Origin of the sequence: Aureimonas altamirensis, from assembly GCF_023702225.1 — a bacterium.
GTDB classification, from domain to species: Bacteria; Pseudomonadota; Alphaproteobacteria; order Rhizobiales; family Rhizobiaceae; genus Aureimonas; species Aureimonas altamirensis_B.
In genome coordinates, this window is sequence record NZ_JAMQCO010000013.1 from 1 (window position 1) to 54,511 (window position 54,511).

At 62.1% G+C, this 54,511-nt stretch carries 64 protein-coding genes (1 of these 64 cut by a window edge); 31 read left to right on the forward strand and 33 right to left on the reverse strand.

The genetic code is table 11. The features are described 5' to 3' along the window. Window positions 1-102: 102 nt before the first annotated feature. The gene (locus NDN16_RS18265) at window positions 103-630 is read right to left on the reverse strand and encodes a hypothetical protein (protein WP_251114895.1); all 528 of its coding nucleotides are present in this window, start codon (window positions 628-630) and stop codon (window positions 103-105) included. Between the two features lie 215 nt (window positions 631-845). On the opposite strand from NDN16_RS18265, the gene NDN16_RS18270 reads away from it, so the two are divergent. Next, window positions 846-1,193 carry a DUF3088 domain-containing protein gene (locus tag NDN16_RS18270; RefSeq protein WP_251114896.1) on the forward strand — a complete coding sequence of 116 codons (348 nt, stop codon included), beginning with the start codon at window positions 846-848 and terminating at the stop codon, window positions 1,191-1,193. Window positions 1,194-1,253: 60 nt separating this feature from the next. Here the strand turns inward: NDN16_RS18270 and NDN16_RS18275 are convergent, their stop codons facing one another. The 3 genes from NDN16_RS18275 to NDN16_RS18285 all read right to left on the reverse strand — a co-directional run bounded on the left by NDN16_RS18275 (window position 1,254) and on the right by NDN16_RS18285 (window position 4,624). Beyond that, the gene (locus tag NDN16_RS18275) at window positions 1,254-2,090 is read right to left on the reverse strand and encodes an EamA family transporter (RefSeq protein WP_251114897.1); all 837 of its coding nucleotides are present in this window, start codon (window positions 2,088-2,090) and stop codon (window positions 1,254-1,256) included. 328 nt (window positions 2,091-2,418) lie between these two features. Beyond that, window positions 2,419-3,297 carry an AAA family ATPase gene (locus NDN16_RS18280; protein WP_251114898.1) on the reverse strand — a complete coding sequence of 293 codons (879 nt, stop codon included), beginning with the start codon at window positions 3,295-3,297 and terminating at the stop codon, window positions 2,419-2,421. Next, window positions 3,224-4,624, reverse strand: coding sequence for a Mu transposase C-terminal domain-containing protein (locus NDN16_RS18285; RefSeq protein WP_251114899.1), 1,401 nt, complete (start codon window positions 4,622-4,624; stop codon window positions 3,224-3,226). Before NDN16_RS18285 ends, NDN16_RS18280 begins: the two co-directional genes overlap by 74 nt. Window positions 4,625-4,813: 189 nt before the next feature. Between NDN16_RS18285 and NDN16_RS18290 the strand changes: the two genes are divergently transcribed. The 8 genes from NDN16_RS18290 to NDN16_RS18325 all read left to right on the forward strand — a co-directional run bounded on the left by NDN16_RS18290 (window position 4,814) and on the right by NDN16_RS18325 (window position 10,998). Beyond that, window positions 4,814-5,389, forward strand: a complete 576-nt coding sequence (locus tag NDN16_RS18290) for a recombinase family protein (RefSeq protein ID WP_435301128.1) — start codon at window positions 4,814-4,816, stop codon at window positions 5,387-5,389. Window positions 5,390-5,564: 175 nt separating this feature from the next. Then, window positions 5,565-5,912, forward strand: coding sequence for an ArsR/SmtB family transcription factor (locus NDN16_RS18295; RefSeq protein WP_251114900.1), 348 nt, complete (start codon window positions 5,565-5,567; stop codon window positions 5,910-5,912). Next, a complete protein-coding gene (locus NDN16_RS18300) occupies window positions 5,909-6,436 on the forward strand; it encodes an arsenate reductase ArsC (protein WP_251114901.1) in 528 nt (175 codons plus the stop codon). The genes NDN16_RS18295 and NDN16_RS18300 overlap by 4 nt, the downstream gene beginning before the upstream one ends. 9 nt (window positions 6,437-6,445) lie before the next feature. Further along, window positions 6,446-6,859, forward strand: coding sequence for an arsenate reductase (glutaredoxin) (arsC, locus tag NDN16_RS18305; protein WP_251114902.1), 414 nt, complete (start codon window positions 6,446-6,448; stop codon window positions 6,857-6,859). Between the two features lie 17 nt (window positions 6,860-6,876). Further along, window positions 6,877-7,578 (forward strand): arsenical resistance protein ArsH, encoded by a 702-nt coding sequence (gene arsH / locus NDN16_RS18310; protein ID WP_285292833.1) that lies wholly within the window; start codon window positions 6,877-6,879, stop codon window positions 7,576-7,578. A gap of 22 nt (window positions 7,579-7,600) precedes the next feature. Beyond that, complete coding sequence (locus NDN16_RS18315; RefSeq protein ID WP_251114903.1) at window positions 7,601-8,905, forward strand: arsenic transporter; 1,305 nt, start codon at window positions 7,601-7,603, stop codon at window positions 8,903-8,905. Continuing rightward, the gene (locus NDN16_RS18320) at window positions 8,902-10,071 is read left to right on the forward strand and encodes an MFS transporter (RefSeq protein ID WP_251114904.1); all 1,170 of its coding nucleotides are present in this window, start codon (window positions 8,902-8,904) and stop codon (window positions 10,069-10,071) included. The genes NDN16_RS18315 and NDN16_RS18320 overlap by 4 nt, the downstream gene beginning before the upstream one ends. A 291-nt stretch (window positions 10,072-10,362) precedes the next feature. After that, window positions 10,363-10,998, forward strand: coding sequence for a recombinase family protein (locus tag NDN16_RS18325; protein ID WP_251114905.1), 636 nt, complete (start codon window positions 10,363-10,365; stop codon window positions 10,996-10,998). A gap of 6 nt (window positions 10,999-11,004) precedes the next feature. Here NDN16_RS18325 and NDN16_RS18330 read toward each other — a convergent pair whose 3' ends face one another. Genes NDN16_RS18330 through NDN16_RS18340 form a run of 3 tightly spaced genes read right to left on the reverse strand, consistent with a single transcriptional unit; the run spans window position 11,005 to window position 15,193 of the window. After that, entirely contained in the window at window positions 11,005-11,739 is a 735-nt protein-coding gene (locus NDN16_RS18330) for a hypothetical protein (RefSeq protein ID WP_251114906.1), read from the reverse strand. Next, window positions 11,726-14,014 (reverse strand): Mov34/MPN/PAD-1 family protein, encoded by a 2,289-nt coding sequence (locus NDN16_RS18335; protein ID WP_251114907.1) that lies wholly within the window; start codon window positions 14,012-14,014, stop codon window positions 11,726-11,728. Before NDN16_RS18335 ends, NDN16_RS18330 begins: the two co-directional genes overlap by 14 nt. A 3-nt stretch (window positions 14,015-14,017) precedes the next feature. Continuing rightward, the gene (locus tag NDN16_RS18340) at window positions 14,018-15,193 is read right to left on the reverse strand and encodes a metallohydrolase (RefSeq protein ID WP_251114908.1); all 1,176 of its coding nucleotides are present in this window, start codon (window positions 15,191-15,193) and stop codon (window positions 14,018-14,020) included. A gap of 192 nt (window positions 15,194-15,385) precedes the next feature. On the opposite strand from NDN16_RS18340, the gene NDN16_RS18345 reads away from it, so the two are divergent. The 7 genes from NDN16_RS18345 (at window position 15,386) to NDN16_RS18375 (ending at window position 17,992) form a co-directional block, all read left to right on the forward strand. After that, complete coding sequence (locus NDN16_RS18345; protein ID WP_251114909.1) at window positions 15,386-15,598, forward strand: hypothetical protein; 213 nt, start codon at window positions 15,386-15,388, stop codon at window positions 15,596-15,598. A 35-nt stretch (window positions 15,599-15,633) separates the two neighbouring features. Next, window positions 15,634-15,882: an Imm74 family immunity protein gene (locus tag NDN16_RS18350; protein WP_251114910.1), complete on the forward strand. Its 249-nt coding sequence runs from the start codon at window positions 15,634-15,636 to the stop codon at window positions 15,880-15,882. Next, window positions 15,879-16,139 carry a hypothetical protein gene (locus tag NDN16_RS18355; protein ID WP_251114911.1) on the forward strand — a complete coding sequence of 87 codons (261 nt, stop codon included), beginning with the start codon at window positions 15,879-15,881 and terminating at the stop codon, window positions 16,137-16,139. Before NDN16_RS18350 ends, NDN16_RS18355 begins: the two co-directional genes overlap by 4 nt. 547 nt (window positions 16,140-16,686) lie before the next feature. Continuing rightward, window positions 16,687-16,959 (forward strand): hypothetical protein, encoded by a 273-nt coding sequence (locus NDN16_RS18360; protein WP_251114912.1) that lies wholly within the window; start codon window positions 16,687-16,689, stop codon window positions 16,957-16,959. An 82-nt stretch (window positions 16,960-17,041) separates the two neighbouring features. Beyond that, entirely contained in the window at window positions 17,042-17,344 is a 303-nt protein-coding gene (locus tag NDN16_RS18365) for a type II toxin-antitoxin system RelE/ParE family toxin (RefSeq protein ID WP_251114913.1), read from the forward strand. Next, on the forward strand, window positions 17,338-17,652 hold the full coding sequence (locus tag NDN16_RS18370; protein WP_251114914.1) for an addiction module antidote protein: 315 nt from the start codon (window positions 17,338-17,340) through the stop codon (window positions 17,650-17,652). Before NDN16_RS18365 ends, NDN16_RS18370 begins: the two co-directional genes overlap by 7 nt. Window positions 17,653-17,689: 37 nt before the next feature. Beyond that, a complete protein-coding gene (locus tag NDN16_RS18375; protein WP_251114915.1) occupies window positions 17,690-17,992 on the forward strand; it encodes a DUF7673 family protein in 303 nt (100 codons plus the stop codon). 156 nt (window positions 17,993-18,148) lie between these two features. On the opposite strand, the gene NDN16_RS18380 is transcribed toward NDN16_RS18375, so the two are convergent. Continuing rightward, window positions 18,149-18,787 carry a DUF6891 domain-containing protein gene (locus tag NDN16_RS18380; protein ID WP_251114916.1) on the reverse strand — a complete coding sequence of 213 codons (639 nt, stop codon included), beginning with the start codon at window positions 18,785-18,787 and terminating at the stop codon, window positions 18,149-18,151. Between the two features lie 192 nt (window positions 18,788-18,979). Here NDN16_RS18380 and NDN16_RS18385 point away from each other — a divergent pair, with 192 nt between their 5' ends. Next, window positions 18,980-19,459, forward strand: coding sequence for a hypothetical protein (locus tag NDN16_RS18385; RefSeq protein WP_251114917.1), 480 nt, complete (start codon window positions 18,980-18,982; stop codon window positions 19,457-19,459). A 667-nt stretch (window positions 19,460-20,126) separates the two neighbouring features. Here NDN16_RS18385 and NDN16_RS18390 read toward each other — a convergent pair. Further along, on the reverse strand, window positions 20,127-20,390 hold the full coding sequence (locus tag NDN16_RS18390) for a hypothetical protein (protein WP_251114918.1): 264 nt from the start codon (window positions 20,388-20,390) through the stop codon (window positions 20,127-20,129). Window positions 20,391-20,868: 478 nt separating this feature from the next. On the opposite strand from NDN16_RS18390, the gene NDN16_RS18395 reads away from it, so the two are divergent. Next, complete coding sequence (locus tag NDN16_RS18395; protein WP_251114919.1) at window positions 20,869-21,045, forward strand: trans-acting factor B; 177 nt, start codon at window positions 20,869-20,871, stop codon at window positions 21,043-21,045. A 43-nt stretch (window positions 21,046-21,088) separates the two neighbouring features. Here the strand turns inward: NDN16_RS18395 and NDN16_RS18400 are convergent, their stop codons facing one another. Then, on the reverse strand, window positions 21,089-21,583 hold the full coding sequence (locus tag NDN16_RS18400) for a DUF2726 domain-containing protein (RefSeq protein WP_251114920.1): 495 nt from the start codon (window positions 21,581-21,583) through the stop codon (window positions 21,089-21,091). Between the two features lie 209 nt (window positions 21,584-21,792). Further along, on the reverse strand, window positions 21,793-22,239 hold the full coding sequence (locus NDN16_RS18405; RefSeq protein ID WP_251114921.1) for a thermonuclease family protein: 447 nt from the start codon (window positions 22,237-22,239) through the stop codon (window positions 21,793-21,795). 495 nt (window positions 22,240-22,734) lie between these two features. Here NDN16_RS18405 and NDN16_RS18410 point away from each other — a divergent pair, with 495 nt between their 5' ends. The 7 genes from NDN16_RS18410 (at window position 22,735) to NDN16_RS18440 (ending at window position 29,652) form a co-directional block, all read left to right on the forward strand. Beyond that, complete coding sequence (locus NDN16_RS18410; protein ID WP_251114922.1) at window positions 22,735-23,094, forward strand: DUF736 domain-containing protein; 360 nt, start codon at window positions 22,735-22,737, stop codon at window positions 23,092-23,094. Window positions 23,095-23,147: 53 nt separating this feature from the next. After that, window positions 23,148-25,163, forward strand: a complete 2,016-nt coding sequence (locus tag NDN16_RS18415; RefSeq protein ID WP_251114923.1) for a ParB/RepB/Spo0J family partition protein — start codon at window positions 23,148-23,150, stop codon at window positions 25,161-25,163. Between the two features lie 235 nt (window positions 25,164-25,398). Then, window positions 25,399-26,154, forward strand: coding sequence for a ParA family protein (locus tag NDN16_RS18420; protein WP_251114924.1), 756 nt, complete (start codon window positions 25,399-25,401; stop codon window positions 26,152-26,154). Further along, window positions 26,151-27,308 carry a ParB/RepB/Spo0J family partition protein gene (locus tag NDN16_RS18425; RefSeq protein ID WP_251114925.1) on the forward strand — a complete coding sequence of 386 codons (1,158 nt, stop codon included), beginning with the start codon at window positions 26,151-26,153 and terminating at the stop codon, window positions 27,306-27,308. Before NDN16_RS18420 ends, NDN16_RS18425 begins: the two co-directional genes overlap by 4 nt. A gap of 64 nt (window positions 27,309-27,372) precedes the next feature. Beyond that, window positions 27,373-27,648, forward strand: coding sequence for a hypothetical protein (locus tag NDN16_RS18430; protein ID WP_251114926.1), 276 nt, complete (start codon window positions 27,373-27,375; stop codon window positions 27,646-27,648). Between the two features lie 332 nt (window positions 27,649-27,980). Then, window positions 27,981-28,520 (forward strand): plasmid mobilization relaxosome protein MobC, encoded by a 540-nt coding sequence (mobC, locus tag NDN16_RS21150; RefSeq protein ID WP_251114927.1) that lies wholly within the window; start codon window positions 27,981-27,983, stop codon window positions 28,518-28,520. Continuing rightward, window positions 28,510-29,652, forward strand: coding sequence for a relaxase/mobilization nuclease domain-containing protein (locus NDN16_RS18440; RefSeq protein ID WP_251114928.1), 1,143 nt, complete (start codon window positions 28,510-28,512; stop codon window positions 29,650-29,652). Before mobC ends, NDN16_RS18440 begins: the two co-directional genes overlap by 11 nt. A 56-nt stretch (window positions 29,653-29,708) precedes the next feature. Here NDN16_RS18440 and NDN16_RS18445 read toward each other — a convergent pair whose 3' ends face one another. The 15 genes from NDN16_RS18445 to NDN16_RS18515 form a co-directional block, all read right to left on the reverse strand. Further along, window positions 29,709-31,256 (reverse strand): LPD7 domain-containing protein, encoded by a 1,548-nt coding sequence (locus NDN16_RS18445; protein ID WP_251114929.1) that lies wholly within the window; start codon window positions 31,254-31,256, stop codon window positions 29,709-29,711. Between the two features lie 21 nt (window positions 31,257-31,277). Further along, the gene (locus NDN16_RS18450; RefSeq protein ID WP_251114930.1) at window positions 31,278-33,461 is read right to left on the reverse strand and encodes a type IV secretory system conjugative DNA transfer family protein; all 2,184 of its coding nucleotides are present in this window, start codon (window positions 33,459-33,461) and stop codon (window positions 31,278-31,280) included. 17 nt (window positions 33,462-33,478) lie between these two features. Next, window positions 33,479-34,438, reverse strand: coding sequence for a P-type DNA transfer ATPase VirB11 (gene virB11 / locus NDN16_RS18455; protein WP_251114931.1), 960 nt, complete (start codon window positions 34,436-34,438; stop codon window positions 33,479-33,481). A gap of 67 nt (window positions 34,439-34,505) precedes the next feature. Then, window positions 34,506-35,786 carry a type IV secretion system protein VirB10 gene (virB10, locus tag NDN16_RS18460; protein ID WP_251114932.1) on the reverse strand — a complete coding sequence of 427 codons (1,281 nt, stop codon included), beginning with the start codon at window positions 35,784-35,786 and terminating at the stop codon, window positions 34,506-34,508. After that, the gene (gene virB9, locus NDN16_RS18465) at window positions 35,783-36,655 is read right to left on the reverse strand and encodes a P-type conjugative transfer protein VirB9 (RefSeq protein ID WP_251114933.1); all 873 of its coding nucleotides are present in this window, start codon (window positions 36,653-36,655) and stop codon (window positions 35,783-35,785) included. The genes virB10 and virB9 overlap by 4 nt, the downstream gene beginning before the upstream one ends. After that, window positions 36,652-37,323, reverse strand: coding sequence for a virB8 family protein (locus NDN16_RS18470; RefSeq protein ID WP_251114934.1), 672 nt, complete (start codon window positions 37,321-37,323; stop codon window positions 36,652-36,654). Before NDN16_RS18470 ends, virB9 begins: the two co-directional genes overlap by 4 nt. Before the next feature lie 11 nt (window positions 37,324-37,334). Beyond that, window positions 37,335-37,619 carry a hypothetical protein gene (locus NDN16_RS18475; protein ID WP_251114935.1) on the reverse strand — a complete coding sequence of 95 codons (285 nt, stop codon included), beginning with the start codon at window positions 37,617-37,619 and terminating at the stop codon, window positions 37,335-37,337. A gap of 4 nt (window positions 37,620-37,623) precedes the next feature. Next, window positions 37,624-38,553 (reverse strand): type IV secretion system protein, encoded by a 930-nt coding sequence (locus tag NDN16_RS18480; protein ID WP_251114936.1) that lies wholly within the window; start codon window positions 38,551-38,553, stop codon window positions 37,624-37,626. A gap of 5 nt (window positions 38,554-38,558) precedes the next feature. Beyond that, a complete protein-coding gene (locus NDN16_RS18485; protein WP_251114937.1) occupies window positions 38,559-38,873 on the reverse strand; it encodes an EexN family lipoprotein in 315 nt (104 codons plus the stop codon). After that, window positions 38,870-39,625, reverse strand: a complete 756-nt coding sequence (locus tag NDN16_RS18490; protein ID WP_251114938.1) for a type IV secretion system protein — start codon at window positions 39,623-39,625, stop codon at window positions 38,870-38,872. The genes NDN16_RS18485 and NDN16_RS18490 overlap by 4 nt, the downstream gene beginning before the upstream one ends. After that, on the reverse strand, window positions 39,622-42,006 hold the full coding sequence (locus NDN16_RS18495) for a VirB4 family type IV secretion/conjugal transfer ATPase (RefSeq protein ID WP_251114939.1): 2,385 nt from the start codon (window positions 42,004-42,006) through the stop codon (window positions 39,622-39,624). The genes NDN16_RS18490 and NDN16_RS18495 overlap by 4 nt, the downstream gene beginning before the upstream one ends. Continuing rightward, entirely contained in the window at window positions 42,003-42,356 is a 354-nt protein-coding gene (locus NDN16_RS18500) for a type IV secretion system protein VirB3 (RefSeq protein ID WP_251114940.1), read from the reverse strand. The genes NDN16_RS18495 and NDN16_RS18500 overlap by 4 nt, the downstream gene beginning before the upstream one ends. A 15-nt stretch (window positions 42,357-42,371) precedes the next feature. Then, window positions 42,372-42,677 carry a TrbC/VirB2 family protein gene (locus NDN16_RS18505; RefSeq protein ID WP_251114941.1) on the reverse strand — a complete coding sequence of 102 codons (306 nt, stop codon included), beginning with the start codon at window positions 42,675-42,677 and terminating at the stop codon, window positions 42,372-42,374. 8 nt (window positions 42,678-42,685) lie between these two features. Continuing rightward, window positions 42,686-43,219 carry a hypothetical protein gene (locus tag NDN16_RS18510; protein WP_285292829.1) on the reverse strand — a complete coding sequence of 178 codons (534 nt, stop codon included), beginning with the start codon at window positions 43,217-43,219 and terminating at the stop codon, window positions 42,686-42,688. An 80-nt stretch (window positions 43,220-43,299) separates the two neighbouring features. Next, complete coding sequence (locus NDN16_RS18515; protein WP_251114943.1) at window positions 43,300-43,812, reverse strand: hypothetical protein; 513 nt, start codon at window positions 43,810-43,812, stop codon at window positions 43,300-43,302. Window positions 43,813-44,119: 307 nt separating this feature from the next. Here NDN16_RS18515 and NDN16_RS21155 point away from each other — a divergent pair, with 307 nt between their 5' ends. From NDN16_RS21155 to NDN16_RS18525, 3 genes are all read left to right on the forward strand, one after another. Further along, window positions 44,120-44,560, forward strand: a complete 441-nt coding sequence (locus NDN16_RS21155; protein ID WP_353050233.1) for an RrF2 family transcriptional regulator — start codon at window positions 44,120-44,122, stop codon at window positions 44,558-44,560. Window positions 44,561-44,562: 2 nt separating this feature from the next. Next, the gene (locus NDN16_RS18520; RefSeq protein WP_251114944.1) at window positions 44,563-44,877 is read left to right on the forward strand and encodes a single-stranded DNA-binding protein; all 315 of its coding nucleotides are present in this window, start codon (window positions 44,563-44,565) and stop codon (window positions 44,875-44,877) included. 203 nt (window positions 44,878-45,080) lie between these two features. Next, window positions 45,081-45,239, forward strand: coding sequence for a hypothetical protein (locus NDN16_RS18525; protein ID WP_251114945.1), 159 nt, complete (start codon window positions 45,081-45,083; stop codon window positions 45,237-45,239). A gap of 4 nt (window positions 45,240-45,243) precedes the next feature. Here the strand turns inward: NDN16_RS18525 and NDN16_RS18530 are convergent, their stop codons facing one another. From NDN16_RS18530 to NDN16_RS18545, 4 genes are all read right to left on the reverse strand, one after another. After that, the gene (locus NDN16_RS18530; RefSeq protein WP_251114946.1) at window positions 45,244-45,861 is read right to left on the reverse strand and encodes a methyltransferase family protein; all 618 of its coding nucleotides are present in this window, start codon (window positions 45,859-45,861) and stop codon (window positions 45,244-45,246) included. A 920-nt stretch (window positions 45,862-46,781) separates the two neighbouring features. Beyond that, a complete protein-coding gene (gene dmeF / locus NDN16_RS18535) occupies window positions 46,782-47,723 on the reverse strand; it encodes a CDF family Co(II)/Ni(II) efflux transporter DmeF (protein WP_251114947.1) in 942 nt (313 codons plus the stop codon). A gap of 11 nt (window positions 47,724-47,734) precedes the next feature. Then, window positions 47,735-48,013, reverse strand: a complete 279-nt coding sequence (locus NDN16_RS18540) for a metal/formaldehyde-sensitive transcriptional repressor (protein ID WP_251114948.1) — start codon at window positions 48,011-48,013, stop codon at window positions 47,735-47,737. A gap of 970 nt (window positions 48,014-48,983) precedes the next feature. Further along, window positions 48,984-49,331 (reverse strand): VapC toxin family PIN domain ribonuclease, encoded by a 348-nt coding sequence (locus NDN16_RS18545; RefSeq protein WP_251114949.1) that lies wholly within the window; start codon window positions 49,329-49,331, stop codon window positions 48,984-48,986. 123 nt (window positions 49,332-49,454) lie between these two features. Here NDN16_RS18545 and NDN16_RS18550 point away from each other — a divergent pair, with 123 nt between their 5' ends. Together NDN16_RS18550 and NDN16_RS21000 are read left to right on the forward strand one after the other, a co-directional pair. Then, the gene (locus NDN16_RS18550; protein ID WP_251114950.1) at window positions 49,455-50,087 is read left to right on the forward strand and encodes a recombinase family protein; all 633 of its coding nucleotides are present in this window, start codon (window positions 49,455-49,457) and stop codon (window positions 50,085-50,087) included. A gap of 100 nt (window positions 50,088-50,187) precedes the next feature. After that, a complete protein-coding gene (locus NDN16_RS21000; RefSeq protein WP_285292830.1) occupies window positions 50,188-50,373 on the forward strand; it encodes a hypothetical protein in 186 nt (61 codons plus the stop codon). A 762-nt stretch (window positions 50,374-51,135) separates the two neighbouring features. Here the strand turns inward: NDN16_RS21000 and NDN16_RS18555 are convergent. Further along, window positions 51,136-52,107, reverse strand: coding sequence for a GlxA family transcriptional regulator (locus NDN16_RS18555; protein ID WP_251114990.1), 972 nt, complete (start codon window positions 52,105-52,107; stop codon window positions 51,136-51,138). Between the two features lie 98 nt (window positions 52,108-52,205). On the opposite strand from NDN16_RS18555, the gene NDN16_RS18560 reads away from it, so the two are divergent. Beyond that, window positions 52,206-53,096, forward strand: coding sequence for an MBL fold metallo-hydrolase (locus NDN16_RS18560; RefSeq protein WP_251114951.1), 891 nt, complete (start codon window positions 52,206-52,208; stop codon window positions 53,094-53,096). A gap of 277 nt (window positions 53,097-53,373) precedes the next feature. On the opposite strand, the gene NDN16_RS18570 is transcribed toward NDN16_RS18560, so the two are convergent. Continuing rightward, window positions 53,374-54,348, reverse strand: a complete 975-nt coding sequence (locus tag NDN16_RS18570; RefSeq protein WP_251114952.1) for a bile acid:sodium symporter family protein — start codon at window positions 54,346-54,348, stop codon at window positions 53,374-53,376. Between the two features lie 11 nt (window positions 54,349-54,359). Further along, window positions 54,360-54,511: the 3' portion of an ArsR/SmtB family transcription factor gene (locus NDN16_RS18575; RefSeq protein ID WP_251114953.1), read on the reverse strand. It continues 214 nt past the right edge of the window; the window shows 152 of its 366 coding nt (coding positions 215-366); its start codon lies beyond the right edge, outside the window; it ends in the stop codon at window positions 54,360-54,362.

Below are 54,511 nucleotides of genomic sequence, written 5' to 3' on the forward strand. Positions count from 1 at the left end.
ACGTTTCCAGCCAACGAGCTGGGCCGCTTCGTCCTGTAACGACCCATCTAAGTCCTTCGGAGGCCGACCCCTGCGATCCAGAAGCGGACACATCACGAGCCGTCAGCTTGGCGCGTCCGCGACGAAGGTCGGCAGCTCGAAGAAGCCGACGTTCAGCTTTTGCTCCTCGCACCACGTTTTGAAGCCTTCCGTGCAGATCGGCATGTAGGGGCGCTCGCGGTCCACCGCGACCATCGCCCCCTCGGGCAGCGGACGGGTGACCACGAAGTTTTCCGCCTTGAACCGCTTCAGGTGCGGCCAGAAGCGCACCGGGTCGATGTCGTCGATCACGTCCACGACGTGCCGGTAGGTCGCGCAGTAGAGGCCACCCACGTCGTCGCCGATCCAGTTCATCAGGTTTTCAGGGCCGTACATGACGATCGTCTCGTAGAAGAGGAAATCGTCCATGTTGGCGCCCAGCATGGCGTCGCGAAACCGCTTCGAGACCATGGGAATGGCCGCATCGACCTTGATGAAGTCGGTGAAGCAAAGCGAGTCAGGCGCAAACTCGTCGGCGCTAAAGGCTCGTGGATAAGGCTTGTTTTCCCGCATCGCATCCCGTGCGGCGTCGTAGTCCTTAGCATGTACCATTTCAGGGGGGTGAAGCGCCGGATGAGTGGTGAGATGGTAATACCGATGCATGATCTCACCTTCTGAACGGGCTTAAGCGGGATACGCGTTACATGCAGACCCATGCCATTGTCCGCTTCCGCGGGAAGATAGCCGGAAGCGGACGGTCCGCAACCACCCTTCCCGGTCCTTCTCGGCAGCGGCCTGTGCTACGCATTGAAGTGTCGGAGGCTCAAATGAAACGCGACACGCTTGTCATCCTCAAACCCGATTTCATCGATCCAGCCTTTCCAGGCATGTGGTTCTACTGCTGGCATTGCGCATTGATGGAAGGGGTAATCGCGAGCTTTCCCAAGCTCACGGAAAAGATCGACGTGCTGAGGGTCAAATGGCCGCGGCCAAGAAATGAGGTCGTTGAACTGATCGGGGCCGAAAATCAGTCGCTTCCCGTGCTTATCTTCGCTGAAGGCGCCAGTGACAGCCTAGCGACCGGAAGCTTCAAGGGACGCCTCTTCGCGGAGGGCAAAGATATGATCCTTGCTGCGCTCTCTGAGCGGCACGGTATCCCTTTCCCGCATCCGTAGCCTCCACGATCCGCCTTGCGTCCGATGACGATCGTCTAACGGACGCCTCGAAGCCCCTTGTCAGTTGAGCGCTATGGCGGCGATTCCGAACAGGACCAGAATCGTGCAAGCCGCCTTCTGAAGGCCGAGCCGTTCGCGGAGAACGAGGGAGCCGAAGATCATCGTCATCACGACGCTGACCTCTCGAAGGGCGGAGACGAGGGCCACTTCGCTGCGCGAGAGAGCCCAGATGATGAGGGCGTGCGCGAGCGACATGACGAAGCCGCTCGCGGTGCAGATCTTCCAGTTCTCGGCCGTGTAGGCGAGAAACGCCCGGGGACCGGCCACCAGCCCGGCGAGAAGCATCAACAGCCCTTCGAGGAGAAAGACCCACAGGATGTAGGTGATCGCCTGTCCGCCCAGCGCCGCGCCTTCGGCATCGAGCAGGGTGAAACACGCGACGAACGCTGCCGTCACGAGGGCGAAGCCGACGGCGTGGTAGTTCGTCGGGATCCCGCGGACGAACGTCAGGCCCATGATGCCCAGCGCGATCGTCAGAACCGCACCGATCTGAACCCCGGAGACGTCGGCGTTCACGAAGATCAGGGAGAGCGGGAGGACAAAGAGCGGGATCGCCCCGCGCGCGATCGGGTAGACTTGGCTCATGTCCCCATAGCGGTATCCTGCCGAGAGGAAGATCCGGTATCCGGCGTGCAAGGGTGCGGAGGCCGCCAGAAACCACCACGCGGCAGGATCAAGGGGCGGCGCGAACGGAAGGGCGAGCAGGCAGATCACGCCCGACGTCGCCGCCATCAGCGAGAGGGAGCGGAACTGGTCGCGCCCCTTCTTGACGAAGAGGTTCCAGCTCGAATGGAGGAATGCGGCCAGGATCACGACCAGAAACGTGGTGATGTCCAAGCCTACGTTCTCCTTCCAATATCGCCGTCGATTCTAAGCTAACACAACTCGCAGGCGATGCGGGGAAACCGCTTGTCCGCCTGACACAGCGTCGGTCCGATGACGTTCGCTCAACGGACGAATGCGCAATGCGTAGCCGAGCCGTCGTTCCACCGCGCCTGCACCACGGGCCGAGTGTCCGTTTGAGTGGTCCGGTCAAAATTCTCACTACCAGGCGTCTATCGGACGGGTTCGTTTTGGGTATGCCTTTTGAAGACCGGTCCAACCCTGGTCTTGTAAGTGCTGTGAAACGCCACGATAAACGGCGGCATCCTGATCGCGGTATTTGTCAGTTGCCAGGTCCGATCACGAGGCAGTCACGCGCAGCCTGAACGACGTCGGCGGATACCTCCTCAACGCAGTTGAGGGTCATGATCCGCCTCATCTTCGCGAACAGGCGCTCCATCAGCCGGAAGTTGCCGCGCGTAATCCGAATCACTGCCGCTTGCGCCTCGATCCCTTCGAGCTGGGTCGGATCAAAAGTGATCCCGAAGTCGCCGGCGTGCGTCGTCAGCAAGAGGCGCATCTCGGTTTCGGTGAGCGGCTTGAACTCGTGGACAAAGCCGATCCGCGAGTAGATCTGGGCGTAGCGGGAAAGCCGTTTCTCCAGGCCCGGCATTCCCATGAGGATGAGGCCGAAGCCCTGCCGGTCGGATAAATCGCGAAGATGCTCGAGCGACTTGATGGACAAGCGATCGGCTTCATCAACGATGACGAGCGGACAGGCGATGCAGGCCGTGTCGAAGGTCACGTCGTCCAATGAGCCGGCAGCTATGGTCACCCGCGCAAATCCCAATTTTGTTAGGCTCGTGCCGAGCTCTGTGTTGAGCGTCTTGGGCGTGTTGCTGACGCGGACCGTATAGAAAATCGCCTTGCAGCGTGCGATCTTCTCGCCGAAGGGTGCAGCAATCGCGTTGCACGCACCGTAATCCCGTAAGTCGGGAAAGCTGGAGAACTCGCGCGCCGATCGTGTCTTTCCCACCCCTGGCCGACCATGGCACACGCCGATGTAGCGGTAGTGTGAGCAAGCCTCGGCGAACTCGACAAATCGAGCATGTTCGCGCGTCTTCAGGAACGGCTGCTCGACGGGGAATTCAATCGTCAGCGGCGTAGAGCCGGAGTCCTCGGACGGTTGTGGGGCGGGAAGTCGTACTCTCTTGGTCGCCATCGGGAACCTCCGTCCTGGCAAGCGCCTGTTTGTCGCGCTCCTTCACGCCGCGCCGCGCCTGCTGGATCGCGCGCAGCGACGGACTACCCGCGTGCTCGGGGCTGAGCGCACGGCAGACAAACCGGCCTTGGTGGTAGACATGGATCTCGGTCAGGTCGCGGGGATCATAGACCGCCTCGACCTGCTCACCGACGAAGGCGGCGAGCGTCGGCTCGACGTAGCGTCTGCCCATCAGGCGGATGCCGTCGCGCAGCACCTTGCGTGGCTTCGGCACATGCACGAGCAACATGTCGAGTTGTTCGAGGCTGTCAGGCATGGCGGGCAGGAACCCGCCTTTCTGCCATCGCGCGATCGGGGGTTCCCTGGTGCTGCCATGTGGGCGGCGATGATAGACCTCGCACACGAACGTCTCGAACCGGACCCGCAGCTCGTCGAGCGTGAGTGCTGGCGCCGACAGGGCTTTGCCCGCGATCAGGTGCCCAGGCAGGTCTGGCAAGAACATGTCGTTGATGGTGCGGAACAGGCGCTCGATCTTGCCGCGCCCGCGAGGACGGCCCGGGAGCGAATGAATGAGGCGAATCTTCAGGACGATGCACGCCTGCTCGATATGCTCGGAAACGAAATCCGAGCCGTTGTCGACGTAGAGCTGTTCGGGGATTCCGCTGACGATCCACTCGGGGTTTAGCTTGCGCCAGATTGCTTGCCGCAACGCCAGCGCCGTGTTGAGGGCGCTCGGCGCATCGAGGCTGATGAAATAACCGGCGATGGCCCGGCTGTGATCGTCAAGTACGACAGTCAGCCAGGGGCGCACCGGGCTTACGGCGTCATCAAGGACAAGTATGTCGAGAATGGTATGGTCCGCCTGCCACATCTCGTTGGCGGCCGAGGCTTCGCGCCGATGCACCAGCTCGTGCTCGTCGCGGTAGGCGGCTGGATCGGAGGCCACCGTGATCTGGCTCACCGGGATCGTCCTGACAATACGCGCGACGGACGAATAGCTTGGTGCCCTGTGCCCTTCGGCAACGGCGAGTTCCTGCATTTTCCGGTGGATGGCAGCGACCGGTGGACGTGGACGCTTGATGGCACGATCGCGAGCAAGCCTGACCAGATGGTCCGGCAGATGCAGCCTACCCCGGTCGCCCCGTGGAAGGCTTGCGAGGCCGGCAAGCCCTTCAGCTCGGTAACGCCCGAGCCAACGCTGCAGAGTCCGATCGCTCACCGTGCCGGCGCGTGCGAGGTCCGCGAGGGGGACGCCATCGGCCAGATGTGGCTCGAGGATACGGTAGCGCTCGATCGCCAGCGGCGGAGCGAGCGCCGGATGTGTCATCGCGGAGCGCTCAGAGCGTGAGTAAGGAAAACGGAGATTTGTTTGCCTAACGCCATGTTCAGTCCGATCGCGTTGCAAAACCGACCTGTCGCAGGTAAATCTATTCGGTAAAGAAAACTAGGGCAACATACTCCTGCCGATGACGACTTCCCTGCCAAAATCAGCGTGCCGGAGCCACAACACCCGCTCATGATGAAAATTGGATACGCGCGCGTCTCGACGATCGAGCAGAATCTCGATTTTCAGAAGGACGCCTTGTTGGCTGCCGGGTGTGAGAAAGTTATAACCGACAAGGCGTCCGGCGCAACGGCCGCCAGGCCTGGTCTCGAGAAGGTTAAGGAGCAGCTCCGCGCCGGTGACACCCTGGTCTTATGGCGGCTTGATCGCCTCGGTCGATCTCTGCGCGATCTCATTGGCTGGATGACCTACCTCGAAGAACGGAAGATCGGGCTGCTCAGCCTCCACGAGGCGATCGATACGACGACCACCTCGGGCAAGCTCACCTTCCACCTGTTCGGTGCTCTGGCGGAGTTCGAGCGCAACTTGATCCGCGAGCGGACCCAGGCCGGTCTCGCGGCGGCGCGCGCTCGCGGCAAGAAAGGCGGGCGGCCCACGGCGCTCAACAAAGACAAGCGCGATCTGGCTATCAGGCTCTACCACGAGAACAAAATGCCGATCGCCAAGATCTGCTCGATGCTCGGCATCTCCAAACCGACGCTCTACGCCTACGTTCGTGCAGCCGGGGAGGCCGCGACGACCGCATAAAGGGAAAGGCTTCGATCTGCCCAGACAGGTCTAGAAGCACAAGTGATGCCCGAGAGGGTCCGCAGTGCCAGTCTAATCCCAGGCATGAGCCGACCCACCCTGGAGGCCTCTCCGGACACGGACGCTAGCCTCAAAGCCACTTGAACATTGCAATCATATTTGCAACGTTGCATTTATGAACGATGATGCAGCCGTTGCCGCCCTTTCCGCCCTTGCTCACGCCGACCGCCTAGCGGCCTTCCGGATGCTCGTCCGCGCGGGTCCGAACGGCATGGCGTCCGGCGAGATCGCCGACGCCCTGTCGATCCCGCCGACGCGCATGAGCTTTCATCTCGCGACGCTGGAGCGCTCGAAGCTCTTGCGCTCGTGGCGGGACGGGCGTCGCATCCTCTACGCCGCGAGCTACGACGACATGCGCCAGCTCCTTGCCTTCCTCACCGAGGATTGCTGCTCCGGGAACCCGGAAATCTGCGGCGACCTCGGAGACTTCATCGCCACCTGCGCCCCGGAGACCTTCCGATGACTGCCCAGCCCTTCAACGTCCTGTTCCTCTGCACGGGCAACTCGGCCCGCTCGATCCTCGCCGAGAGCGTTTTGCGCAAGGAAGGCGTCGGTCGCTTCGCCGCCTTCTCAGCCGGGAGCCACCCGAACGGGCAGGTGAACCCCTTGGCGATCGAGGTCCTCCGGGATGAGGGCTATCTGACGGACGGGCTTCGGTCGAAGTCGTGGGACGAGTTCGCGGTGCCCGGCGCGCCCAAGATGGATTTCGTCTTCACGGTCTGCGACCAGGCCGCCGGCGAGAGCTGCCCCGCCTGGCCCGGCCAGCCGATGACCGGACACTGGGGCATTGAGGACCCGGCCGCCGTGGCGGGGTCCGAGATGTGGCGCCGCGCCGCCTTCGAGCGTGCCCTGTCCTACCTGAGGAACCGCATTCTCGCCTTCACGGCCTTGCCCGTTGAGAGCATCGAGCGGACCAGCCTGACCGCCAAGCTTCGAGAGATCGGCCATCTTGAGGGTGCCTCGTCGCCTCGCTCGGACGTCGCGTAGGGAATGCCGATGACCGTCACGATCTACCACAATCCAGCCTGTGGAACCTCTCGCAACACTCTGGAGATGATCCGCCAGTCCGGCGAGGAGCCGGAAGTCATCGAGTACCTGAAGACGCCGCCGAGCCGCGACCGGTTGGTCGAACTTCTCGGTGCCATAGGCATGAAGCCGCGTGAGCTCCTGCGCGAGAAGGGCACCCCTTACGCCGAGCTCGGGCTCGACGATCCGACCCTTTCCGACGACATCCTAATGGACGCGATGGTGGCCCACCCGATCCTGATCAACCGCCCGATCGTCGTGACGCACAAGGGGGCCGCGCTCTGCCGTCCATCGGAGGCGGTCTTGGCCCTGTTGGACAACCCCGTCGCGACCTTCACCAAGGAGGACGGCGAGATGGTCAAGGCGGCGGGATCTGTATCGTGACCGTATCGTCCATCGACATGCCGAATGTTGATCTCGATCAACTCCAGCCAATCGACATGGCTGCGCTGACCGCGTCCGGCGAGGCGTCGCACCCGCCGCGCATCCTGGTCCTCTACGGCTCGATCCGGGACCGCTCCTTCTCCCGCCTCCTGTCGGAGGAGGCCGGGCGCCTTCTCCGCTGGTTCGGGTGCGAGGTTCGCACCTTCGACCCACGGGGCCTACCACTCCCCGACGGAGCGGAGCCCGACCACCCGAAGGTCAAGGAACTGCGCGACCTCGCCGACTGGTCCGAGGGCATGGTCTGGGTCAGCCCGGAACGTCATGGCGCGATGACCGGGATCATGAAGGCGCAGATCGACTGGATTCCGCTGGCGCTCGGTGCCACGCGCCCGACGCAGGGCAAGACGCTCGCCGTCATGGAGGTATCGGGCGGCTCGCAGAGCTTCAACGCCGTGAACCAGATGCGCATTCTCGGCCGCTGGATGCGGATGGTGACGATCCCGAACCAGTCCTCCGTCCCCAAGGCGTTCCTCGAGTTCGACGAGGCGGGACGCATGAAGCCGTCCGCCCTCTACAGCCGGGTCGTCGACGTCTGCGAGGAACTGGTGAAGTTCACCCACTTGGTGCGCGGCCGCTCCGCCTACCTGACGGACCGCTACTCCGAGCGCGTCGAGAGCTCCGAGAAGCTGTCTGAGCGCGTGAACCAGCGCTCCATCTGACCCTCTCTCCCCCGGACCTCCCATGCTCGCGCTCGCGATCTTCGTCGCCACCCTCGTCCTCGTCATCTGGCAGCCCCGGAGCCTCGGCATCGGCTGGTCCGCCCTCGCGGGCGCCGGCGTCGCCCTCGTCACAGGCGTCGTCGGCTGGGCGGACGTCGGTACGGTCTGGCACATCGTCTGGGACGCGACCTTCACCTTCGTCGCGCTCATCGTCATCTCGCTCATCCTCGATGAAGCCGGGTTCTTCGCCTGGGCCGCGCTCCATGTCGCCAGGTGGGGCAGCGGCGACGGACGCCGGCTCTTCCCGCTGATCGTCACGCTCGGGGCCGCGATCGCCGCCGTCTTCGCCAACGACGGCGCAGCGCTGCTCCTCACGCCGATCGTGCTTGCGATCCTCTTACGACTGAACTTCCCGCCCGCCGGGGCGCTCGCCTTCGTCGTCGCCTGCGGCTTCGTCGCCGACACGACAAGCTTGCCACTCGTGGTGTCGAACCTCGTGAACATCGTCACGGCGAACTTCTTCGGCATCTCCTTCGGCCGCTACGCCGCAATCATGGTTCCTGTGAACCTCGTCTCGCTCGCCGCGACGCTTCTCGTTCTCTGGCTCTGGTTCCGCAGGGACATTCCCACGAACTACCGCACCGAAGAACTGGAGGAGCCACGCCGTGCCATCCGCGACCACGCCGTCTTCCTGGCGGCATTCCCGCTTCTCGGGCTCCTGCTGGTCGCCTATTTCGTAACAGGTCCGCTGGGCGTCCCGATCGCGTTCGTCACCGGGGCGGCCGCCCTCATTCTTATGGCGATTGCCGGACGCTGGTTCTCTGCCGGTCGCGGCGCGGTCGTACCGCTCGCCAAGGTGCTGCGTGAGGCGCCCTGGCAGATCGTGCTGTTCTCGATCGGCATGTATCTCGTGGTCTACGGCCTCGGGAACGCGGGGCTCACCGACATTGCCGCCGCAGCGCTCGTCTGGCTCGCGCAACAGGGCACGTTCGTTGCAACGGTCGGGACGGGCTTCGTCGTGGCCGTGCTCGCCTCTGTCATGAACAACATGCCCGCGACCCTCGTCGGAGCGCTCGCCATCGACCGTGCCGCCCTCGATCCGCTGACGCAGGAGCTGATGGTCTACGCCAACGTCGTCGGCAACGATCTCGGGCCGAAGTTCACGCCGATCGGCTCGCTTGCGACCCTTCTCTGGCTCCATGTGCTGGCTGGCAAGGGGCAGACAATCACCTGGGGCCAATACATGAAGGTCGGCCTCGTCCTAACCCCTCCGGTCCTCCTGGCCGCGTTGGTCGCGCTCTGGATCTGGCTTCCGGTCGTGTCGTGAGATCGCGCTGGCAGGTCATCTCGGCGCTCGGCGTCTTCGAAATACTGGCCTGGGGATCCTCGGTCTATCTTCCTGCCGTGCTGGCGGTCCCGATCTCGCAGGAGACTGGATGGCCCCTCCCATGGGTCGTCGGCGGCATCAGCGTCGGGCTTCTCGTTTCGGCCGCCGCTTCTCCGATTGTCGGGGCGACCATCGCGGCGAAGGGCGGACGTCCGGTGCTGGCATTCGGAGCCGTTCTGCTAGCGCTCGGCCTTGTAATCCTCGGCCTGTCGCCAAACCTGCCAACGTTCCTTGCCGGCTGGGTCGTCATCGGGTTCGGGATGGGCATGGGCCTCTACGATCCTGCATTCGCCACCCTCGGCCGCCTCTACGGGGCCGATGCCCGGTCCGCCATCACGACGCTGACCCTCTGGGGCGGGTTCGCCAGCACGGTCTGCTGGCCACTCTCGGCCTTTATGGTCGAACATCTGGGATGGCGCGGAACCTGCCTCGCCTACACCGCGCTCCACGTCTGCGTCTCGCTTCCCTTGGTCCTTTTGTTCGTGCCATCGACCGTGTCGACCGGCATCCAGCAAGCGCGTTCCAAGGAACAGATCCCTCCTTCGCCGGAGGAGCGTCGCGCCTTCCTCCTCCTGATCGCGCTGTTCGTCCTGTGTAGCACGATCTTCGGGCTCGTGTCCGTGCACCTCCTGACGCTCCTTCAAGCCCGCGGCGAGACGCTCGCTGCTGCCGTCGCCTTCGGTGCGATGGTCGGGCCCTCGCAAGTTGGCGCCCGTATCCTGGAGATGGCCGGACGCGGTCGCCACCATCCGCTCTGGACTCTACGCGCCGCCGTGGCGCTGACGGCGATCGGCATCTGCTCGCTTGCCTTCAACCTCTTGCCGATCGCCGCCGCGATGGTCTTCTACGGTGCAGGTAACGGCATCCTGTCCATCGCCCGAGGTACGGTGCCGTTGGCCCTGTTCGGCCCCGAGACCTACGCCGCCGTCATGGGCCGGCTGGCGCGTCCGGCGCAGATCGCGCAAGCGCTCGCACCGACGATAGGCGCAGCGATCCTTGCTTTAGCCGGAGCCAATGCCACAATGCTGTTTCTCGCGGTTCTCTCGATCGGAGCGCTCGGCACCTTACAGCTGTTGCGACAGGACCACCGCCATCAAGCCGGCTGAGACGTCTGCTTATTAACGTCCTCGTCGAAAAGCGGCCTTTCCACTATCCACCCACCTCGCCATTAGCGGACGCTCTGCTTCAACGGCGTTTGCGATCCCTTGGCGTACATCTCTGTGTGCTGACCCCCCCGTGAGGGTCCGCAGGGTCGGTCCGAGACTAATCCGCCGAACCGGCGGCACGACACTTATCGTGACCAGATTCCCGCTATTCATCTCGACCGTTCACATAAGTGCGCTTTAACCGCGTAAAAAGGACTGAACGCAAAGAGACCATCCAAAACGGATCAAGCCATGTTCGTGCGCGCCTACCTTCGAGCGTCCACCTCGCAGCAGGACGCGTCACGAGCTCGTGGAGCGCTCGACGCCTTCGCGGCCGAGCGAGGTTTGCGCATCGCGGCCCGCTACGTCGAGAACGAGAGCGGCGCGAAGCTGCACCGGCCTGAGCTGTTTCGTCTCCTTGCCGACTGCGAGCCCGGCGACGTCCTTCTCGTGGAACAGGTCGATCGTCTATCCCGCCTCACCTCCCCCGATTGGATGAAGCTGCGGGCTGAGATCGACGCCAAGCAGGTCCGCATAGTCGCGCTTGATCTGCCGACGTCTTGGAACTTGGCTGCGCCGGAGGACGAGTTCACAAGCCGGATGTTTTCGGCAGTGAACAACATGATGCTCGATGTCCTCGCGGCCGTCGCGCGCAAGGACTATGAGGATCGTCGCCGGCGCCAGTTGGAGGGTACTGCCCGAGCGAAGGCCGCTGGGCTCTACAAGGGCCGCCCCGCGAACTTGTCGCGCAATGCGGCTATCGCGGCCATGCTCCAAGATGGGCGGACATGGAACCAGATCATGAGCGCAACCGGATGCAGTCGGACCCTTCTCGCGAAGCTTACACGGGAACAGCGCGCTCAAGGTGCTTCGCAAACCGCAAATTAGGGAGCGTCAGCCTGCCTTGTTTTCAGAGCTTATCAGCGTCTCGGTACTGAGGGCGAGCTGCCGTGCGTATGTCTTAGATGCATCCAGAACACTGGCCTGACTTACGCCGAAAATGAAGAACATGGCGTGGATGAGTGAGAAAATAGCCAGGAAGACGAGTTTTCCATCACTCAAGCTGGCAAACCCGGGCTCAAGCCAAACGATGGCGGCAGCCAACGCGAACACAAGTATGTTAAGGAGTATACCAACGGGTTTTAGCCCGAGTAGATTGCGTCTAAACCCATAGCTGACGTTCTCGTGGAACAGTAGCTTGAAACGCTCCGTATCGCGTGTGTTCTCCCGCAGCCAGAAGAAACACTCATCATAGAAATCGCGTGAAAGTTGTGGGTTCTGCCTTTCGTCGTCTTCCGATAGAGGCGTTTGATTTATTTTATTAGCGATGAAAGCGCGGTAGCGGTCGCGCATGCCTTTGACGAGCGTAGAATTGTCATGACAAAGCTCAGTGTTGTAGGGCTTTCCACCTGTCTCAGCGAAAAGCTGACGCTCTCGCCGTCTACCCATGCGGCGAGCTAGATCTGCCGCAGCAAAGAAAAGAACAGCGATCCCGGCCGTAGAGACGATTTCGGAAAGGCCCGGGTCAGTCCAGTTCGTGGCGAGCAGCGCAAGAGCCACCGCCGGGGCGATCGTCAGGATCGCAGGGAAGAGACGGGCTCGAATCGAGTATGCGTCAAGGAATTCCATTCGCTCCCTCTTCCGTTCCCATGATGCAATGGAAATCCGTTGGCGTGACGATCAGGAGGATGGCGGGAGGAGCCCTTTCATCCGCTAACTGTCGCGCTGTGTCGCGATCAAGGTTTGAAGGTCCAACGTCCACGAGATGGCTGTGCCATGTGCCTATATCGAGCAGGCCGCCGCCACTGCGTTGGTGTCTGTCTCGAATGGCGGCTTGGGCCCCCTCGGTTCCCAGAACGAACTTCGTCGCGCTTCTCGTGCTGTCAGGGGGCGCGGGTAAGGTATCGACCACGGTGATCGTTCTCATGCGAGCACTGCAGCTCCCGATGAGAAAGCCGCCAGTCTCCACATCCGTGTAGGCCGCAGCTTCGGCTCGAATGCGGTCGATTACTTCAACCGTCACCCGAACTCTCCAGTCTGCCCCCGTGACCGGTATCTCAATCAAGGGTGGAACGGCCAATCGCCGCCAGGTGAGGTTTGACGTCGTGCGATCCCGAACGCAAATCGCGACGTGACCCCCACCCTCACGCTCTTCCCATCGATCTAGAATTTCCTCTGTCGCGATCGCTGTCATCGATGACAAACGAGCATCCGACATAGGCATCGTCAAAGATCCACAACCTTGACCAATCTGAACCTGCGCAAGGCCATGCTCTTCGTCGAACAGCAAAGCACTCTCATGAGGTGCTGCCGCTCCTGTAAGCACGGCCATCAGATCGACGAGGTTCGGGTTTCGCCCCTGCCCTTCGTAAAGGACGAAGCACCCCTCGCCACGTCCAAAAAGCGCGACTTCAGAAACTCGCGGGGGAAAGTGTTCGAGGGATGTAAGGCTGAGTGCTTCACGTACGAGAAGAGATGCGGTGGAATTGATCACCGTCTCAGCATGACGGGGCGCAACTTCCTTCCAAATGCTGTCGTCCGCGAGACCGACAAGAATGTCGCCGCGATAGACTGAAGGCGACTGACCAAGGTTTCGAAGGTTCTCGGCTACCACGTCAGCCTTCGGCTGAGGGAGCGGTCCTGCAACGGGTCCATATCGAGCCATGTTGTGCGGTAGAAGGTTGCTCTTGTCGGTCACAGCCGAGACCGGAATTCCGGCTCTCGCAAGGTGCAGCGCAATCTTCGATCCCACACTGCCGCAACCGATCAAGGCGGTCGCAGCCCGCTCGGGCTCGTTGGCCACTTCTCTCAGAAGAGCGGGCGACGTCTTCTCCAAGCATCGTATCGGCGCTGAATGAAGGCCATCCTCGCCGTCGAACAAGGTCGAGCGCCCAACTGTGGGACGGACTTCGATGGCATACGGCAGAAGTTCGATGGGCGTCCGCCGATCCATCAAATCAAATGGCCGACGGGCGCAAAAGACGATGCCGATTGGAATGGGATAGTCGCAGCTCTGGTCCGCCAACATTCGCTCGAGACCATCAACGAACGATCGAAACTGGCTTCGAAACCCCAATTGGTCGGCTCGAGCTGTCAAATCGGCGATGGAAGTGATTGTTTCCGGGAGGAACTCGGAAGCCACGAGGGGCTGACCATCAGGCTGTCGGCCGCTCCAGAAAATGCCGACAACTGTTTTACCGTATGACCGTTCAGGAGAAGGCGACCACAACTGAACAGGTCGCTTCTTCGTCGCCGCAAAAAGCGCCGTCGGCTCATTCTCGACATCAAAAAAAACTTCCACGTCAGGGCCGAGAACGGCATCCTGCCGACCAAAGCGATAGAACCCAGTCTTCAAGGCGGTCCACCCGGCGTCCTTGCCAACACGTTGCCGGACATAATCCGTCTCCGCGATAAGGGCGCCGCTAGCCTGGTAGCGAATGGTGGGCTCCCACCCTTGAGCCTCATTCATCAACGTGCCTTCGGCGGCACGAGCGAGCCAAACGGCTAGCTGATCAAATAGATAGACGATCCCCAACTCGAGCATGCCGAACTGGTTGAAGTATTCTCCCGCAGCTCCGTCGACGAGACAGGGTGCAGGCTCATCGTCTGCAGATCCAGGATACAGGTGCGGAAGATTCCTAGGGAAGTCTCGCCGGAAGCGGAACGTCGGTTCTCGCCAAGGATAGGCGTTCGTCAGAACGACCCAGACCCGCTCGACTTTGAGCACCCCATTCGAACTGACGCCACGCGCCCGTTCGATAAGCGTCATCTCGACATCGACGTCGACGTACAAACGTGCGCTCAGATCACCGATGTCTTCAATACCCGCAGCAAGACACTGAGGGTGACCGGTTACGACACGCTGGAAATGTTCAGCGTGCCGCTGCAGGTCCGCCGCAGACATTTCTCACCCATGTCCGCGTGCAGTCGTTGAAACCGCGCTAACCCCGGCCGCTGATGCGCCGATCGTGGCCGCGAGCTTCAAGGTGCGCTGCGTACCCCTGTGGCTAATCTTGAACTCCACAGGTCTGTCTTCCTTATCGCGCACCTCTTCCGTGCATAGAAAGCGATCCGTATCCTCGCCAACCATGGAAAGGTATTCGCGTTTGGCCCGCTCATGCGGCGGGTTCGCATCGTCCTTTTTGATGGGTTTGCAACTCGCCACGATGACGGAGCCCTCTCGGCCCTGCCCAAGCGCGTCTCGAGCCTCCGGGCAAACCTTGACTGCCTCACCGAGCTGAGACCAGCGGTCGAAGCTCAACGTCCGCCATGAACAATGATGCGGCGTTTCCATGATGTCATACTGGAGCCAATCGGTCGTTCCATCTTCCGAATGGCGTTCCCAAAGTCGCTTCCAGATCGCAACGCCAGCATCGCCTCCGGATAGAAAGAGACACTTTCCTTTGTAGCCGTCGGCTGAGATCGAAAAGCGCGTGATGACGGAGGAGTTGTTCTTCTCGATCTCGTCGAGGAGGGGATCGTCCTCGTCCTCGAAAAAAATTGGGGCAAGGAGCCGTCCCTCTAGTTCACCCGACTGCACGCGGTTGACCTTCGTGATGAGCTCTTTGCATTCGATCAGGATATCGCCCAGATCGTCGGTTTTTCCGTCCTTATCTTTGCCGAGGATAAGGATGCGATCTCCATTCTCCGTCGCCAGTCCATCCTCGCGAAACCGTCGAACCCTCCGACGAGCCTCAGAAGCCCACGCCTTGGCTTCCTCGCAAAGCTGATGCTGCGTGCTGGCCCGACGAAACACGATCGGTGACGACCACATTTCACGGATCAGAATTAGGTTCTTGTTCCCAACGGGGAAATCGTCGGGAGAGCCGAGATGAAAATGCGTGCTCAAGCCGGTGACGTGGTCTGCATCAGGGTGGGAGACAAGAAACGCGTCGACATAGAGCCTGCCCTTCTCATCACGAGGTAGGCGGTCCTTCAGATCCTTCGCGACGTCGTACGTGCTATCGTCCGGGTTGTCGGCTGCCGCCCGAATGTTGATATCGATTAGGACATTCTGGCCGTTGTCGAGCTGAATCAACGCCATATCGCCGTTCCCGACGGGGAAGAAGGTGAGGTATGCCATTTCATGCCTCCAGCTTTTAGAGGCACATATATGGTGATTTGGTCGCCAAGACACAAGATGTGGTGTGTAGATGGGTAAGATTTTCGATATCTGGGTCAGTTCTGTCCAACGTCCCGGGCCTGCGGGGTACGCTCTAAGCTGCGTCAGTCCAAATCGTTCTCAGATAGCACCTCTCGCGCACGAACTAGGCTCATGAACACGGTTGAGCCTGACGAACTCGCTGGTTTGGCGAAGCGCTACCTCGATCTCGCCGACGCGGATCTCCTCCGCGCTTTCGAACTCGCTCTCGCTGATCTCGTGGTCGCCGAACGGCACATCTCCTGGGGCCTCGTCCGCGGTCGTGTAGATCCCGTCGCTGTGCCGGAAATCTTCCTCCGAAACTACGAAGCGACAGACCCTGCATGACTGGTCACGCGCGTCGAGACGCGGGACGGTGGCGGATGATCGTCACGAACATCAGCCGAGGAATGATATCGATCGAGGACGGGCCGCGCCGCTTCGAAGCGCACGGCGAGGGTTTGTTGCCATCCGACCCGGGCGAGGTCGCTTACGTCGTGTATTTGAATTCCCTCTTCGAGATCGGTGCCGACGGGCAGAAGCGAGCGGCCTTGCCGAATGACTGCGACCGGATGATTGCGGTCATCAAAGAGCGGTTCGCGTCGAGAAAAAGCGTCGTCGATTTCGAGTGACGGCCGACAAATCCCTCACCGATCTGCACCGCCTGTCCGTCGTCAGGCTCAACGCAACGGATCGTCTGGACGCTCAAGCCTTTCGCAACCTCCTCGAGGCTCTTCGTGCCGTCGCTCCATCCGACGCTTCCCGCAATCTCGCGCGGGAGGCGTCCGCGACTTTGCGGATCTACGTAGAGTTCGCACGCTCTGACGACGCGGACCTCTTGGCGCTTGCGGACGCATTCGAGGCCGTATCCTCGCCTTTCACACCGTAACCCCTGGAACCGTCGTCGATCGGTCGCGCGGAACGGGACGCGACCCCCACGCAACCCGGCGAAACCCTCTGTTTCTCTCGGCGCCGACCTTGGACTTATCCAGTCCGCCGCCGCCGCTCGCACTGCCCGCGACGGTCGCGCTCCTGTTGCGCGGAACGACACGCGACCCCTGAAACCCCGAGCGGAACGCCCCGTCGCGTAGACAAGCAGGACGCGCTACGGGCGCGACATTTGAACGGTCGACGAGCTGACCGCTCGTCGGCTTCTTGCCGGTCCGTAGATCGCCCAAGCGCCCGCGCCCGGAACGGTCAAGGGGCAAGCGCGCGTCCCGCGCGTCGGATCGGCCTTCGGCCTCGCCGGAGAAAATCGGCTTTCACGGCCGAGGCCGCGAACCTTCCGATTTTCGCCGTCGCCGACCCCGTGACAGTCCCGGACCCGGCACTCGGGGGTCTTCACCCCCCTCCCTTCGCTCCGGTGAATGACAGGAGGTCATTCACCGGCACGAACGCCGGGGCCTCGCCCACAGGCGATGAAGGAGTCCCCGCCGATGACCGAAGCCCTTAGCCTTTCCCTCGACGTTGGAACCATCATGACCGCCAAGCGCAGCCCGAACGACACCCGCGAGGACTTCTTCCAGATCACCCGCATCGTCAGCCGCGCCACCGTGGAACTGCGTCAGATCGTGGTGGACCAAAACGGCAACCCCGTCGCCAGCGCCTTCGTCGCCCCGCCCTTCACAACACCCGTTGCGGTCGAGATCCAACCCGACCGTCAGGGCGTCGTGTGGGGCAACCCGTCCGACTGGAGCGCGGCCCTTTGACAGGCGGTCGCGCCTTGCGCGCAACGCCGCCGCCTTCACGCGACGGCGTTGCCGTCGTGTCGCCTATAGGCTACACTATGCCATGAAGCTCGTTTTGCATCCAGTATTCGAGAAATGGCTGTCGGACCTTCGGGACCGGCAGTCCCGCAGCCGCATCCTGACGCGCCTTTCGCATGTCCAGGAAGGAAACTTTGGGGATCACAAGAGTGTCGGAGACGGCGTGTCGGAACTGCGCTTCGCCTTCGGCCCCGGCTACCGGGTCTACTACACCCGGCGCGGAAACGTCGTCGTCATCATGCTTTGCGGCGGCGACAAGGGCAGCCAGCAGAGCGACATTCGCAAGGCCAAGGCATTGGCCGCAGAGTTGGAGGACGGAACATGGTGAAGGTCAGCGACCTCAAAGAATACGACCCCGCCGACTTCCTCGAAACGGCCGAGGATCGCGCGAGCTTCATCACGGCCGCATTCGAGGATGGCGACCCCGTTATCATCCGCAAGGCGCTCGGAGCCGTCGCGCGATCCATAGGAATGAAGGACATCGCGGAAGCCGCGAACCTGAACCGGGAAAGCCTCTATCGCTCGCTTGGCGAGAACGGCAATCCGGAACTGGCGACTATCCTCAAACTCATGAAGGCGATGGGCCTGACGCTTGCCGCCAACCCGACCGACCAGACCCTTGCGAAGGCGGGATGACCGGATCGAGCCGCAACCGGCCAAGGAGACAGACCCCATGACACCGCAAGAGCGCGCCGCCGTGGAACGGCTGATCGAACTGGCGAAGAGCGACACCGGACAGGCCCGACGCGCGGCCGACTTCCTGCTCGCATGGTGGAACGCCACTGACCTTGGCGGCTTCAACCCGATCGACGCGGGCAACGTCGACGAGGCGATTGCCGAGGACATGATGACGGTCTTCGCCTTCGTCGCTCGCGCCCCGAGCCCGGTCTATCCCGACGAGTACGAGCGCGACATCAGGACCCTGATTCAGCGATGGCGACCGGACGTATGGGCGCGCTCGCAGGAGACCGCCTGAACACGACGACAGCAGGAAGGGGCCGCAAGGCCCCTTTTCCGCGTCTGCCGGATCGCGGCCGAGGGGTCCAGTCACCGCGCTTCGAGCGCGCCGCCTGGACCATGAGGGGCGCCCCGCGCCCCGCCCCTCACATTCCCCGCCCACCCGTCGCCTCGATCACGCATCGACCGGAGAACGCTTCTGCCAGTCAAGCGGTACGAGGATCCGCGTATGGGCGTCACCGTTCCATTGGGGTCGCAGCCCGTTCCGCTCGACGGTCGCGACCGTCTCGCGCGCAACCGTCAGAGGCACGCCCGCCTCCTCCGTGAAACTGCCGAATGCAAGGTAGATGCCCTCGCCCTCAACAGCCTTGTCCACGTCCTGCGCGTGATAAAACACAAAGCCGCGCGATGGCTCGCCGGCGTCCTGTCGCTGCCGGTGGAGTTCGTAAGCTTCGGTCACGCCCTCTGACCGGGTGTTGCCGGGACAGTGCAGGGCGAGAATGCCGGACGCTTCCAGCTCGTCGAAGGCGCGCGACAACCGGTCGAAATCCGTTGCGGGAGGCCATGCGGCCTCCTCCTCGCGCTTGTCAGCGAAGACGCGCGAAACCTCCGCGCCGATCCAGCGCGCATCGTCGGGGCTGATCGTGTCGGGCTCTAGATACTCCTCGCGCAGCGCCTCGAAGGCCGCATCTTCGGTGTGGAATCCACCCTTCGCCCAAAGCGCGATGCGCCTGGTCGCGTCGGATCGGTCCACCGGCTTATAGCCGCCGGCGGACGTGTCCTGGCCGAAAAGCCTGCGCAGGAAATCGAGCATTCACAAAGCCTCCTCGCCGTTGTCGAGGGGAGAGCTTGGACCGAACCCGCTGGAAGGACCACCCGCGCCGGTTCGTCAGCAGGAGAAAGGTTAAGGCCCTCTTAACCATGCTGTGTAACCCTGTCGGGACGGTCGCTCGCCTGTTCCATGGAACGGGACGCGACCCCCAACGAACCGCAGGGGTTACAGGCCATGACGACACTTTCCCTTGGACAGGCAGCCAAGCTCGCCGGTGTCGGCAAGACGACCATTTCGCGCGCGATCACAGCAGGGCGCTTGAGTGCCATGCGCAAGGACGATGGCGGTTATGCCATCGACCCCGCCGAGCTTGGCCGCGTTTACGAGCTGGATGCGGCGAGACTCGAGCGGACCCCCGAGCCGGACAATGACGACGGTCACGACGACGGTCACGCGGAACGAGGCGAGACCCTTGCGGAACGCATCGAACGCGAGAGCGAGATCCGCATCCTCACCGCGCAGATCGAGGCGCTGCGTGAACTGATCGCCGGCGAGAAGGCGCGCCGCGAGGCGGCCGAGGCCGATCGCGACCGCTGGGCGCAACAGGCCGAACGGGTCGCGGGCCTCCTGCCGCCACCGTCGCCGGTGACGCCTTCGGCACCGCCCGTTCGGCAAGGCTTCTTGGCCTCGCTGTTCTCGCGCCGCGCTGCGTAGGCGACGGGTTCACATTTCGAGCGGCGCCGAGACCCCGGCGCCGACCTTGGACTTATCCAGTCCGAAGGACCGCCCCGCGCCCTCGCGGGAGCGCAGGCGAGACCGAACGCGCTTCCCATAGCGCCGTAGAGAGGTCGAGCCTGTGGGTAAGTCCGACACCGCTGCCGGCATCCGTCCAGATCGCACCGGGCGCGACGGTCGCGCTCCTGTTGCGTGGAACGACACGCGACCCCTGAAACCCTGCGCGGAACGCTCCGTCGCGGGAAGAGGGCAGGGCACGCCTTGGGCGCGACATCTGACCGGTCGACGAGCGGTCCGCTCGTCGCCTTACCCCTGTCTGTTGATCGCCCAAGCGCCCGCGCCCGTGCCTGTCTAGGGGCAAGCGCGCGTCCCGCGCGTCGGATCGGCTCACGCCTCATCGAACAAAATCGGCTTTCACGGCCAGGGCCGCGAACCTTCCGATTTTACCCGCTGCCGACCCCATAGACAGCCCCGAACCCGGCCACTCGGGGGTCTTCGCCCCCCTCCCTTCGCTCCGGTGAATGTCAGGGCAGACATTCACCGGCACGAACGCCGGGGGCCTCGCCCACTGGCGATAGGAGGCAACAGCCATGGCTCGCAAACCCGCGCGTCGTCCCGCATCGGACACCCCCCGCATCGACGTCTATCAGCGCGTCACCGACAAGATCGTGGCCCAGGTCGAGGCGGGCGCGCGCCCGCCGCATCGATGGCCGAGAAGGCGGCGACGTTCCTTCACAGCTTGCAGCCCGGATATGTCGCACCCGGCGAGGCCGAGGGGGAAGGGGAGGGGGAGCCGCAGAAGCTTGCGGCCTGAACCATGGGTGGCGCTCGCAAATCGTGAGCGCCACCAGCCCCCACCGGAGGCGTTCAGCCGCCATGCCGGCATCGAGCCGGCATGGCGACGCTCCATGTGGAGCCTTCCGGCCCCGTGGGGGCCTCGCGCGCTGCGCTTGCAGATGAGGACGTGCGCCAGGCGCACGGCGTTTGATCGCCCCGCGTCAGCGGGGCTTTTTGCTGCTCCATGTCATCCCCCTTGTCCGGAGGCCCAAGGGTCAGCTTGACCGCGAAGCGGCCTCATCGGTGCGACCCTGCCAGCGAGCGAATGCGGCGGCCAGTGCGGGCGAGACCGGCGGCTCTCACCGCCCCTTTGAGGCGTCAGCGTCGTTCATTCACAGGTCAGAATGCCCCTCGGCCGCGTCGCTGCAACGTTTGGCAGGGAGAATTTTCCCCGCCCGCAAGCGGGCTCCTCGCGGCCGCGGCTGCGCCGCTCCAAAATTCCCCCTGCCAAACGTCCTCCGCTGCGCTCCGGCCCTGCGGGTGCAACGCCGCTCAACGCCGAGGGGCACCTTTGACCTGCGAACGACGCAGACACCTCAAAGGAGCTACCGATGAAAACCACCTTCAAGTTTCTCGCCCGCACTGGCCGCCGCATCCGCTCTTACGTTGGCAAGCTCATCAAGCCCCTCGCTAAGAACGGCCGCTTCACGGTCAAGCTGACCCTCTCCGTCCCGCTCTTCGCCAAGGTCGAGATCGGCGCGGAATGGAGCAGCAAGAAGCCCCGCTGACGCGGGGCGCCGGGGCCTAACGGCCCCGGCTTCGGCCGCGACATCAGGCCGTCGCGCTCGAAGTCGCAAGTCGCGCCGCCACGTTGTCCGGTGTCGGCTGCGGCTTCGATGGTATCCGAACGATCCGATAGTGCCCTTTCGAAAGGAGCCGGTCTCGATCGGCGTCCTTGCGGACGTCGTGGGACGCATCGTCGAACTCGATAATCGTCTCGACACAGCCTGTCTCCGGATCGATCACGACGAAATCGACGACCTTCTGACTGATCCTGTTCTGAACCGCATGCAAGGCTTTCCGGTCCAGTCCGCGCGTTGGCTTCAGGAGAGCGCCCATCGCAATCTGACAGTTCACATGATGGCGCGGGAAATGGTTTCGCAGGATCGTCAACAGGTTGAGTTCAGCCAGCGTAAGAAATACTCGCCGTTCCAATGAGGCGTGAGTCTTGCGTTGCCGTCCGAACAGCTCGACAGCCGCCACGAGAACGAACGCGACGAAAGCAACGATCAGGAGTGTGTTGTTCATATCGAGGGTGTCGAACATGAAATCCCGTTCCGATTGTTACGTGGTTCTATCAATAGCCTCATGGGTGAATGAGCATCTGTCTTATGGCGGGGAACGTCGGGCGGCCCCTTCGGGCCGGGCTCTACTCGCTGCGCTCCCCGAGCCCTGCGGGTCTCGGCCCTTCGGGTAACGATCCCTGCCGCCTCCAGGCCGCTCACGCGACCTTGCGCGCTCCGCTTGCCGGATCCTCACCGGGCGTAATGACCGCCCGAGTAGCGGGGCCAATCGACGGCATGGCCGCCGCGAACCAGTTCGGTGGCAACGTCCTGCCCGTTTACAAAACACGTCGCCACGACTCGGTTGTAGCTCGTCGGGTCGGATCGACCATCACAGACCGAACCACTCCCGACGCCACGGCAAGAAACCGACCGACCGTCGATCAATCGGCCGAGATAGGCGCCGGCTTCCCTATAGCCGAGCTCGCATTGTTCGGGCGCGTTCACGCCGCAGATGCGAACCGCGCGATCGCCTATGCGAAACGTGTCGCCGTCGGTGATCTGCGTCACGACGCCGGCGAACGTCCCGTCGCCTGTCGATGTCGGCGTGCGGGGTGTGGAGACGCCGGCGCTGCCCTCGATGCCGTTCCAAACCCGGGCCGCCATGTCGGGACCGCCGACCACCAGAGCCAGCAGCACGACCGCGCCGATGCCAAGCCATTGCGTGCGCGAGCGCGAGCGCCAGGACGGCCGCCGCGATCGGCGCCGTCGCCGTCGAAAGAGATCCCGCGCATCTAATCGCATTCGTTCTGTTGCACTTGGTGCTTCGCTTCCATGCTCGAGCCAATAGGTCAGACGCGCCACGGGCGCGACATCTGAATGGTCGACGAGCTGGCCGCTTGTCGTCTTCTTGCCTGTTCGAGGACGCCCACGCGCCCCCGTCCGGGTCGGTCAATGGGCAAGCGCGCGTCCCGCGCGTCGGATCGGCCTTCGGCCTCGCCGGAGAAAATCGGCTTTCAGCCCTGCGCGCCGAACCTTCCGATTTTCACCGTCGCCGACCCCTGACAGTCCCGGCCGCGGTCACTCGGGGGTCTTCGCCCCCCTCCCTTCGCTCCGGTGAATGTCAGGGCAGACATTCACCGGCACGAACGCCGGGGGCCTCGCCCACTGGCGATGAAAAGAGGAACCGAACCCATGTCCAACACCACCAACACCGCGCCCGTCACCAACGCCATTCGCATCGACGGCAAGAGCCTGTCCGGCAACGTCGCAACGCTCGCCTTCGACATCGACGTGACCGGCGCTCCGGTCCAGTCCACCAACGAGAAGGCCCCCAAGTTCCGCCTCTACGCGCAGAGCCCGCGCGGCCGTCGCATCGAGATCGGCGGCCTGTGGGAGAACGAGAACGTCGAGGGCAAGCCGTATTACTCGCTGACCCTCTCCACCGGACACGGGCGGTTCTACGCGAACCTTGGCCGTTATCCCGGTCAGGACGACGACGACCTCTATGCGGTGATCCCCAACGAATACCTCAACGGCGAGCGCCGCCGCTGACCCGCGAGGGTCAGCCATCCTATCCCCACACTTGATTCTTGAAAGGAACGACCATGACCGCGACCACCACGGCACCGGCCAGCGCCACCGCCATCGAGACCATCGCCCTCGCTAAGCTCGCTCCCTCCAAGGAGAACGTGCGGCGCACGAATTCACAGGCCGGGATCGAGAAGCTAGCCGCCAGCATCGAGGCGCACGGCCTGTTGCAGAACCTCACCGTCCGCAAGGGCGCGAAGGGCAAGTTCGAGGTTGTCGCGGGCGCGCGGCGCTTGGGCGCGCTGCGCCATCTGGCGGGGGAGGGGCGGATCGCGAAAGCCTTCCCGGTTCCTTGCCACGTCCTGACCGACGCCAACGACACGGAAATCTCGCTGGCCGAGAACATGATGCGGTCGGCCATGAACGCGGTCGATGAAATCGAGGCGTTCCGCAAGCTCGCAGCGGACGGGATGACGCCGGAGGCCATCGGGGATCGGTTCGGTATCTCGCACATGACCGTGCGCCGCCGCATCAAGCTCGCCCACCTGTCGCCGCGCATCCTCGAAGCTATGCGCGCCGACGAGATTACGCAGCAACAGGCCGAGGCGTTGGCGCTGGCCGACGACCATGCCACGCAGGAAGCGGTGTGGTTCGACGCGCCTTACATGTGGCAGCGCGATCCGCGCCAGCTTCGCGAAACTCTGTCCAAGGAGCAAGTGAAGGGCAATCACCGCTTCGCCCGCTTCGTCGGGGTGGATGCCTACAAGGCGGCAGGGGGAGCGATCATTACCGACCTGTTTTCCGACGAAGGCGATTGCTACCTCTCGGATCGCCCGCTCCTGACTAGGCTCGCCAACGACAAGCTCGCCAGCGCCGCCGAGGAGCAGGGCAAAGGCTGGTCGTGGGTCGAACCCGATCTTGAGGGCAACGCCCATCACCACCACACCGGGCTTCATCGCATCTGGCCGCAGCGCCGCGAGGCGACCGAAGCCGAGGCCGAGGAACTATCCCGGCTTGGAACCGAGTACGACGAGCTGGCCGCGCTGATGGAGGGCGGCAGCGAGGACGAGGGCGCCGAGGAACGCGCCTCGCAGCGCGCCGACGCTATCCAAGACCGCATCGCGGACATCGAGGAGGCCCTGAACGGCTTCGATCCCGTCGAGCAGACATTCGCCGGGTGCATCGTCAGTGTGAACCACAGCGGCGAGCTTTCCGCGTCGGGCGGATGGGTGCGCGAGGAGGATTGGGCGTCGATCCTCGCCCATCGCAATCAGGGCGAGTCCGCTGGTGATGGATCGGCACCGACAGTCGGAAGCGGTTCGCAGGACGAGAGCCCCGACGCGGACGCCGGAACCCTGTCGGCCGCGCTGGTGGAAGAACTGACCGCGATCCGCACCGCCGCGTTGCGGGTGGAAATGATCGACCAACCGCGCATCGCCTTGGCCGCGATCCTGCATCCGCTTCTGGCGAGCCTGTTCTACAGCGGCCTCTATGGCGGCGCTGCCGTGCAGAGCGCGGTCGAGGTGCGCGGCGAGAAGAAGACTCTTGATCCGTGCATCCAGAAGCCGGGATCGCACCGCGCCGTGGTGGAGTGGACCGCACACATAGAGAGCGTGAAGAGCGCGCTTCCCCACGACGCGGCCCTTCTATGGGATTTCCTGTTGGAGAAGGACACCGATACGCTTCTCGCCCTTCTGGCAACGGCCAGCGCCGCGAACACGAACGCGATCCGGTTCCGGCATGAGACCCGCAAGAGCGACCGGACCCGGCAGGGCGACCAGATCGCGGAAGCGGTCGGGCTCGATATGGCGCGCTGGTGGAAGCCCGACGCTGAATTCTTGGAGCGCCTGTCCAAGAAGGCCATGGGGAACGTGATGCGCGGCCTTGCGGTCGCAGAGGACCGTATCGCGTCGATGCAGAAGCTTCTCAAGCATGAGGCCGTGCATCGCACCGAGGCCGAAATCTCGGGGAGCGGGTACATGCCCGAATGCCTCACGGCCCCGCAGCTTGGGACCGACGAGGACAACACCGGCGAGGACCGGGCTGAGGTCGAGGAAGACGAGGGCACCGTCTACGCCGAAGCCGCCGAATGAACGCGAGGCGCGGGGGGAACGGCCCTCCGCGCCTCAACTGGCGGGGGGCATCGGCCCCGCCCCGCCGAGCCCAGGACGCATCGAGCATCCCGGTCTCGGACTTCGCCAACTGGCTCAAACGGCTAGGCCAAATCGCAGGAACCAGTCCCGTCCTGTATCAATCCGTGGCATAGGGTTTCGGCCCGCCGAATTTGCCGTATGCACCGCGACCGATCTGCCAATGAAGGAGTCCGCCATGAAAATCCTGCATGTGACCAATCGCAAGGGCGGCGTCGGCAAAACCACGATCGCGCTTCACGCTGCATGGTATTTTGCCGAAAAACGCCGCGTCCTGTTCATTGACCTCGACGACCAGCGCAATTCGTCCCGCGTCATGCAAGACCACGCCAGCGACATCGTGACTTCGACGCTCCTTGCCGAGCGGGTTCAAGTTCCGGGGCTGGATGCCCCTGGTATCGTGGCGATCACCGCCGACGATGGCGTTAAGAATTTCGCGATGGACGCCAGCGTTGGCATCCCGAACCTGCGCAACAACGTCATCGCCGCCTCGTCGGGTTTCGATATCTGCATTCTCGATGCAGGGCCGAGCGCGTCGGCTCTGAACGTCGGACCGCTTCTGTTCGCCACCCATGCCGTTTCGCCCATCGAGCTTGCAACGTTCTCGCTTGAGGGTGTGACGGCGCTTCTCCAGAGCGTCATCGGCATGAAGCGGGAATACAATCCGAATCTCGAATTTCTGGGGCTGCTGCCGAACAAGTATGTCGCCAACCAGCCCGATCAGAAGGTGGCCCTGAACGAGATTTTCGAAAAGTTGGGCAAGAGCCGAGTGTTCGAAGGCGTAATCTGCCAGCGTCAGGCTTACGCCCGCATCGGGCGAACGCGAGAGCCCGTATGGCTCGATCCGGCGACCGCCTCGCGCGATGCCGGGCGTGAGATACGCGGCGTCATGAAAACGATTGAGGATCGAATCTGGAAAGGAGCAGAGGCGTGAGCAAGGGAAGCAAGGTTTTCGAGGGGATCGACTTCAGCGGTTTCGACGCTCTCGACGAACTCGATGCGGCGAACGCAAAGAAGGCAATGGCTCCAACGAATTTCCTGCCCCTGTCCTCGATTATCGAAGACCCGGACCAGCCGCGCACCGCGTTCGATGACGAGAAATTGGAGGAATTGGCGAACTCAATCCGCGAACGAGGGCTCATTCAGGCGATCACGGTCAAACCGGCCAACGCTGACGGTAAGTATATGATCGTCTCGGGCGCGCGCCGCTTCCGCGCCTCTCGGCTGGCGGGCAAGGACACCGTTCTTGCCGTGATCCGCTCGGAGGCGAGCGACAGCTACGATCAGATGATCGAGAACGTTCAGCGTGAAGCGCTTTCCCATCGGGATACGGCGACGTTCATCCGCGACCAGATGGCGACGGGAGCGAAGAAGTCGGCCATCGCCAAGAGTCTCGGGAAGCCCCCCGCATGGGTGACGGCATATGCCGATTTCTTCGACATGGACCCAGCCATTCAAGACGGTATGGAGGAGTATGGCGCACGCGCGGCCTACGAGCTTCACGCCGCCATGCAGATCGATGCCGATAAGACGCGGGAGTTCATCACAAGCGGGGAGACGGTCACACAGCGGAGCGCCGTCGCCTTCCGCCAGTCGTTGAAAGCGGGACAGGAGGTGCCCGCGCATCTTCAACAGGCGGTCGCGCCAGCCCCGGCGGGTTCGGCTCTTTCCGACGTTGACCCGAACACAAGCAACGATAGCCCTGGCGCGAGGAGCGTGATGCCGCCGCCAGTGGTGCCGGACGACACTGCGCCTGTCTCGGCTACGGCGTCGATCCCCAAGCCGATACCGTCTTCGCAGGAGCCCGCGCGTTCGGCGCCCGACGCATCCGAGGTTTCCGAGAGCGGGCCGGTTTCGCCACAGGAGCCCGTGTCGGTGTCGGCTACCAGCGAGCCGAGGGCGGCGCTTGCCATGCGAGTTCGGGACGGTGATCGTGTCGGGCGGCTTCTTCTGGATCACGAAGCGGGGCAGGGGGGGAGCTTCGGCGTTGTCGCCTTCGACGACGGGGTCGAGGAAGAGGCGAGGCTTTCGGACCTCGTGTTGTTGGAGATTGTCAGAGCAGCCGAAAGTAGAAGCGATGATGCATAGCGTATTCGACGCCCTCGGGGGCAGCGTCCGCTGGTCGGGCCGGATGGCCCTCTATGGAGTCCGCATGGCAGTTTGGACGATCCTCACAGCCCTGCGCCGTCCTATGCAGCTCGTATGCGGGCTGGTGACGTTCAGCGGTTGGATCGGCGGTGTCATCGCCATGCCCGCGTTCCTTGCCTATGCCAATGCGAACCGAGGCAGCGATTTCGGATGGGAAGCGTTCGCGCTGTTCATCGGTGTAGGGCTCGCGATGGGTCTCCTCTCTCCGATCGCCAGCGTCAAATACGACAGCCTGCTCTTCAGGCTTGAGCCGAAGGACCGGGTGACGCTCTACTACTGACCCGCGACCCACCATCGAACGACGACAAAAACCCCGGCCCTCGAAGCCGGGGTTTTTTTTTGTGCGCTTGCCTGCCAACTGGTGAACCCCCGGAGCCGCGCCTGTCCGATCAACGGAGCGGTTCGGGAAGGTGCAAGGGCGAAGAGCGGAGCATCCCTTGCAGCTTTTCGGGCCGGTTCGCAGGCCATGAAGGCGCGTCTTTGGAAGTGAACCCATGGAGAGCGTCCGAAGGAAGGTTTTTATGTTCGAGCATAATTTTACGTGCTATGCATTTCTAGTGCAGGATAGCCGTAGCGACGGAGTTTTGCCAAACTGGTGATGATGGGATCGCGGTGAAACACGTCAGCACGCACATCGATGACGCCCTCGCAGACCGCTTCGCGGCCTTGGCGAAGGCGCATGGCGGCAAGTCCGCCCTACTTCGTCATCTGGTGACGATGGCCGTAGACGGCCCGTCGAGTGCGCCCACCCCGACGCTTCCCGCCGCCGAAGGCGCGGTCAGCCACCTGTCGGTGCGGCTTTCCCAAAGCGAGGTCGAAGCGGTCCGAAAGGCTGCGGTGGCGCGCGGCATGAAGCCCGCGCAGTGGCTCCGATCCGTGGTCCGGGTCCGTCTCGGGGGCGGGACGCAATACAGTGCCGAGGAGCTTCACCAGCTCCGGGCGCTGACCGTTCAGGTTCGCAAGGTCGGCGTGAACCTCAACCAGATTGCGCGTTCGGTGAACGAGGCTCGGCTAGAGCGATCCTCTTTCACCGTGGACGCGAAGGCTCTTGAGAAGGCGCGGGCCGAGGTCGAGCGCGCCATCGGCGTCCTTCATACGATGGCGCAGGGCAACGTTCGTTCGTGGGAAGGGGATAGCGACGATGGCGAATGATGCGAAGGTCCGCGCGCTCTACGAAGACTTCTATCGGGGCTTCGGCGTCTCGGCCGCCTGGACGCCGCCAGCGAAAATGCGTCTCTACCGAGACCAGTTTCCCGCTGTCATGCAGCAGATGCGGCAGTCCAAGGCCGCGACGGCGAAGCTCGCTCGCATCGTGTCTAAGACGCCGGAGGTGATGGTGAAGGTGTCCGGCCGGACCTACGGGAGCGACCATCTTGGCGAGCATATGAACTATATCACCCGCAACGGGAAGGTCGCGGCCGAGACCGAATACGGGATGATGAAGGGGAAGGAGGCCGTGCGCGACCTCCACGCGGACTGGACCGACGACGAGAAGATCTACGGCAACCAGCGCAACGTGCGACAGGCGCCGCTTTCGGTGAATATGGTCCTGTCCATGCCTCCGGGTTCGGATCGTGAGCGGTTCAGGAACGCCGTCCGCGATTTCGTAGACCGGGAAATTCGCCCTCGCTCGGAAGCCATGGTCGCCTTCCATGACGACACGAAGCATCCGCACGCGCACGTCACCGTGCGCGGCCGACAGCACAACGGACGGGCCTTCAACCCCGGCAAGCCGGTCCTTGAACGCTACCGCGAGCAATTCGCATCCGCGTTGCGCGAACGCGGAATCGAGGCCGAGGCGACGCCGCGCTTCGCGCGCGGACGAACGACCAAGGCCGAACGGCAGTCCATGCGCCACATGCGAGCGCGCGGTGTCACTCCACGCAACACCGAAAACGCCTTGCGGGAAGCGCTGGGGGAGGCCCAAAAGGAGCGAGCAGGCCGACAGAAAGGGAATGCATCACAAAACCAGCAGCCGCGCCCATGGAAGCAAGCGGTGGTAGACCGACAGGCTGGTGTTCAAGCGGTCTATCAGATGGCCGCTCGTGAGCTCACTCGGAGTCCAAGTCGAGCCGAACAAGGTCTGGCCGTCGCGACTGCCGTATATGCACAAAAGCTCGAGCGTCCCGAACTGCGGCACGACATCATGAAGAACACGATCCACCGACGGCTGGATGAGCGCGAGGCGGCGCAACGAAACCTAAATTTGAGGCCGGAACAGGATCGGAGTGTGCCACAACGGGACAGTGAGCGGACGGGGGACCGAAAACGCGAGCGGCCCTGATGAAGATCAGGGCCGCTCGCGATGATCGGTGTTGAAGGACGGTTGCCGCTTTGCGGCTACCGTTCGCGGCCGCGATCCTGTTGCCGCTCGCGAGCGCGATCAAGTTCACGGTCGCGATCACGTTCCAAATCGGATCGCGCTTCGCGCTGGCCCCGTTCAATCTGTGAGCGATCATCGTCCCGGCCGCGATCGGCACCGCGCTCCTGCTCGTTGGGGGAACGCTCCCGCGTTTCCTCAACTCGCACCTTCGGAAAATCGTGGCCAGAGGCCACGGCATTCCCAATGCGAGCGCGGGCCATGTTCATGACCCGATCAACCGCAACTGGATCGTTTCCGAGCTTCGCGCGAACCTTCCGTTCCACATAAGCTTCCATCGAGGCGGCACCGCGGAGACCGGGATCGCTGGCTGCAGCGGCCCGACCCTGCGCCATATATTCCTTCGCGCGAGCTTCGTTCGCGTAAACGCCTTCGGTTACGGCCGCGTCGCGGCCCGCGCCGACGTGGAGTGCCTGGTCGCGTGCATCGACCATGTTTTCCGCTTTGGCCCCGACCGCCTGTATGCGTTGCTCGCGATCAGCCGCTCCGGGCGTCTCGCGCTCGTTCACGACTTTCTGGCTTTCCTGTTCAAGATCCTCGCGGGTGCGCGACACATCAGCCTCCCATGAACGGCGATTGACTTGTTGTTCGACACGCTGGAGCTGGCCGTCGACCTCGCGGATCACCGACTTGCTGACTTGCTCCATGCCGGTTTCGCGCAAGCGCACCTGATCGCCCTCACGGGCGCCAGCTTGCATCATGGCGTTCGGGATGCCGACGCCCCATGCCGTATGTTCGCGGCCCTGCGCATCGCGCAGCACCGCGTAGGGCGAGGGATCGGCATCGGGGCCGTCGCGATAGGGACGAGAGCCCTGTTCGATTAAGACGCCTTCGATTCCGGCCTTATAGTCTGCCTGACGTTGCCGCTCCGGCTCGTCGGGCGACTGGCGCGTGTCAGGGCCGTCCCGCGTAGCGTTCAAAGTCCTCGCCGGCTCGCCAGCTTCACGGGACACTGCCGGCGAAATCTCGTTGCGCAGGTGCGCTTGCTCGCGTTTCTTAAGCTCCTGCAGGTCAAGTTCGTTCGGCCTGTAACCTTTGACCTCGATCCCGCGCGCTTGGCCTTCCAGCCAGGTCTCACGCCGAAACTCGTCCGATCCCTTCGCAGTGATGCTCGACCAGCCGCGATGGGCGGCGGTGTCGAGCATCATTTTCACACACTGCGGATCATCGACTTTCGTGCGAAGGCGGTTCTCGGACGCTTGGAAAATCTCGCGCGAGCCCCTGGAATCCGCGTAGACGTGTTGCTCGCCTACATGATCCTTCCGGCAATAGTACCGCTTGGTGATTTCGTCGGGCAGGGAATGCGGATCGCGCTGTTCGGTAGGCGCGGGAGCCGCGTCCCTCGAAGCCGCGTCTGGTAGCACGTCGCGGGAGAGGTCGCGGTCGATGTCGCCGAAGGCCTCCGCAAGAACCCTTTGGTCGCGTTCGGCTACGGGTGCGTCGCGTGGTTCGGGGGGAATCTCGCGAAGAGGGGGCCGAGCGTTGTCGTTGTCGTCGTCATCGATCATGGCCGGGTCTCCGGTTCAAGTTCACGAGGGTACGCCGTCAGCGCTCTTAGCTGGCGCTCGTTTCGGTGCAGCCGCACCTTTCGCAGTCGGCTTCGCGGGTTTCGTGGACGCTGTAGGTTTAGCGCGGGGTTTTGCCGTGGCCGTCGCCTTCGTCTCGACCACGTCTGCCTTCGTGGCAGTTGGCGCTTTCTTGCGTTTCACAACCTTGGCAGGGGCAACGATTGGCCCACCGAGGCTGATTTCGTTGACTGCCTCCTCCGGCTGACCGCCTGCGGGCCTCTCCGGCGGAACGGTGATGGCCTTATCGAGAAATGAGATTGTTTCCGCTTCGACGGCCTCACGAAACTGATCGGGATCGCCTTCGCTGACATCGATTTTTTTGAAGTCTGCCCCAAGGTCCTTATCGATCGTGAGGTGCCAGGTCTGCCCGTCTGTACCGTCTGCGACCTGTGTCGGCGCCGAAATCTCTTCAGTGGACGGGTCTCGAACAACCAGCTCCTCGATCCGCTTTGCGTAGCTTCGGACCTGCGATTGCAGTGACTCGATTTCCGCTCGATCCGGGGTGAGAGACGGCTGGACAACAGGCGGCGGCAGGAGCCGCTTCTTGAAGACCGGATCCTTGAAATAGAGGATTTTCTTGGCCTTCAGCGGTGGCATCTGACCCTTGAGGATATAGGCATCCTCATAGGGCGTCAGGGTGAGTTCCTGCGGCAGCATCAGCGCGCGTTGCTGGTCGGAGGTCGATTCCGAGCGGTGGCGCTTCGAGAAGCCGAGATTGCGGGATCGCGATGTGCGCGACACCGTGTCGAAGCCGAAGCGCTCGCTCAATTCCTTGGCGACAGCCAAATCTTTCGGCGTGAACACGACCTCCACGCCGTGGTTGGTGATGAAGTTGGCCGCGTCGTCAGGGCCGTACACGGCGCGGAGCTGGGCCGGAGACTGGACGATCGTCACGATGCGGAAGCCGTAGCCGGCAAGAAAGGCCACCCCCTTGCTGATGACCTCGACATTGCCGAGCGCGCGAAACTCGTCGAGCATGAGCATGACCTGATGCTTGAACGTGGCGTCCTGTTCGGCGACGAGGCGAGAGTTGAGGTCGACCGCCTGTTGGAAGAACAGGTTCAGGAGTGGCGCGAGGCGGTTGAGGTTGTCCGGGGTCACGCCGAGGTAGATCGAGATCGGTTGCCGGCGCAGCTCGCGCAGGTCGAAATCGTTGGCACTGGTCGCATAGTCGACCCGTGGATTGAGCCACAGGTTCAGCTTCGACGTAAGGGTGCTGCGGATGCTCTGCAGCGCCTTGTCGCTGTTCGACAGAAAGTCGGTCAGGGCCGTGCAACACTGCTGCGAGAGGGCTCGCGGCGTGTCCCTTCGCGCGGCGATGATGGCAAAGAAATGATCGGCCAGTTTGGGCGAAGCACTCGTTTGGCGCAGAACCTCTCCGATCGTGAAGGGGAGATCGTCAGTCTCGGCGATGTAGCCAGCGATCCCTATGAACGCGGTTCGCGCCGAGTCCGTCCAGAAGGGATCACCCGAGCGCGCATCGGACGGGAAGAGCATATTCGCGATGCGTTGGAGATCGTCATAGAGTTCGGTCGTGTTGGAACGGTTCACATAGCCGAGCGGGTTGTAACGGGCCGTGCGCCCCTCTGCATCGAGGGGATCGAACAGATGGACGCTTTGGCCTGCACTCTGGCGGAAACCAGCGGTGATTTCCCAATTCTCTTTCTTCACATCGAGGACGATCGTCGACCCTGGCCAGTTGAGGAGGTTCGGGATGACAATACCGACGCCCTTGCCGCCGCGTGTCGGCGCGCTGACGAACACATGCTCTTGGCCGCCGAAGTTTAGATAGCGGCCACCGAATTTGCCGAGGATCAGGCCTCCGCGTGAGCGAAGGCCTGCCTTCTTGACCTCGCTTTCGGTCGCCCAGCGCGCTTCACCGAAGAGGCTTTGCCGATTACGCGCGTTCCAGATGCCGAGGACGGCAAGGACGGCCGCGCCGCCAACAAGCATCGACGCCAGACGCGCAGCCGTCGCCGCGCGTTCGTTGGCGCCGGTGAGCATCGGCCAGACCGTCAGTGTGTGAATCTGGCCGTCGTGGGCGCCGTAGAAGAGGAGAGAAAGGTTCGATGCGAGCACCACGCCCAGGGCGGCTATCAGGAGCGCGCCGAGCGCCCATAGGCCGTACTTCAGTCCGTCAGGCATGAGTCCCCCGCTTGGTCCTAGATCCCTTGCTGACGCTTCTTTTCGGGATCGAAATAGACTTCTGTGATCCGACGCTTGCCGTCGGGCATCTTTTTGATCTGCACGACGATATCGACGAGCATCACCAAGAGCGCCCGGATGTCGTCGCGGTCGATCTGCGCGCCACCTTCGGACTCCTTCACAAGGAGCGTCAGTTGCTCGAAGGCGAGCATGGCCGAGTCCGCGTGAACCGTCGTGATCGAGCCGGGATGGCCGCTGTTGGCGTTGCGAAGGTAAAAGAAGGCCGTTCCGTCGCGCAACTCCTGGAGGAGGATGCGATCCGGTCGCATACGCAGGCAGCTTTCGAGAAGCTGCTTCGGCCCTGCCACCGACTGGCCTTGCCCGTCTTTGGAGTAGAGCAGGCGAACATGGTTCGGCGCTGGCACCTCGAGCTCAAGCGCGTCCTCGATCGTGACGATGCGTTCGTGATCGGGAATGCACCGGATCAAGCTTTTCGAGAACGTCGTCTTTCCCGAGCCCGTCGCGCCGCTGATGATGATGTTTTTGCGAGCCTTAACGGCCTGGTCGAAGAACACCGGCCAGTCGCCAGCGTTGTAGAGCGTGAGCAGGCGTTCGTCGCTTTCGCTCAATTTCCCGGCCGAGGTCTGAACCTCCTCGAACAGCCCCGCCGATCGGAGATCGCCAAGGCTCAACGACACGTCCGAAGGCTTGCGGATCGTGATCGAGATCGTCCCGTCCGGCACCGCCGGCGGGACGACGATCTGGCACCGCTCCCCACCGGGGAGGGTGGCCGACAGGACCGGCTTCTGCTTGGTGATTTCCTGCCGCGTGAAGCTCGCCACCAACCGGGCGAAGCCGTTCACAAGCCCATCGGCCGAGAGCTTCGGATCGTCGATCTGGTGGCGTTGCCAGCCGTCGCGACCCTCGCACCAGATTTCGTTCGGGCGGTTGATGCAGAGTTCCGTCAGCCCGTCCATGTCGAGGAAGGGCTGAATCGGCTGCATCCACGACAGCAGCGGAGCGGTGTTCGACATTCCGCCCCGGCTACTTCGTTATCATCGGCTGTGAGAAATTGTTGCCGCTGATGGTCCGGTCAAAAATCTGGTTGCGTGTCTCGATCGCGCGCAGATCGTACACGTCGCCGAAGTCGAGATCGCGAGCCACGAAAATCGCGACCTGTTCGCCCTGGTTCTTGTAGAGCGTCGGGCGAATGTTGATCGAGTTCTCCAACGCGATCGAGGCGGCATCGCGGGTCGCGCGTTCCGTCTCGTTCGTTTGGAAACCACCGCCGCCGCGTCCACCACCGCCGTCGAGCTGGTCGAAGGCGTAGGCCGAGGCGTCGCCGACGATCGACATGAGGATGGCACCCCCGAAGCGCTCCCAAAACTTATTGTCGATCCGCCCGTCGAAGCCGGCGCGGCCGAGACCGTCCGTCGCGGTGCTCGCCATATTCACAATGACGCCGGTTGGGGTGCGAGCACGGTTCCAGAGCACGAAAATGCGCTTCTGGCCGCGCTGAAGGTTTGCCTCGTACTCGCCGACGATGACCGTCCCGCGCTCCATAAGGACGACCTGTCCGCTGGCGCTAAGAACGTCACGTTGGACGGTGCACGAGACCATGCCGGGAACGTCGCTCGACATAGCCGTTTGCAGGACGCAGGGGATCGAAGTGCCCTGCGGCACCACCATGTGCAGGTCGGGGATAACCGAGGCCCGAACGCCCTCCAAGGGCGTCGTCTCGAGCCGGTCGCGCAAGCGCGACAAGTCTTGCTGACCGCCGCCGCCGATCAGACCAGCCAGCTCCGGCGGGAGATCAACGGAGAAGTCCTGACCGCCGCCTTGGCCCTGCCCTTGCCCTTGTCCGCCGCCCTGGCCGCCGCGCTGCTGTTGCTGCGGGTTGGAGCTGAAGGCGATGACCGGCGCGCCGAACGTCGCGTCGAGATCTTCATCGATCGCGGGAATGGCTGTCGGCTGTTGTTGTGGCTGTGGCGTTGGTTCGGTGAAGTCGAGCGGTTGGACCGGCTCCTCTGGTGGCGTGATCGTGGTCGGCGTGAACGGGACGGCAGGTCCGATCCGGGTTCGCGTGACCTGCTCTTCATCCGACCCGTTGCCGCGATCCCAAGTGAGCCAGAGAAAGCCGAGGCCGCCAAGGATTAGAAGGACGAGGACGGCGGCGCGACCGATCGTGTTGTTGCCGCCCTTATCGTCGGAAACGTCGGTGACGCCTTGGCCGCGCTCGCCGACGACGGTTTCGGGCTGCGGCTGGCTCGCGGTGTCAGCGGGCCCTGGTGTCTCGGCCGTCTTCGTCTCGTCGGTCTGGCTCATCGATCACTCCCCCTCGGAGCGGGTTGCACGACGCGCTGAACGGAAGCCGACGTCGTTCCGGTCCCAGGGTTCACACCTACGGGATCGTACGCCTCGTTGAAGATGCACAGGACGTCGCCACCACGCCGGAGGCGGATTTCCTGCGCGACGGTATGGACGACGACGAACTGACCCCCGCGACGGGCGTCCCATGGGATCAGCGTTTCGCTGCCATCGCTCTGAACGATGTAGATGGCCGGCACCTCACGGTTGCCGGCAAAATGCAACGTCGTGACCTTCCCGTCGTCGTAGACGCTATCGGGTTGCAGACCTCGCGACCCTTGCGCGGAGTACCGGTAGTTGCGGGCGCCGAACTGCTGGTGGACAGACAGCGCCGTGTCGACGAGCTGGTTGTTGGCGGCCGCGCTTTGCGCGGCTTGCCGAAGCGCGGCCTCGCGCTGGCGCGCATTGGCATCGTCAGTCGGATAGTTGAAGCGGACCACGAAATAAGCGTCCGTCGAGGTCACGTCGCCGTCCACGGCGCGAAGCTCGAACTGGTAGACCCGGCGCTCGCCGGTCTCACGGATCGTCACGACTTGAAGGTTCGTCGGCGGATTGCGCAGGCGCGGCTTGAGGAACAGGATGTTCCTCGCCGGCGCCGTTTCCCAGGACGCGCTATCCCCGATCGCGATGTGTGCGATTTCCTCTGTCGCAGCGAACTCGATTTGCGTGGATGCACGGTAGCGGCCGATGACCTTAATCACGTCGCTCGCGGTGTAATTCACGACCCGGATTCGACTGTCGCGTTGCAGAGCGGACGGGATTTCGAGCGCTTGCGCGACAACGGCTGAGCCGAGAAGGAGGGTGATTGCCAGCACGAACGACTTCATTGGACCACCTCCGGATCGACGCGATACTCTGTGACGGCGAACGCGATCGGATTGATGAGCCGCTGTTGCCAGGTCAGCCGCTCATTCGGCAGAACCTCGTAGACGACGGTCGCGATGTTGTACTGCTCGCGGGAACTGGCCTCGTACTGCGCGATCTGCACGAACCGCACGGTCGCCACGCCTTCGCTGTTGAGCTGGATCGACCGAATTTCGACGCGGACCGTTCCGTTCGGGCCGTAGATCGTCTGTGGCGAGTCCGGGTTGTTGCCGGAGATCCAGCGATTGTAGGCGTCGGAGACGTTGCCCGTGGACATCGTGACGACGGTCCGATGGTTATCCGTCACCGTGGCGCGTGAATAGCTTTCCCGGGCCGTGACGTACTTCGCCAAGAAATAGCGAACCTGCGCCTCATCGAGCGTTACCGGGCCATCGCGGAGAAGCTGCGCAGCCTCCGTAATGCCGTTCCCGGTGTCGACGCGAACGATGAAAGGCTCGATCCGCTGGAGCGGAACGAGCATGGCGACCGCGGCAACAGATGCGATCGCGAGTAAGCTGGAAATGGTGGCAACCGTCCATGCGAGACGCTTGGAGCGGATGGCGGAACGCAATTCGTCCTGCTCCCAACGACGGGAGCGGTCGAAATATTCCTTCAGGTCTTCGGACTTCACAAACGCCATCCCTACACACACGCCCGTTCGGACGCGGCGATGTTCCATTCAGGTTCAACGACGCCGGACACTGCGCCGAGCGCAGAGTCGGGGCGCGGCGTTGGGATCGGGCCGAACTGCATGACCGTTGCAGGTGCGGAAGGCTCACCTTCGCTCCACGCCCACAGGTCTGCATTCAAGGGCCGGCGATCGTTGCCGGAGCATTTGGGAAGGCCGCGGTTCTCGATCGACGCGCAGCCGGCGAGGACAGTCATGATGAGAGCCGGAGCGACGGCATATCGAATGATGCGGGACACTGGACTACCTGTTGGGAGTGATTGAGCCGCCTCGCAGGGCGGCAGCAGCGGTCCCGGCGCCGGGAACTTTCATGGCGGCGTTGATGGCTGCCTGAGCAATGCCGCTACCGAGAGCGAGACCACCGCCAGATAGGCGTGCGGCAATGCTCGGGAGCTGGAGGCCGAGGTAAAGGGTGAGGGCGAAGAGACCTGCCAAGCGGATTGCCAGCACGAAATCTTCGTACCAAGCCGACGCCTCAGCACTATCGATGAACTCCTGCAGGAGGGAGATCATCATCCCGATCAACGCGATGGCGAGGACCTGCAGCAGCACGAAATTCGCGGCGGCAGCCAACCACGAGGAGAAGAAGGGTTGCGTGACCCGAAAGAGGAGAAGCGCGATGAAGAGGGGCCCGAGGACCAGGACCAGAGCGAGCGCCACCTTGCCGAAGATGTAGATGGCCAAGAGGACCATCGATACGATGATGGCGAGGGCCATGTAGAAGGCTGCCACGAGATAGGGGTACCAATCTCGCCAAGAGCCCTCGGCCGCGATGTCTTCCGAAATTTGAATCGACCGATTGATAATCTCGTCGAAGGCGCTGCCGCTGGTGATGCCGCTGCTATCCATAGACCCGCCGCTCATACCCCCGACCGCGGCGCCAATGCCTTCGGGAAGCTGAACGAAAAACAGGTCAGTGACGTAGGTGTTGTAGGTGTCTACCTCGTTCACAATCAGTACGATGATACTGATTTTTATGATGTTTATGACGAAATCCGAAATCGGGGCGCGAACATAGCCAAGCAGGATCATAATCCCGAAGATCACGATGTAGAGGGCGGCTGCGGCGGTCAGGGGACCCTGAACCGCCTGTGCGACGCTGTTGGAACCTTCGTTGATATACCCTTGAAGAGGGTCAACGAATGAACTGATAACGCTGCTCGCGACCGACATGTGGATTATCCCCCGAGACGTTCGCGAGTGGATTGGCGTCGAGCTTGCGAATTGGCTTCGTCAGCGTTCACGCAATCCCGTGAATTTTCCAAAGCGCCCGGATCGTTGCGGCATTGCTCACGCACCGCTCGCCGCTCGTCGGGGTTGTCGATGAAGAACTGAACGTCGCGAACGACGGTTTCGTCCTCGGAAGTGCCGGCCTCGCCGATCTCGGCGGTTGGGATCGACGACGGCTGTTCGGCAGTCTGCTCAGGCTCGCTGCCGCAGCCGACAAGGACGAGTGCCGCGGTCACAAATAGTAGCAATCGAACTAGCATCATCGGCCTGCCTCCAGAGCCGACCGGATGCCGTCACGGCGCATCTGGCTGCGCTCCTCGAGCCGCTGGTCGTCGACACGGTTGCGAGCTTCCTGAATCATCGCGAGCCCCTGCATCCGCAGGACCTCGTTTTGTAGGATCGTGCTTTCGGCCTGGAGCCGCGCCTGAAGGTCCATGACCTCCTTCGGCGTCGTTGCGCTTGAAAGGCGATCGCGGAGCTGGTTCAGGCCGTCCAGGCGCTGGGACGCTTGATTATAGACGACCTTACCCACTGCCATGTCCTGGTAGGTCTCGCCTTTCCGCCGCTGCACTTCCTGCTGGTAGAAGGAGTTGGCCGCGTTGCCGCCTTCGTTCTGGTAGTAGTCGTACTGCTGCGCGAAGCCGTCGATGTTGCCCTGGAGGAGGCCGTTCACAGCCCCGGCAGTGCGCGAATATTCCGGCGGAAGAAGCTGCTGGAACTGGCGATCGTTTAGAAGGCCGCCGAGGCTCGACACGTCGGTGATCTGGTTGAAGCTGTCGCCGAGGTGCTGCGCCTCGTCATAGATGCTTCTGGCCTGATCGAGCTGCGCCTGCATCTGTTGAAGCTGCTGGCCCCACCGCACAATCGCGGTGGCGTCGATCACGGGGATGCCCTGCGCCACGACGGCGGGGGCCGACACACCGACAAGGGCGATCCCGAGGACCGCGCCCCGAAGAGGGTTCTTCAGTGCGCCGAGGGGACGGCGAGGACGCGTCGAAGACCGTTCGTTGGTCATGCTGCTACTCCTTTCGCAGTGGCCTTGTTGAGAAATCGTGGCATCCAGTCGGCCGGGTCATCCCCAACCTCTGCCCGGATTTCGTCGAGCCGATGCACGCTTGCGGTGCGGCCCGAGAGGACGGTCAATTCGTCCTCGAAACCGTGGAGCGACAATTCCGCGACGACGGAATTGTGCTCCTGCTTGATGAGGAACTGCCGGCGCTCGACCGTCAGCTCGTTCTTGATGAGGTCAAATTCGCGCCGCGAGAGGCCGAAGCCCTTGATGTAGTCCTCTTCCGACGCGGCCGCGTTCGGCATGAAGATCTTCGTCGCGCACTGTTCGATGATCGTGTAGCCGATTTCCGAGGCGATCGCGTCGCGCGGCGATTGCGTCCCGAAAATCATCAAGCCGTTCTGCTTACGGATCGTCTTGAGCTTGTTCTGTGCCAGGTCGCGGAAGGCGCTATCGCCGAGTGCCTTCCAGAACTCGTCGATGTCGATGACGATGCGGCGACCGTCGATGAGCCGTTCGATCCGGTAGAACAGGTACATCATGAGCGGCGTCCGGACAGCCGGGTTGTCGAGGAAGTCTGTCATGTCGAAGCCCATGAAGTGGGCGTCGAGATCGAGCACGTCGGCCTCGTTGTCGAACACCCACCCGAGCGACTGTCCGTCCAACCAGCGCTCCATGCGAGCGCCCGTGCCTTCGAGGTCGTTGGATGACAGGAACTGGAGCAGCGCCGTCAGCGAACGTTCCGATTGCGGAAGCTGGCGAAGCTGCTGGATCGCGTTCTCAACGTCCTTCTGTTCGGTGACGGAAAGCTCGCGGCCATCCCGTTTCACGAGCTGGCTGACCCACTGAACGGCGAAAGTGTGATCAGCCGGGTTCTCCAGATCGAGCACCTTCAACGGTGCACAGCCCGTCGACCGGCCGTTCTGCAGGGCGAGGTACTTGCCCTCGGCAGCGCGCACGAAAATGTCGGCGCCGCGGTCCTTGTCGAAGAAGACCGTCGTCACGTCGAGCTTCTGGAGCTGGGCGAGGATGAAGTTCTGCAGGACCGTCTTGCCGGAGCCGGACGGGCCGCAAATGAACGTGTTTCCCAAATCCCCGACGTGAAGGTTCAGGTGAAAACCGCAGCCGCTCGATGTCTTCAAAAGCGCGATCGACGGCCCCCAGGGCGAGGTCTGCGAGCCCTTGGGGTAGGACATGAAGGGCGACAGCGCCGCGAAGTTGCGCGAGCTGATATGGCCGGATCGCGGCCGGTTCGAAAAGTTGCCGGGGAACTGGCCCCAATAGGCCGCCTCAAGCGCGAGATCTTCGCGCGCGGTCACGATGCTGCAATCCGACAGGATGCGGCGCGCATGGGCCATCTTGTCCATGAGCGACGCGGCCGTGGGCGCAACCACCATCAGGTTCAGGTGATGGCGGCCCATCGTGAATTTCGAGGATTCGAGATCGTCGAGCGCACGATCGAGGTCCACGATCTGCGAGAGCGCGCGATCGTGGACGTTGGTCATCTGGTTCTGCTTGAGCGTCAGGATCGACCGGCTTTCGGTCTTCGACGCCATCGAGAAGGACTGCGACAGGACGAACTCGAACGGCGCTTGGAGGAGGCTGTTGAGCATTCCGGGGCGCGTGGTGGCGGGATATTCCTTCACGCCGAGGATGCCGGCGAAGCGCGATTGCCCGGCGCCGCGCAGTTCGATTACCTCGCGGCCGAAGAGGGGCCGATCGAGGAGGATCGCGCCGTTCATTGGCCCGTTCGTCAGCGGCAGACGCTCAAAATCGACCGTTCCGACGGCGTTCAGGTACTCGGCGACTTCCGAGAAGATCCCGCCATTGTGCTCATAGAGACCGCACAGGCGGGCCTCATAGCGGCCCAGCGTCGTGACAACGGTCGGAAGGATGCCGCGGAAGTCACGCAGCGCCTTTTCGTTGATTTCGGTGCCGTTGCCGCGAGCCTTGCGCAGGCGGGACATCACCGAGCCGATCCGGCGCTCGGCGTTGCGCGCCGGCGCCCATAGGAGCGCGCAGAAGAGCCGATTGCGATACAGCGTCTCGCTCGACATCTTGTGCTTGTATTTGTCGTCGAGCTGGCGCGCGAACGACGCCTTGAACTGCCCTTCGGGGTACTCGACGTCGCGTGTGCGGATGACATGCGTCCAGAGCGCCAAGCGCTCGTCGTTCACATTGCGCCAGAGGAGATTGAGCTTGCCGTGGAGGTCGTTCAGCTCGCCTTCGTCGGCCGTGTCGAAGGCAGCGCCCTCCATTTCCACGACGGCCATCATCTGGCCGGTGCGCAGGCTGATGATGTTCTCATCGATATGGCGCGTGTACGGCACCTTGTCCGACACATGCTCCTCGCGCAGGATCGCCCTCGATCGGCCCGTCAGCTTCACGGAATGAGCTCCGTCTTTTGGAGATCGCGCCAGGAGCGCGCGCGGCGAACCCGCAAGGGGCTCACGGACGATGCGCCCCAGTAGAAGCGGTTGCGGCAGCGCAGCTTGGTCGCCATCCAGGCGAAGAAGATGCTGAACTGGTTGGGGTCGTGGGCGCAGACTGCGCGGCACGCGAGATAGATGATGACCCCGACCCCGAGATACAGAAGGCTCCCCCCGACGAGGAAAATGATGCCCGTCAGGAGGATGATGATGAATCCGGCCTCAAGCGTCACCCCGGCCCACATGGCAGGCCGAGTGCAGGCGAGGAACAGGATGTCCTCGGTGAGCTTTTCGCGCTGGTCAGACATGGAAACCCTTCGGGATCAGGTCGCGACGAGATCGACGATCTCGGCGGCGCCGAAGAGGATGATGCAGCCGACGATGAAGTAGCCGACGGTCCGCAGGTCGACGTAGCCGAACAGGAACGCGAAGCCGATCACGACGGCGGCGATGATGGCGATGAGGCGCGCGATGTTGCCGGTCAGGGCGTCCACGATCGTCTGAAGGATGGTTTCCGCGCCGCCGAGGCTCTGTGCGAACGCCGGTTCGGTCATCACGACAGAGAAGGCGACCGCGACGAGAAGGAGCGGAAGGACGCGCACGACGCCGAGATTGAAGAGTGCAGGCATGTTCGAAATCACCGTGAAAAAACCAGCAGCGACCGGGATTGGTCGCGGCCATAGACATCCCATTGCGAACCGGGCTCCTCTGCGGGTTCGGCCACGCTCAAGAAACTGGCGGGCATAGGCTCGCGGGCTTCTTCGAGCCGCGAACTTGCTGTTGCCACGCTCGAAGTGTTGAAGACCCCGACCAGGGCTTGAACCTCCGCAAGAGCCTCGTCGTAACGAGCCGCGAACTCCCCGTTCACACCGGGCTCGCCCGTCGCAAAGTCGAGCGCCGCAAGACGCCAATGGTCATCGCCGCCGCCGAAGTCCGCGTGTCGCGCTTGCAGCTCGTCGGCTGCCACGGAAAGGTTGATGCAGGGTGAGAACCCGTCCGTGTAGGAGCGATCGGTGAACGCATCGACCGGAACACTCGCGAGCCCGATCCGCGCCTTGGAATCGTAGACCATCGCGAGGGCGACCGACTGGACCGCAATATCAAGAGCAGAATGGTCGCTCCGGTCGCCGTTCACAGCGACGTGGTAGACCGCGCCTTGTGTCTCGGCCATGGCAAGTGCGGCGACCACGGGCGCAGGCGCCGTGGTCGCGCATTGTAAGGACAGAGCGAGGATCGAGAGCGCATCCACGGTCAGAACCAGATGCGTTGGGACTGACCCTCAACGACGTAATCGAGGTATCGGGGCCGGCTGCGGGCAACGGCGTCCTCTTCGACAACTTCGCCCCATACGGACTGACCGTTGATCCGGCGAGTTTCGAAAACGCGGTTGTCATCCTCGTTGCGAGGGCCTCCGGCACCGTCCGGAACGAAGACGTAGCAGACACCGCCGCCAGGGCGTCCGCTACCATAATCCGTCCGCTGGCGCGCTCGCGACCCGTCCGAGCAGCGTTCCCAGCGCTCCATGCCATAGCGGGTGAAGTTCACATGCCCGTCGGCCGACTGGCAAAGCGGGAAGGCCCTGCCCTTCGCAAGATGCTCATAGAGCTTGGTGATGGGCGGAACACACTGGCTGACGGCCATTGGACCGGCAGGATTGGACAGGCACAAGGCGACCTCGCACGCCCATTCGGCCTTCGCCGTTTGTGTTGAGAAAGCGATAAAGCCCGCTGCCAGAGCGCCAAGAGCAATTGTGCCGTTTGTCATGTGTCCAACCCTGTCGCGCCTTACCAAACTGTGCGGCGTTCACTCTCAAATGGACATACATCTTACCGTCTTGGATTTTCACCTACCCCTTATGGATGATGGATTGAACGGTAATATCCAAGTTTTCCACATGTTGATGCCAACGGCTTCTGCGTATGTTGCGCAATGGGCACAGCGTTCGTGCTGCTAGCGGTAGCGTTCCCTATGAAAAATCAGTGGTTTTATGGGCGGGCAGACACCGGACATTGCCTTTCAACTATTGAAATCTATTAAGCGGTTCAAAATTCCTTTAAGGCTATGATCTGAAGTGTATTTCTTTGCTCGAACAGACCTTGGCCTGAAGCTCTTGTTTCTGTTGGCTTCGCAGCCCAATAGAAGGTTGGCGCGCTCGGATTTCGGCAACGTTTTTCCCTGGTCGATAAGCTCAATTCGGCCCCCTTTGGAAGCGCTTGCCGCTTCCGGTCTCATAACCTCCCATATCGGAAACGGGGGCGGCTATCGCTTAAGTCGGCCGCCAGATGAGATTACCCTTCTCCAGGCAATTACTGCGCTAGAAGGTGGCTTCGAACTCATTAAGTTAGAAGCCGAGGATTGCATTAGCCTCTATGTGAAAACGCTTGGCAAAGCGAAATCGGCCTTCTTCAGAGAACTTGAGAAAGTGACGTTAGCCGATATCGTAAGGGACGCCGATTCCATGAAGGCACTCGGTATTAACCCGCCGAGCGTGAAGCGTCGTAACCGGAGGTAAGTTTGAAGAACCTTGCCGAGTTTGAAATCATCGGTCGCGTTGGCAGGATCACGACCCATAACAACGCGACCAGGGTCACCATTTGCGCCAACTACAGATACCAGGACGACGGTGTGTGGAAAGATGATCCGCACTGGAACGAGGTAGTGGTATTCAGTCGCCAGCTCCGTAAGTATGCTTCGGAAAAGCTCGCGACGGGCGCCCTCGTCCACGCCCGAGGCCGCATCCGCCAGAACCAGTTCGAAGACGCGACCACAAACGAAACGCGCTACACTATCGACCTCGTGGCGATCGATATCGGGGCGTTTGCTTTATGAACGACGCTTTCAAGCGATCACCCTTCTAGGGATTGTTGGAACAACTGGGTTCCTGCTCGTTCAAGCGGCCGACAATGAGATGATCCATGCCCAAGCCCAGGCACTTACCGGGCGCATTGAGCATGGCCTAAGGGAAAGCTCGCGTCGGATGGTCCTAACCCGTGATCTGCCCGAGACCCTCACCGGCGCCGCCGAAGTCCTCAATGGACGCACGCTACGTCGATACGGACTTGATCGTGCAGCTTGTCGGCATCAACATTTGCGCTCGCAACCAGAAGGCCACGTTCGAAGGAACTCCACAGCCTTACGCCAGCGCCAAGATCGAGATGAATATGTCTCTAATGAGAGGCGTATCAGCGTGAGGTGTCAGGGTAGACGCAACGCGGTTCCAATCCAGCCAAAGTGTCGAGCTTCTTCCAGTAGTTCGAAGGCTGGCCAGGCAGAAAAAAAGAGAAAGCCATCGGCCAGGGTTCTAATTACCCGTCGTGGCTGAACCTCAATCACCGGCGTATCCCTCCATACTGAAGGACGCGGACCGAAACGCGGTACCCGACGCCGATAGATTTCGTAGGTTGAGCCGAATTCGGCAGCAAGAAATGTCTCCTCGCGTTCGATTACTAAGCGGAAAATTGCAGCTACGGTAAGCGCTAGGATGATCCCGATCGTTAGGCTACCCGACTGGGCGCCAACGCCGAACATGGCGACGTAGGTGAAAAGGTAGAGCGGATTTCGACTAATCGAGTAGGGGCCTAAATCCACCACTTCCCGCGTCTTGCGTCCACCGATGTAGAGGGAACACCAAGCCCGTCCCAAGACGCCAAGCGCGATACAGGCAAGGCCCAACGTCTCGACGGCATCTCCTATCAAGGAATTCTCGGCCCATAACGGGCCGATTGCAAGGCAAAAGGATAATAGTCCTAGTGCCGAGACGCGTAGAACTCGTTTGCGACGCCGCTGGACAATGCTGATGTCGATGGCGTTCATGGTTAGACTTAACCTCAGGTTTTTGCAGCTTGTGGCGAGTGGTGATAGGAGATTGGGGCAATACGGCGACATATGCATTCAGTATCAATGAACAGCGCGGTGCCCCAGCGGGAGCCTTTCCAGCAAGCTTCTTCGAGGGGCTGGCAACCTCAGGAAAGGCACTATCGAGCCTTGTTCGGTGCTTTTTGGAACCTTTGTTCCGATAAGCCCACGCTTCCATGGGCGGCAGCGACGCCGCCGCTCGATGTGCGGCGTCGCCAGCGTCGGCTGCAAGGCCAAGCACAGCAGTCGAATCGGACTTCATCTTAGAGATAGCAATGTCCATTAGTCCAAGGGCCGCGGACGGAGATTGTTCAACCTTGGTAAGCAGCTCGTCCCCACAACAAAGCGATCTAGAGTGCTGCAGGCGTCGCGCTCTCGTTCGAGCCAATCAGCGTCAATTCGGTTTCGCTTAGCAGCCGGGAAAGGGAGCGTGGAAGACGCGTTTGACGATCCCGCCGGTCCACTGGTGACGCGCAACCTATCACTCGCGTATCGATCCGGCGTCCTGGCCAGTCGACGAATGAAAACTCCGGGGCTTGTAAAAGCGGCGTGGAACAGTTGGGTCCGGTACCGTATTCATCAGAGTGTGTCCCAAAGCCACTATCCCTGGAGGGGGATGCCATGCCGGAAGAAAAACCAGGCAAACACCACGACCATCCCGGACACACGCCGGGCGACCTCGACCAGCACGGTCATCGCGACAAGAGCGGCTCGACGCGGAAATGACGCCGGCTTCCCGCGTGAAATTCCGGAAGCAATATCACAAGGCCCGCTTCAGCGGGCTTTGTGTTGTCGGTGGATACGGCTGGCATTGACGGACATTGGCGCACTCCGAACGGCTCGGAGCCCGCCGGGACTGAGATAACGCCGGTTCAAACTCACGCTGCCTCCACCTCGAGCGTCAGGTGCGACAGGTCGTGGATATGGGCCAGCTTCGCCCGGTAAACTGCCAGGGGCTGGGGCTGCTTCGTGCGGATCGCGACGATTGCCGCATGATGGCCGGGTCCGACCTGCCATACATGCAGGTCCGTGATCCGGTCCTCATCGGTCTCGACGGCCTGGCGGATCTCCTCCGGCAGATCCTTGTCCTTGGGAACGTAGTCGAGCAGCACGGCGCCGGTATCCTTTATCAGGCCCCAGGACCAGCGGGAGATCACCAGTGCCCCGACGATGCCCATGATGGGATCGAGCCAGATCCAGCCGTAGAAGCTGCCAAGCACCAGCGCCAGGACCGCAAGGACCGAGATCAGCGCGTCGGCAAGGACATGCGCATAGGCGGCGCGCAGGTTGTTGTCGTGCCCGCCGCCATGGGTGCCGTGTCCGTGGTCGTGTCCGTGATGGTGCCCATGACCATGATGATGCGCGTGGTCGTCCTTAAGAAGCCACGCCGAAGCGAGATTAACGACCAGTCCCACGATCGCGACGGCGATGGCCTGCCCGAAGGCGATCGGGACGGGGCTCATCAACCGCAGGACGCTCTCGTAGGCGATGAAGAGCGCAACGAGGGCGAGGATCACCGCGCTGGCAAAGCCCGCCAGATCCCCGAGCTTGCCGGTGCCGAAGGTAAAGCGGCGATTGGAGACGTGCCTGCGGGCGTAGAAATAGGCCCCCGCCGCGATCAGCATGACGGCCGCATGCGTCGACATGTGCAAGCCGTCGGCGACGAGCGCCATCGAGCCGTAGGCGATGCCCGCCGCGATCTCGATCACCATCATGGAGACCGTGAGGGCGACGACGGCCCACACCCGGCGCTCGTTGCGTCCGTGGTTCTTTCCGAGGAAGTCGTGGGTATGGGCCGCGGCGCGGGTTAGGTCGGACATCGGACGAGCTCTCACTTCAGGTAGGTCTTCAGGACCGCGAGCAGATCCGCCGCGCCTTTGGCCTTGTCGGCATCGGCTTCGCGATCCGGATCGACGACGTGATGGCGGACATGATCATCGATCAGTTCCACGGTCAGTCCGTTCACCGCCCCCCGGATCGAGGCGACGAGTTGGAGGACCTCGCCGCACGGCGTGTCGCTTTCGAGAGCTCGAGCCACTGCGTCCAGTTGCCCCTGAAGGCGACGGACGCGAGCAACGAGCTTGGCGGGATCTCTGGAAAGATGCGTCATAGAATACCCCCTACCCTATAAGTAGAGCGGGGTCTATTGGCTATCGGAGCCATCTTCGTCCGGGAACCACAATCCCTAAAGCGTAATCGCCCTGCGCTGATGGCTGCCTTTTCGATCCGTTCGACCACCTCTGGACCAGTCTCTTGCGCGTGAGCACCTTGCGAGTGTCTCCCCAATGCACGAGCGTAATTTAGGTGGTCAGGCAGAAGGGCCGTCGCTCTAACCGAGTCGTGACCTACTTCCACCTCATGGACTTCCTTCTCGAACCCCAAAGCGTCGGCTTCGCGATCGTTCGCTGGATATCGGTCGTCGTCTTGATCGTCGCCTTCTGTCTACTCGCGGCTCGTATCCTTACTCACCTACTCCGGATGGATCAGACTGGGTGGGAAGAGGAGGTCGAGCGGAACCATGGCTACCGAAAGTACGGGATTGGCACCGGCGATGGACCTGGTTTGCTCGTTCCGAACCGAATCCTTCTCGCGCTCCTCCGCAAATACGCGGCGACATGGTTCGGGGCCTTGCATCTTGCCATCGTTACGGCCTCGGGTCTCGTTGCGATTGTGCTATCGACAATCGCGCACTCGTGACCATGGCAGTTGCCGCCACTGCCATCGAGTCGCCGGATGAAGATCAGATCATCGGCTTCTTCGAAGGTGGACGTTTGAGAATGCCTGCATGTTCGCCGCTTTTTGTTCGCCTTAGAACGTGAATGGTTGGGCATTGCCCGCCAACTCCTGGAACAAGCAGAAGGCCGCATCGGGACCCAAGCGTACTGAAAGGCCGCTATGCGACGAAGCAGAAGAGGAAATCAGCGTCCTAAACGAGGCCGGGGGTTGCCACTCAGATAGGTCTATCACTAGCGGTAGCTAGTCCATCCTTTACAGACAGGGGAGGGTGTTCGACAGTGACCGCGAAGCTAGTGGAACGGGCGAGCGTAGGCGTGAGAAGCTTGCGACAAGTGACGTTGTCATCAACGAAGATGGACGACGGATAATCCTTTTACCTTCACCTTCCTCCATTCCCGATCAGCTGTGAGGACCGGAATATCCAACGCCATGCAACTCCTGTCGCCAAGTCCGCGGCCGTACTCGCGTGTCTGAGCATTCAGAGATGCGGCAGCGTAGGCAGCTGCCTCGTCGTGGGCTCTGACATCCAAGCGCAGTTCATACAGAAACTCGCGGATCATTTGAGAGTCGATGCCCTGCACGGATAGTTCTTTGATAACCTCATGAAGGTTTACAGCTGAGATCACTGCACGACCAATATGGCGTTCGACGACCTCAGGTGGAAAATAATGGCAAACTCGTATCTCTGCCACGCCGCGCTGCGCATAAACGTTCGATTATGAGCAGGCGTTGGCAAGAGTGCGCAGAAACCGGATGGAAGTTATATTGCGCATGCGCTAAAGGTTCGAGGCGTTTTTGAGCTACGTGAGCCTTCGATGTCCCGTGTCTTCGCCTACGTTCGCGTCTCTACCCAAGGTCAAACGACCGATAATCAAGTTGGGGAAATCCGCGCTGCTGGTTTCGAGGTTCAAGCTCGACGCGTTGTTTCTGAAACCGTGTCCGGATCGCTCGCGGCTAGGGAACGAGAGGGGTTCACCAAACTGCTGGATCGCATGGAAGACGGAGACGTCTTGGTGGTAACCAAGATGGACCGTCTTGGCCGTAATGCCATGGACGTTCGTGCCACCGTCGAGCTTCTGTCAGGGATGGGTGTCAGAGTTCACTGTCTGGCCTTAGGGGGTGTCGATTTGACGAGCTCAACGGGTCGCATGACCATGAGTGTCATCAACGCTGTCGCTGAATTTGAGCGTGACCTCCTCATCGAACGCACGCATGCTGGTCTTGTTCGCGCAAAGGAGCAGGGCAGGGTACTTGGCCGCCCCGCCAAGCTGACGGCTGAGCAAAAGCGCGTTGTACGCGAACGGCTCGAGGAGGGGACGTCGCTCTCCGCGCTCAGTCGCGAATACGGAGTAAGCCGTTTGACCATCCAACGGGCACGCGATGGCATGAAAAGGTCTTTTGAAAGGGCGTCTAACGATCAGCACATATCAACTGACCAAATCAGATGAGCTTTCGATAGCTTCACCGTGATCGCGCTAGCCCAAACCCTCACGCGACTTATCTGGTGCCTCACTGATAATTCTCCCAACTTACGATTGAGAAAAGACAATGGGCGCAGACGAGAGGTTGGCGCTTTGCGCTGGTTTTAAGGGCATGTCCATGAGCCTCGACCAGTTCACAGACGACGAGCTGCCGCTACTCGCTCGCCTGCATGAACAGGGAAAGATCCGGCTCACTGGTATGAAGGGGCATATGCCGTTCATCGAGGTTTGCGAAAAGCTCACCTCTGCCTGATTTTGGCAAGGCTGCTGACGGAAGATGTATGTGCGGCAGCAATCCCTCCATGGCTGAGGCCGCGCCGCTTGCGTCAGGCGATCACTGAGGCTCTGGCTCGCTTGGTACAGCCATGTTGGTTGCCACCGCAAAATGCCGACGGTGAGGCAGTCGTCCGCTTGCAGATTTCACCGGATGGCGAGCTTTCTTGGCCACCTGAGCTCGAATACGGTGACGAGGGTAAGGGCACACTCTCGGTAAGTGCGCTCCGCGCCGTACAGGCCTGCGCACCCTACCCGAGCGTCGGCGAACTGACCGGCGACGAACCTATTTCGATCCGCGCGACCTTCTCCCTCACTGGTTTTTCAGCGGTGCGAGGCGAGCAGGCCTTACGGCCTGGTAGAGAGCGTAACGATCCCCGTCGGGGCCGATATTGCCCTGCACGTGCCTCTGCCAGTCGGGCTCTGCTATGTCGACCCGGCAGGTGGTGGGCTGCAGGCGGAGTATATTGAGTGGGTGGCATCGCGAACTAAAATCGTCATCGACAACCAGATGGATGGGAAATAGGCGGCGGGCTTCCTGCGAATATTCACCTTCCGGTCGTGCTACCTGAAAGCCGCCCACTATTTAAAGTGCTCGTGCTTCCCAATAGATTATCGTTTGCGCAAAAGCTCGCCGCGATCGCGAATGACAGTTATCGCCAATTTAATCCGTAAGCGAACCGGAAGCTTTCCACCCCATATTGATAGTCGTGGGCGTCGACATTCATCGTATGTTAAGCGGTCATCCGCGGAACCTCCTTCGATACTCGGCGGGGCTCAAGCCAACAATGCGGATGAACATTTTGCGGAACGCCCCTGGGTCGCCATAGCCGACCTCCCAGGCCACCTGATCGCCAGTCAGGTGTCCAGCTTGGAGTAGCTCACGTGCCCGGTTGACCCGAAGTCGCTGACCGTATTCCGTCGTCGTGAGTCCTGTCGCATTCTGGAAGCGGCGAAGAAAGGTGCGTTTCTCCAAGCCGGAGCGCTCAACCAGCGCTGGGAGCGCAAAGTCTTTCCCAGCCGTCTCGTGGAGCCAGTGCTGGATGGCCCGAATCGCCGCATCACCGTGGTTCAGTTTAGGCACGAAGCTGCTGTAGTAGCTTTGTTCGCGTCCCGGCGGATCGATCAGGAATACCTGTGCCGTGTCGAGCATCACCGAGACGCCGAGGAAGCGTTCCACCAGACGCAGGGTTAGGTCGGTCCATGCCATCACCCCGCCAGCGGTCAAAAGATCCCCGTCGTCGATCAGGAGTCGATCGGTATCGACGTGGGCCATTGGAAACCGTTCCTGGAACTCGGCCTCGTAGGTCCAATGCGTTGTGACGGTACGTCCCGCGAAGAGGCCGGTTTCGGCGAGAAGAAACGCTCCCTTGCATATGGATCCGAGCGCCGCGCCGGCTTCATGCTGCTCGCGCAGCCACCGAGCGAAAGGTGCAGCCTTGTCCGAGCTTAGAGGCTCGCCCAAACCTGGCGGCAGCACGAGGACCGCAGGGGAGCCAGAATGGTCCGGACATGTGTCGAATACGCGTACAGGCGCGTCGGCATTATTTGGCCATTCCCACTGACTGACCCGAAGGCGCGGGCGATCCAGTTGTTCGCTGGCCCGACGAGCAAGCTCATCTGCGGCGGACAGCAGGTCCGCCATTCCCAGAACGGCCGCCAACTGAGCGCCCGGAAAGTTCACGATGCCGATTTCCGGCAACTCGTCGATCATGGCACTTTCGACCCGATTTTTGTCGATCACGCCACTCCATGTGGCGCAACTTTCCCTGTAGCTCAAGGCTGTACGATCGAACCTGAAGGACGCAACCCGTGACCAACGACAACCTCACGATGAATCGGCGCCAGACCTTGGCGCTTTTGGGCGGCGGCGCCCTTCTCTCCACGACAGGTGCCTTGTTGATGACCGACAAGATGGCCGCTGCCGCGACGACGCAGGCGACCCTGACACAGATTCGCAACGCCACGCTCCGCGTAGACTACGGAGGTGTTCGCTTTCTGGTGGACCCGATGCTCGCAAGAGTTGGCGCCTATGCCGGTTTTGAGGGCTCGGCTATGAGCCACCTGCGCAATCCGCTGGTTCCGTTGCCTGTGCCCGTAGAAGAGCTGACCGAGGTCGACGCCGTACTCGTCACGCACCTTCACTCGGACCATTGGGACGAGGTTGCGATCGCGACGCTGAACAAAGCGCTGCCGATCTTCTCTCAGAACGAGGAGGACGCGGGCGAGATCCGCAAAGCCGGTTTCACCGACGTGCGTGTTCTCACGGAACAGATGGAGTTCAACGGCGTCTTGCTGTCGAAGACCGAAGGTCTTCATGGTACAGAGGCAACGCTCAATGTGCTTCCGCTAGGCCATGTCTGCGGCATCGTCTTTAGCCATCCCGACCATAAGACCCTCTATGTCGCGGGCGACACCATCTGGAACGAGGATGTCGAGACCGCTCTGAAGCGTCACAAGCCGGACGTCATCGTTCTGAATACGGGCATGGCGACCTTTATCGGTCTCGACCCCATCATCATGGGCGAGAAGGACGTTTTGTCCGTTCACAGGGCTTCACCGAACGCCATGCTTGTCGCCAGCCACATGGAGGCGGTGAACCACTGCATCTTGTCTCGCGCCGATCTTCGTGCCTTCGCCGAGAAGGAAGGCTTCTCCGAGAAGCTTCTGATCCCCGCAGACGGTGAAGCTCTGCGCATCTGACCCCCAAGGTCGAACACTCTGACTAGTCGGCGACCGAAGTTCGCCGACACTGAAGCATTCCCATGAATGGATTTGGAACGGGGCCAGGACGGTCAGGCCTTTCGGCCGCACAGGCGATCGGCGGTGCCCATGCCACCGTCATTTTCGCGACCGGGGCCGTGGTCGGCGAGCATCTGGCGCGAACGAAGCGGTGGCGACCCTGCCGATCTCGGCCTTCGTCGTCGGCATGGCGGCAAGCACGCTTCCCGTTGGAACCGTCGCGACCCGCTTCGGGCGGTCAAGGGTGTTTCTGAGACGAAGATGCCGCCGAAGTGGCCTCGTTGGTGATGTCGCTGCGTGCGGCGAGGAACTTTGCCGCAACCGGCGACGTAATCATTTGGATAACGGCGAAGAACGCCGCAGGGACTGCAATCTCCGTAGGAAGTCCCGAACTTACAACAAAGGCCGCCGCGATCGAGAACTCTTTTTTGCTCGTCGTGAATAGGTAAGCGATCAACTCGCCACGATCGGCCGTGAATACTCGCGCTACCAAAGCGAGAGCGTAGCCGGTGAGGTTGAGGGTCAATGCAGCAAGGGCAATGACGACGGCATACCAGCCGTAGCCGAGGATGGTTTCGGCGTTCGGGCCGATGACGGCAACCAGCAGCAGTAGGTACAGGACCGATCCAAGCGACGGGTAGACGGCATCACAGCGACCAATGGTTTGAGGAAAGCGCGTGCGGAGGAAAACTCCGGCAATCGTCGGGATCAACACCACGAGAACCAGTTCGAGGACAACGGCGCCGACCGGAACCTGTAGCTCGATGCCCGTCAGGGCAAGGAACAGGAATGGGACGATGAACGGCGATAGCGCTGTATTCACGGCGTTCAGCACCGCCGCCAGCGCCACGTTACCCTTCGCGAGGAGCACCAGCAGCGGAGCGGACACGTCGGTCGGGAGCGTTCCAACAAGTGTCTGACCGGCGGCGAGGTTGCCGGTTCCGAAGAAAAGGCGGCCTGTCAGCCAACCCGCTATCGACATCGGCCCATAAACCAGCGCCAAGGCCCAAACTTGCCGTTCCGGCTTCCGGAAGACGATTTTCACAGCATGGGCGTCGAAGGTCAGGCTGATGACGAACATAAGGGCTGCGAGGAGCGGGCTGATACCGGCTTCGAGGGCGAACCCGATCGAAGGGACGGCAAGGCCAAAGATGGCGGTCGCGATTGCCAGCGACAGGAGGTTGTTCTCGACAAAGTCGAAGGCTCTTTGCACGGTTCTTGTCCTCACCCGCAGCGCGGCGGGCCATTAGGACGGCCCGTGCATTGGGCGAACAGGGCAATCGCCTTGTCGCAATAGGCGCAGTGCCCCTCGCAGCAATCGTGCATGAGGAAGGCGACGAGATCTGAGAGAGCGGGAAAGTTGGCGCTGTAGATGA

Bases quoted from the DNA above. Each gene is read 5' to 3' on its own strand.
- NDN16_RS18365 (WP_251114913.1), top strand. From the start codon at position 17,042: ATGAAGCTCGTTTTGCATCCAGTATTCGAGAAATGGCTGTCGGACCTT.
- virB10 (WP_251114932.1), bottom strand. From the start codon at position 35,786: ATGAGCCAGACCGACGAGACGAAGACGGCCGAGACACCAGGGCCCGCT.
- NDN16_RS18315 (WP_251114903.1), top strand. From the start codon at position 7,601: ATGCTCGCGCTCGCGATCTTCGTCGCCACCCTCGTCCTCGTCATCTGG.
- NDN16_RS18370 (WP_251114914.1), top strand. From the start codon at position 17,338: ATGGTGAAGGTCAGCGACCTCAAAGAATACGACCCCGCCGACTTCCTC.
- NDN16_RS18270 (WP_251114896.1), top strand. From the start codon at position 846: ATGAAACGCGACACGCTTGTCATCCTCAAACCCGATTTCATCGATCCA.
- NDN16_RS18445 (WP_251114929.1), bottom strand. From the start codon at position 31,256: ATGATCGATGACGACGACAACGACAACGCTCGGCCCCCTCTTCGCGAG.
- NDN16_RS18400 (WP_251114920.1), bottom strand. From the start codon at position 21,583: ATGTTCGACACCCTCGATATGAACAACACACTCCTGATCGTTGCTTTC.
- NDN16_RS18385 (WP_251114917.1), top strand. From the start codon at position 18,980: ATGACGACACTTTCCCTTGGACAGGCAGCCAAGCTCGCCGGTGTCGGC.
- arsH (WP_285292833.1), top strand. From the start codon at position 6,877: ATGCCGAATGTTGATCTCGATCAACTCCAGCCAATCGACATGGCTGCG.
- NDN16_RS18395 (WP_251114919.1), top strand. From the start codon at position 20,869: ATGAAAACCACCTTCAAGTTTCTCGCCCGCACTGGCCGCCGCATCCGC.
- NDN16_RS18380 (WP_251114916.1), bottom strand. From the start codon at position 18,787: ATGCTCGATTTCCTGCGCAGGCTTTTCGGCCAGGACACGTCCGCCGGC.
- virB9 (WP_251114933.1), bottom strand. From the start codon at position 36,655: ATGAAGTCGTTCGTGCTGGCAATCACCCTCCTTCTCGGCTCAGCCGTT.
- NDN16_RS18410 (WP_251114922.1), top strand. From the start codon at position 22,735: ATGTCCAACACCACCAACACCGCGCCCGTCACCAACGCCATTCGCATC.
- NDN16_RS18450 (WP_251114930.1), bottom strand. From the start codon at position 33,461: ATGCCTGACGGACTGAAGTACGGCCTATGGGCGCTCGGCGCGCTCCTG.
- NDN16_RS18415 (WP_251114923.1), top strand. From the start codon at position 23,148: ATGACCGCGACCACCACGGCACCGGCCAGCGCCACCGCCATCGAGACC.
- NDN16_RS18480 (WP_251114936.1), bottom strand. From the start codon at position 38,553: ATGTCGGTCGCGAGCAGCGTTATCAGTTCATTCGTTGACCCTCTTCAA.
- NDN16_RS18440 (WP_251114928.1), top strand. From the start codon at position 28,510: ATGGCGAATGATGCGAAGGTCCGCGCGCTCTACGAAGACTTCTATCGG.
- NDN16_RS18295 (WP_251114900.1), top strand. From the start codon at position 5,565: ATGAACGATGATGCAGCCGTTGCCGCCCTTTCCGCCCTTGCTCACGCC.
- NDN16_RS18430 (WP_251114926.1), top strand. From the start codon at position 27,373: ATGGCAGTTTGGACGATCCTCACAGCCCTGCGCCGTCCTATGCAGCTC.
- NDN16_RS18290 (WP_435301128.1), top strand. From the start codon at position 4,814: ATGATGAAAATTGGATACGCGCGCGTCTCGACGATCGAGCAGAATCTC.
- NDN16_RS18345 (WP_251114909.1), top strand. From the start codon at position 15,386: ATGAACACGGTTGAGCCTGACGAACTCGCTGGTTTGGCGAAGCGCTAC.
- NDN16_RS18300 (WP_251114901.1), top strand. From the start codon at position 5,909: ATGACTGCCCAGCCCTTCAACGTCCTGTTCCTCTGCACGGGCAACTCG.
- NDN16_RS18375 (WP_251114915.1), top strand. From the start codon at position 17,690: ATGACACCGCAAGAGCGCGCCGCCGTGGAACGGCTGATCGAACTGGCG.
- NDN16_RS18530 (WP_251114946.1), bottom strand. From the start codon at position 45,861: ATGAACGCCATCGACATCAGCATTGTCCAGCGGCGTCGCAAACGAGTT.
- NDN16_RS18555 (WP_251114990.1), bottom strand. From the start codon at position 52,107: ATGATCGACGAGTTGCCGGAAATCGGCATCGTGAACTTTCCGGGCGCT.
- NDN16_RS21000 (WP_285292830.1), top strand. From the start codon at position 50,188: ATGGGCGCAGACGAGAGGTTGGCGCTTTGCGCTGGTTTTAAGGGCATG.
- NDN16_RS18420 (WP_251114924.1), top strand. From the start codon at position 25,399: ATGAAAATCCTGCATGTGACCAATCGCAAGGGCGGCGTCGGCAAAACC.
- NDN16_RS18550 (WP_251114950.1), top strand. From the start codon at position 49,455: ATGTCCCGTGTCTTCGCCTACGTTCGCGTCTCTACCCAAGGTCAAACG.
- NDN16_RS18350 (WP_251114910.1), top strand. From the start codon at position 15,634: ATGATCGTCACGAACATCAGCCGAGGAATGATATCGATCGAGGACGGG.
- arsC (WP_251114902.1), top strand. From the start codon at position 6,446: ATGACCGTCACGATCTACCACAATCCAGCCTGTGGAACCTCTCGCAAC.
- NDN16_RS18280 (WP_251114898.1), bottom strand. From the start codon at position 3,297: ATGGCGACCAAGAGAGTACGACTTCCCGCCCCACAACCGTCCGAGGAC.
- NDN16_RS18485 (WP_251114937.1), bottom strand. From the start codon at position 38,873: ATGATGCTAGTTCGATTGCTACTATTTGTGACCGCGGCACTCGTCCTT.
- NDN16_RS18360 (WP_251114912.1), top strand. From the start codon at position 16,687: ATGACCGAAGCCCTTAGCCTTTCCCTCGACGTTGGAACCATCATGACC.
- NDN16_RS18390 (WP_251114918.1), bottom strand. From the start codon at position 20,390: ATGGAGCGTCGCCATGCCGGCTCGATGCCGGCATGGCGGCTGAACGCC.
- virB11 (WP_251114931.1), bottom strand. From the start codon at position 34,438: ATGGACGGGCTGACGGAACTCTGCATCAACCGCCCGAACGAAATCTGG.
- NDN16_RS18490 (WP_251114938.1), bottom strand. From the start codon at position 39,625: ATGACCAACGAACGGTCTTCGACGCGTCCTCGCCGTCCCCTCGGCGCA.
- NDN16_RS18505 (WP_251114941.1), bottom strand. From the start codon at position 42,677: ATGCCTGCACTCTTCAATCTCGGCGTCGTGCGCGTCCTTCCGCTCCTT.
- dmeF (WP_251114947.1), bottom strand. From the start codon at position 47,723: ATGTCCGACCTAACCCGCGCCGCGGCCCATACCCACGACTTCCTCGGA.
- NDN16_RS18540 (WP_251114948.1), bottom strand. From the start codon at position 48,013: ATGACGCATCTTTCCAGAGATCCCGCCAAGCTCGTTGCTCGCGTCCGT.
- NDN16_RS18525 (WP_251114945.1), top strand. From the start codon at position 45,081: ATGGACGCACGCTACGTCGATACGGACTTGATCGTGCAGCTTGTCGGC.
- NDN16_RS18515 (WP_251114943.1), bottom strand. From the start codon at position 43,812: ATGACAAACGGCACAATTGCTCTTGGCGCTCTGGCAGCGGGCTTTATC.
- NDN16_RS18330 (WP_251114906.1), bottom strand. From the start codon at position 11,739: ATGGAATTCCTTGACGCATACTCGATTCGAGCCCGTCTCTTCCCTGCG.
- NDN16_RS18340 (WP_251114908.1), bottom strand. From the start codon at position 15,193: ATGGCATACCTCACCTTCTTCCCCGTCGGGAACGGCGATATGGCGTTG.
- NDN16_RS18325 (WP_251114905.1), top strand. From the start codon at position 10,363: ATGTTCGTGCGCGCCTACCTTCGAGCGTCCACCTCGCAGCAGGACGCG.
- NDN16_RS18335 (WP_251114907.1), bottom strand. From the start codon at position 14,014: ATGTCTGCGGCGGACCTGCAGCGGCACGCTGAACATTTCCAGCGTGTC.
- NDN16_RS18265 (WP_251114895.1), bottom strand. From the start codon at position 630: ATGGTACATGCTAAGGACTACGACGCCGCACGGGATGCGATGCGGGAA.
- NDN16_RS18500 (WP_251114940.1), bottom strand. From the start codon at position 42,356: ATGTCTGACCAGCGCGAAAAGCTCACCGAGGACATCCTGTTCCTCGCC.
- NDN16_RS18510 (WP_285292829.1), bottom strand. From the start codon at position 43,219: ATGGCCGAGACACAAGGCGCGGTCTACCACGTCGCTGTGAACGGCGAC.
- NDN16_RS18285 (WP_251114899.1), bottom strand. From the start codon at position 4,624: ATGACACATCCGGCGCTCGCTCCGCCGCTGGCGATCGAGCGCTACCGT.